Genomic DNA, 56,025 nt, shown 5'->3' with positions numbered 1-56,025 from the left:
GACGCCGTCGAATGTGACGCCGGTCGTCGGGTCGTAGACGGGGACTCCGGCGGTATTCGCCCCGAAGAACCACCCGGCGGCGAGTCCGGCGAGCACACGCAGTCCCTCGCCGGCGACGGCGGCCGCGGCAACGGCTCCCGCGACGCGCCCGTGGGCGCCGTATGCGATCTGCGCCTCCGCGGGCAGTGGCGCCCAGGCGTTGTGCGGTCCGCCGGAGGCGAGCACCAGCGGCGTGAACGACCCGGCATCCGCGATCGACGCCCTGATCCAGTCGCGCCGTCCCCGCAGCGCACCGCCTCGAGCGAGCGCCTCGGGAGCCGCCGCGCCCCAGGCGTGCCAGAAGCCGAGAGATCCGGTCCACGGCAGCACTGCGCCGAACGGCCAGCCCGCGGCGGGGTCGGTCGCCATGGCGGCGACACCCTCGCCGTACGTGTCGAGCGCCTGCCGACTGCGCGCGTCGCCGACCTCGGCCGCGGCGGCGAGTCCGAGCATGGCCTCGGACGTGGCATCCGCCCCTCCGGCGATGAGCCACGCGGGCAGCCGTCGCCCGTCGCTTCGCACCCACTGGCCCGCTCGCGAGAGGGACTCCCGCCCGAGCGCGTCCAGCGCGAGGTGGAGCCGCGACAGCAGGAACGCCGCGAAATCGGCGTCTTCAGAGAGGAACGCCGCGTACCCCTCGCCGAAAGCCCACACCGTGCGGGCGAGCCAGTACGATTCCGCGGAGTCGGACGGATCGGGCAGCTCGACCGGGATCGCGCTCGGGTTCAGCGTGCCGTCCTCCTGCTGCCAGAGCACGACCCGGCCCGCGTTCGCTCCGGTGGCCGTCTGCAGGAACGCGAGCGATCGCAGCACCTGCCGCGCCTCGTCGCGGCTTCGGGGGTCGCCGGACGCCTTCCAGTCCCGGAGGAAGACGACGGCCGCGCGGGCGATGTCGTCGGCGTTGTACGCGCCCTGCGTCCAGTACCCGGTCACGGCATCGCGCGTGCCGCCGCCTACCGGCCGGTAGCCGCCGGCGCCGTCGGTGTCGGCGTAGGTCCACGGTGCGAGCACGATCGGCTCGGCGTCGATCGCGTATGTCGTGTGGGTGGCCGACGCGACCACCGGCACGTCGGCGAGGAGGAACCGCAGGTGCCCGAGGTTCGTCAGCCGACGGCCGCCCTCCGCCTCGGTCGGCAGCGATGCAGGCAGCGATCCCGGCAGCGGGAGCGGGCGAGCGGATGCCGTCGCGTGGCCGGTGGCGGCATCCGTCGGCAGCAGTGCGAGCGCAGAGCTGGCTGCCGCGGCGGTGAGGAAGGTGCGACGCGAGATGGCCATGTCACGACTCCTCGGATGCGGTCGAACCCGCCGCTCCGGTCGGACCCGGGTCGCGCAGGGCCCGCCCCCACGGCTGCGAAGGGTCGTGGATCGCGACGGCCAGCGTCGTGTCGGACTGCCCGTAGTAGGCGAACCACTTCCCCTCGAACTTCACCAGTCCCTCCACGAACGTGACGTTCGACACCAGGCCGTGCAGGTCCTCGAACGTCTGCGGTCGCAGCCACGGCTCCTGCAGCCGGGCGATGACCTTCGTCGGCTCGTCCGGGTCGATCGCGATCTGCCCGCAGCGGTAGTCGACGTCGACCGTGCCGTCGTCGTGCACGGTCCGAGTCGCGCCGTTCGTCAGCATCACGAGCAGTCCGTTGTCGGTGACGACCGGCGACGTGCCGATCTCGACGAGCGCCTCGTCCCAGGTGCCGGGCGTCGGCGAGTACATGGGCTCGGTGTCGGCGGTGCCGGGTGTCCAATGGATGAGGTCGTCGCTGGTCGCCCAGTAGATGCCGCCCTCGCCGAAATACATCCACCACTTCCCGTGCATCCGCTGCGGCACGATCACACCGGCCTTCGACCAGTTGAAGCCCCGAGGATCCATGGTCTTGAAGGTGTCGAAGTCGTCGAACAGCGGGCCGTGCTTGGTCCACGTGTGCAGATCGGGGGAGGTCGCCAGGCAGAGCTGCGCGCTGCGTCGGTCCCAGCCGGTGTAGGTCAGGTAGTAGGTCCCGTCGATGAGCGCGATGCGCGGATCCTCGCATCCGTAGCGCTCGTAGTCCTCGGACGGCGACAGGATGGGCGCGTCTTCGCGCTCGAAGGTCACGCCGTCGCGAGACCGGGCGAGGCCGATGTGCGACACGATGTCGTCGGCGTGCGCGCGGTAGAGCAGCACGACCTCGTCGCCGTCGACGAGCGCGGCCGGGTTGTAGAGGTTCGCCGACTCCCAGCTGTCGCCCTTGGGGCGCAGGATCGGGTTGCCCTCGTAGGGGGTGAACGGACCGAGGGGGAAGGATGCTCCGGTGAACATGGATGCCTTTCTGGCTAGCCTTTGACGGCTGCGCCGAGGTCGGTGGCGGTGAAGAAGCGCTGGAAGACGATGAACAGGATCACGACGGGGAACGCCAGCGCGGTGGCGCCGGCGAGGATCGCGCCGTTCGGGTTGGCCGTGGACTGCGCGACGTTCGAGATGTAGTTGGCGAGCGATACGGCGAGCGGCTGCAGCGTCGCATCCTTCGTGATGAGGAAAGGCCAGAGGAACTCGTTCCACGGCCCGATGAATGTCACGAGCACGACCGTCACGAGCACCGGCTTGATCAACGGGATCGCGACCGACGTGAGCAGGCGGATCTCGCCGGCACCGTCGATGCGCGCGGCCTCGAAGATCTCCACCGGGAGCGCTTTGAAGAACTGCACGAAGATGAACACCGCGGTGGTGTTGATGAGGAACGGCAGGATCATGCCCAGATACGAGTCGCCGAGGCCGTAGTTGCGCGTGATCTGCACGTACAGCGGGATCATCAGCAGCTGGAAAGGCACCATCTGCACGAGCAGCATCAGCACCCAGACGACACCGCGACCACGGAAGTCGAGTCGTGCGATCGCATACCCCGCGAGGAGTCCGAACACGACCGTGCCGAGCAGCACGCCGGCGGTGAAGATCAGCGAGTTGAGAAGCGAGCCGGCCAGATCGATGCGCGAGTCGATGGCGACGAAGTTGTCGACCGTCCAGCCACTGGTCGGGAAGAGCTCGCTCGGAGAGTTCGTCGGGCTCTCCTGGAACGCCCCGACGAGCATGAAGTAGAACGGGAAGGCGAAGCCGACGGCTGCGACCGTGAGCAGGATGAGGCTCAGGATGCGGATGGGCGAACGTCTGCGGCGGGTCATCATCGCTCCCTCGTGGCGCGGTTGGCGGCGAGCGACAGCATCCCGACGAGGATCACGAGGATCATGCCGATCGCGGCCGCGGTGTCGGGGTTCTGCTGCTGGATGCCCAGCTGGTAGATGAGCAGCACGGGTGTCGACGAGGCGCCGTCGGGGCCGCCGCCGTTCGTGAGCAGGTACGGCTCGGTGAAGAGGTTCGCGCCGGTGATGATCGACAGGATGAGCACGAGCGTGGTGGCGCTGCGCACACCCGGGACCGTGACGTTCCAGAAGCGAGAGAACGCCCCGGCACCGTCGGTCTCGGCCGACTCGTAGAGCTCCTTCGGCACATTCTGCAGAGCCGCGAGATAGAGCAGGATGTAGAACCCCAGCTGCTTCCAGGTGACGTACAGCGCGATCATCGGCATCGCCAGCCCGCTGTTCACGAGCCACGACGGGTCGGGGGCGAGCGGCCCGAGGATCGTGTTGATCAGCCCATTGCCCGAGAACAGCAGCATCCACACGCCGACGAGCGAGACGCTCGCCGTGAGGTACGGCACGTAGAACGCCACGCGATAGGCGGCGACCCAGCGGATGCCGGTGTTGAGCGCCGCAGCGAGCACCAGTGCCAGGACCGCCGTGAGGGGCACGTTGATGACGAGGAAGACCAGCGTGTTGCGGAACGATCCGAGCACCCTCGGGTCTGTGAGCACCGTGACGAAGTTGTCGAACCCGACGAACGGGCGCTCGACCACGGCTCCCGGTGCCGTGAAGAAGTAGTCGTGGAAGGCGATGTAGACCGCGAATCCGAGCGGGAACGCGAAGATGGCCAGCACGAACACGAGGTACGGCAGCGCGAAGAGCCCGCCGATGGGCTGCGCACCCAGGATGCGGGTGCGCAGCCGTGATCCCGGTGACCGGGCCGGGGGCGGGGTGGGGGCGTGTGAGCCCCCGGCCACGTCCGCGACCGCGTCGTCTCGGAGCGTCATGATCGGCTCATCACTCGGCGACGAGCTCGTCGATCTTCGTGGTCGCGTTCTTCAGGAAGTCGTCGATCGACTCCTTGCCGAAGATCACCGCGGAGGAGTATTCGTCACGGAACGCCTGCCACGCCTCGACGGAGTTGGGGATGCTGGGCACGTCGGCCGTCGCCTCCGCCTGCTCCGCGAACGCCACGTAGTTCGGGTTGGCTTCGAAGTAGTCGGCGTAGGTCTCGGTGAGGTCGGTGCGCATCGGCATCTGCCCGGTCTCCTCGAGCAGCCGCCCGTCGCTCTCCTCGCTCGTCGAGAACTGCAGGAACTCCCATGCCGTGCCCTGGTTCTCGCAGGCGGTGAACATCGAGACGCTCTTGGAGTCGGCGAAGGTCGTCGGGTTCTCGCGCCCGTCGCTCGTCGGCACCGGCATGAAGCCGACGTCGACCGTCTCGGCGTACGAGGGGATCGCCCACGGTCCCGCGAGCTGCATGGCGGTGGTGCCGGCCGACATCGCGTCGTCGGTCGACGCCTCGTTCGGCGAGAGCTTCTCGTCGTAGAAGGTCTTCCAGAACTCCGCGACGGTGCGACCGGCATCCGAGTCGACCGTCGCCGCCGCGTCCTCGACGAGCATCGTGCCGTCGGTCTCGGCGAGGTACAGCGGGTAGAAGTCGAACCACGGCTGGTAGAACTCGCTGGTGGGCGCCGGCCAGATCGCGCTCTGCACGCCCGACTCGACGATCTTGCGCGACCCCTCGAGGAAGGCGTCGTGAGTGTTCATCTGCGGGTCCTCGGGGTCGATGCCCGCCGCCTGGAACAGCGCCTTGTTGTACATCACCATCACGGGGTTCGACTTCCACGGCAGCTGGTAGAAGCTGCCGTCGGTCGCGTACGAGTCGACGTCGCCGCCGCGCTCGGTGATGTAGTCGCTGCCGCCGTCGAGTGAGCTGAGGTCGACGAGCCCGCCCTGCTTCACCCAGCCGGAGACCGCCGCGGGCGCCACGTTGTACACGAGGCACGGGGCCGTGCCCGCGGTGATCGCGGCGGTGATCGCCTCCTCCGACGACGAGCCCGCGGGGATCTCCTGCGCGGTGACCTTCTCGTCGGGGTGCTCCGCGTTCCACGCCTCGACGACGGCCTCACCCCACGCGACCTCCTGCTCGTTGTTCGACAGCCAGATCTTGATCGGGCCGGTGGCGTCCGACGAGCCCCCTCCACCTCCTCCTCCGGCCGAGCATCCGGTGGCGACGAGCGCAACCGCTCCGACGAGTGCTGCTGCACGGATCTTCTTCATGGTGTCCTCCTTGACGCGATGGGTTCGGGTGGTGCTGTCAGTCGGCGGTGCTCTCGGGGCTCGTGCTCTCGGGGCTCGTGCTCTCACGGAAGTGCACGACGTTGCAGTCGACGACCTCGGTCCGGGGCTCGGCCCCGAGGATGTCGGCCTGCAGCAGTCGGGCGGCTGCGCGGCCTCGCGCGGCCGGTCCCGAGGAGACGCTGGTGAGAGCGGGGGAGAGGTGGGCGGAGAGATGGTCGTCGTCGAATCCGGCGATCGCCAGGTCACGGGGGATGCTGAGCCCGTGCGAGCGTGCGTACGAGAGACCGGCGATCGCCATGGTGTCGTTCGCGTACAGGATGGCCGTCGGCCGCTCGGGCAGCGCGAGGAGTTCGGCCGTGCGCTCGCGCCCGCTCGACGCGGTGAAGTCGCCTTCGCGGAGCAGCGCATCCGATCCTGAGGCATCGACGTACGCCGACGCGCGAGCGCGGGAGTGCACGTAGTCCAGCGGGCCGGACACATGGGCGATGCGTTCATGGCCGCGGGCCCTGAGGTGCGCGACGAGCTCGCGGATCGGCGCCGCGTCATCGGTGCGCACGCACGAGAACCTGGTCGGCTGCTCGTACGCGCCGACGAGGACCGTGGGGATTCCGAGCTCCTCGAGCAGCGGCACCCGCCAGTCGTGATCACGGAGGTCGAGCAGCACGGCGCCGTCGGCGCGGCCGTGACCGAGTGCCCGGTAGGCGCGTTCTTCGGCGGCGCGGTCGGGCACGACCTGAAGCAGCAGCGCGGTCTCCGTCTCGGCGAGCACCGACTCGACGCCGGCGATGAAGGCGGGGAAGAACGAGTCGTTGGCGATGACCTCGGGGTCGCGCGCGAGCACCACGGCGATCGCGTTGGCCCGCTGCGTCGCGAGTGCACGGGCGCTCGGGCTCGGCACCCAGTTGAGCTTCTGAGCCGCAGCGAGGACCTTGGCCCGCGTGTCCTCCGAGATGGGACGCTTGCCGCTCATCGCGTGCGAGACGGTGGCCTTGGTGACGCCGGCCTCGCGGGCGACGTCGGCGATCGTCGTGCGGCTCATGCCACCTCCTCGTGGTGTTCGGCAGTGCGCGCCGTCTTCACCGAACGGATCGATGAACCGGTTTGATGACTTCGAATGCTGCGAGTGTAAACCGGTTTGACGGGGAGGGTCAAGGGTGATTCGTGTCGCCCGTCCGGCATCCGTTGTCCACGGCCGGCATCCTCTGTCCACGGCCGGCCCGTTATGCACACGATGCCCCGATCTGCACACCGGAGGGCCGAGATCGTGTGCGAAACGGGGCATCGTGTGCAGAACGGAGCAAGGGGTGAACGCCGCCACACCATCCGGGGAGGAAGAGGGGACGAATCGGGGAAAACGACTCGGTGGCGGCGTTCGCGCGGATGACCCGCGTGTTCGAATGGGTGATCGAACAGGTCCACCGTCTCGCGACGTACCGGCCCGAACCGGCGGAATCGAGCGATCTGCACGCTCACCCCGCTGATCTTCCGTGCCGATCCGCGCCCTCCTCAGTGGTGCGAGGCGTCCCCTGCAGTAGTCCCGTCATCGTCCGCTCCGGCATCAGGGCGCGGCACCCCGAGGTGAAGTCGGGCGCAGGGCTGGCACACCCGATACCGACCGACGCCGTGCTCCCGCAGGTCGACCCAGGATTCGTCCCTGCCGAGCATCCGCGAGCAGTCGTCGCACCGTCGGCGGGGGCGGGCGAAGAGCAGCAGGCCGAGGAGCAGCAGCAGGGCCGCGGCGATCCCGAAGGGGAGGAGGGGCCCCGCACCCGTCGCCGCGAGCCGCTGCGGCTGCGCGTCGGCGTCACCCGACAGGGTCGCGACGACGTCGAAGGCCAGCTCGGTCGATGGGCTGCCCTCGTTGCGCTGCGAGGTGGTCGCGGCCGGAAGCTCGAACCCGATCTCCACCGCCACGGTGTCTCCCTCCGCGACCCGCACCTGTGCGATCTCCACCTGTCCGGTCCGCCCCTGACCGGTCCCCACCGTGTCGGCGGATCGCTCCAGGAGCTCGGAGTAGGGCTGGCGTCCTTCGACGCCGCCCACGTTCCAGAACAGTTCGACGTCGTCGCCGAGTCCGGGGTTCCTCGTGTCGTCCGCGACGATCTCGTCCAGCCGCAGCGAGACGGTCAGACCCGCCGTCGCAGGGCCGTCGTTCGTCAGCAGAAGGGTTCGGCGCGTGCTGTCGCCCGGTGTCGCGACGCGGTCGCCGACGAACGACGACTCGGCCGTCGAGTACCCCCGGCCCGACCAGTCCAGATGGGTCGCCGGACCATCCCACTCGGCGTGGGCGACGGCATCCCACGACGCCGTGCGACCATCGGATGCCGGTGTCGATGCCCCGCCGCGGGGGGCCGCGGCAGGGCCGACGGGCGGCTCGGCCGGTGCGATGGCGGTGGGATGACCGCTCGGGATCGCCGGCAGCACGCCCGCGGCCGACAGCACCCCCGCGAGCGTGAGCAGGATGACGAGAGCGAGGATCCCGGCGAGGTACGACGACCGGCGGTTGCGACGGCGCGCCTCCTGGAGGGCGCCATCGACATCGCGGGCTGCGCCGAACGCGGTCGCAGGGTAGGTGTAGAGGTCGTGCATCATCGGCTCTTCTCGTGTGTCGTCGCGCTCGACAGCACCCCGCGGAAGGAGTCGTCGTCGAACGGCAGCAGCCGGAGTCGCGCGAGGTGGAGTTCTTCCTCGCGGAGCGCGAGCTCGCGCTCTCTGAGGTCGAGTTCCCGGATCCGGAGGTCACCGGACGCGGATGCTGCGGCGGATACTGCGGCGGCGGGCGCTGACGCCGCAGCGACCCCGGCGGAGCCGGAGGTCATGAGCACGCGGGTCCGCGGCCGGCGGAAGGTCGTCCAGACGCCGTAGGCGAGAAGACCGGCACCGAGTGCGAGGCCCAGGACGATGATGTTCTCGGTGGCCCACTGACGCACCCAGCCGAGCGCCGGGAGGCTGTAGAGGAAGGCACCGCGGACCTGCTCGGGCGACACGGGTGGGTCCGCCGCTGAGTTGGCGTCGCCCCGGGTGATGAGCCGGCAGTCGGTGCCGTCGTCGAACGTGCCGACGGTCTTCCCGACGACGCGGTGGGTGATGAGCGTCGGGTCGCCGGGGTCCGGGAGGTAGGTGACGATGTCGCCGACGCCGATCTCGGCGCACACCGCGTCGGGGGCGACGCCGCGCACCGCGACGATGTCGCCCGGCTCGAGAACGGGTTCCATGGAACCCGTGAGCACGGTGAGGGAGGAGCCGCCGGTCACTCTCGGGATCACGAGGAGCGCGGCGATGAGCGCGAGAACGGTCACCGCGAGTGCGAGCGACACGGCCCGCCCGGCGATGCGCCAGGGCGACTCGTACCAGCTCTTCTGAATCGTGTCTGCAGTGCGCATGGGTACGTCTCGCCTCGAGGTCGTGATGAACGAAGGAGGCGCCCCGGTCGCGGGGCGCCTCCGGAGATGGGGGCTTAGAACTGCTCGCCGATGTCGCGAACCTGCTCGAGCTTGAGGTTCAGCCCGGACAGCGTGTCGGCGAGCGTGACGTCGGTGCGGTCGGTGACGTCCGACGAGAAGGCGCCGTAGACGACGACCGTCACGTCCTCCGTCGTCGCTGCCATCGAGAGCACGGTGGTGCCGTTCGCGTCCTCGAGGCCCGCGTTCTGGCCCGTCTGCGGCGCCGAGAGGTACAGCAGCGTCGCATCTGCCGTGACGGGCAGCGCGATCTCGGTCTGCACGAGAGCGCCGTCCTGGTACACCTCGTAGGTGTAGGTCATGCCGCTGATGTCGTACTCGTTCGCGGTCAGGCCGTCGAGTGAGAGACGACCGACGAGGTTGTCGCCCTCGAGGGTGACGTCGGCCGAGAACGAGGCCGCGACCTTGTCGCCGGGCACGATCCGCCAGGTCGACGCATCCGTCGGGGTGAGGGCGTGGCCGAGCTGCGATCCGTCGGTCCCGGTGACGGTGGCGGTCGCGTCGTCACGGTCGGCGGAGACGTCCCAGAAGGTCGTGTCCGCGGTCTGCACGACGTCGAGGTCGCCGGCCGTGATCTGGCCGCCGGTGAAGCCGTCGGTCGCCGTCCACAGCGCGAACGTCGAACCGCCCGCGAGCAGTGCGGCGGCGCCGCCGGCGACGAGCAGCAGTGCGCCGCGGCGCTTCTTCTTCTCTTCGGTCACGACGATGATCTGAGGGTTTTCGGTGTTCATGTGGGTGCTCCTTCTTGATGGTGGTCGGGTGGTGCGCGCCGGCGCTCTCGGGGCGTCCGGGGCGGTCTGGCGGGTCGGGAGGGTCGGGTGGGTCCAGGTGGGGCTGAGCGCTATCGCGTGGCGTGATCGCCCGGAGGGACGGCGGGGTTCGCGTTCGTGACACGGGGGTCGATGCGCACGACGAGGTCGGGTTCCCCTGACGGGTCCGGGCGGACCGTTCCGCTCCACGACGAGTCATCGCGCGACAGGGTGCCGTCGTCGCCGGTACCCTCCGCCCACGCCGTGTGGTCGTAGACGCCGATCGCATCCAGCGAGGCAGGGAACGCGACGGCGGCGTACCAGGAGTCGACGTCGCGGTTCTCGCTCCCGTCGTCGCCGATCCCCGCAGCGCTCGCCTCGGAGATGTACAGGCCGTCGGCCCGATGGTTCCAGAGCATCGCGACGCACCAGACCTGGGTGATCTCGGCCCCGGCGGGATTCGCCGAGGGCGCCTGCAGCGTCCGATCGGATGCCTCGATCAGGTGCACGTTCGCGGATGCCGCGCCATCGAGGTCTGCGGGCGCATCGGGGATCGCCGAGCAGTCGTCGCCGAGACCGGCCGGATAGATGCGCAGCGTCGAATCCGCCAGCAGCGTGCCGGCTTCGGCCACGCCGTCGTCGAGTTCGGCCCAGCGTCCGTCACGCCAGACCTGCGGCCCGAGCGCGATGTCGTAGTCGAGTCCTGCGATGCCGAGCGCGGCTCCGGCAACCTCGAAGCGCCAGATCGCGGGATCGGAGCGCAGGCCGCCGTCGTCGAGAACCCTCGCGATCTCCGAGCCCGGCACGCGGATCTCGACCGGCTCCCCGGATTCCGACTGCACCCGCTGGGAATCGGCGGCGGCTCCGAAGGAGACGGCTCCGGTGCGCAGCTCGGGCACCATGAGTGCGTCGTTGGTGGTCCAGAGCGCGTTCGCGGTCGAGACCAGGCCGAAGGTCATGACGCCCGCGACCGCGGCGGTGAGCGACAGAGTCCTGCGCAGTCTCATGCTCCCGCTCCGTCGCCGCGCACCTGGTCGAGGCGCACGATGAGATCGCCCGCAGCCCAGATCCCCGATGCGCTGTGCACGTCGCCGAGCGTCCAGACGTAGTCGCCGTGCACCTCGACGGTGATGATCACGGACCATCGGTCGACCTCGCCCTCGGTGGTGCCGACGAGGCCGGGCACGCCCATCGGGTGTCCGTCGGCAGAACCGGTCGCGACCGTCTGGCCGTCGGCGTCCTCCACCCGGACTCTCACGGCGATCTCGCCGGCGTCCTCCTGCGCCTCCACCGCGAGAGGATCCGCGAACGCGACGCTCAGTGCGCCCGTCAGGTTCTCGCCGCGCAGGTACGTCTCGAGCGGCTGAACGATCTCGATGACGTCGCCGGGCATCGTGAAGAAGTCGGTCGGCGTCTCGGTGAGGTTCCCCGACCTCGGCTCGGTCACGCCCGGGGTGATCTGCCGCCAGGACGCCTCCTCGGTGGTCATCGAGAGGTCGCCGGCCCGCCAGAGCGACCCGGCGAACGTGTCCTCCGACGACCACAGCGCGTAGGTGACGGCGCCGATCGCTGCGACCGTCAGCGCGGCGACACCGATCGCGCCGGCGATGAGCGGCATCCTGCGCGCGGAGGTCGTGGAATCGACGGCGTTCATCGGCCCTGCCCGTCGGCAGGGGCGTTCGAGACGATCGTTCCGCATGCGGCGACCTTCTCGCTCTCGCCGACCGCCAGCTGCGAGATCGAGCCGATCACACCGTCGGTGCCCAGGCGCAGGTCCGAGTCGGTGACGGCGATGTCGTGGAGGTTCGTGGTCCAGTCGTCGGCCGACCTGTTCGTCACGGTGAACACGAAGCACACCGCCTGCCCGTCGACCAGACGCGAACCCGTGAGCGCGGGGGTTCCCGTCTGCTCGATCGTCGCCGGTGTCGAGGCATCGGTCACCGAGACGTAGGCACGCTTCTCGATCTCGATCGTCGGGTCGGTGGCGAACAGGAACGCACTCACCGACGGCGCGACCAGTCCGTCGTACTGGGAGTCATCGGATGCGACGGTCGCCGTGATGGTGGTCTCGGTGTTCGCGACGACGTCTCCGTCGGCGGCCTTCACGATGACGGGCTCGGTCGACCGGCTGCCGGGGGCGATGACCGGGGAGGAGGTCGAGAGGCCGACTCCGTGTTCCGTCCCCACCGCGTCGATCTGCGAGGAGAAGCTCACGGGCGCGCTCGGCACGGGGGCGCCGGCGCGCAGCACGATCGTGTACCTCTTGCCCTTGTCGTCTCCCGTCACGAGGGTGAAGCGAGACGGCGTCACCTGCAGCGGGTTCACGAAGGTGATCCGGGGGTCCGCAGAGACGGCGGCAGCGGGGTTCGTGAGTCCCGCCGTCGACGTGACGCGCCCGGCGGCCAGGCTCGCCGAGACGGTCGCGGAGTCGTCGACTCGCGCGACCACGTCGAACTCGAGCCCGTTCTTCCCCGCGACCGGAGTGACGGCCGTGACCCGCGGGTCCAGACGCTCAGGGTCGAGGGTCTCCGCCGTCGCCGCAGCGGTGAGCTGGATGTCGTCGGCGGTGACGGTCGTCGGGTCGAGAGGCAGCGACGACGTGAGCACGTAATGCAGATCGCGAGCCATGGTGGGGTCGTTCTGGCCGGCGGCCTGGTCGAGGGCGATCGTCGGCCGGCAGTTGCCGGAGACCGCGACCGTGCGGCTGAACTGCGAGGACGTGAGCTGCGGGGCCGTCTCGACATGCGTCTGCATGCGCACGAAACCGGAGACATCGCCCGTGGTGGCGTTCACCGCCTGTGCCGAGCCGGGGACGACGGCGCCAGGGAGCGGCACGGGGCCTACGGGGAGCGAGAAGGCGACGGATGCCGACGAGGCGGTCACTCCGGTCACGCGCCCGAGGTGGATCTCGCCGGTCCGATCGGCCGTCCAGTAGATGTCGAGCGAGACGGGGCCGCTGGGGATGCTCTGCCCGGTGGTCGGCTTCTGCACGGTGAACTCCGCCGTGCAGGTCCCGCCCGTGAAGGGGGTGCGAGGCGTGGCGACGAGCGCGGTGCTCGACGGTGCAGCCACGACCGCCGCGTTCGCCGTCGGGTACCAGGTCGACACGGCGAGGTTCGAGGCCGCTCCGCTGTTGTCGACGAGGAGCGCCCCTCCGTCGGCGGTCTCCTCGGCGGTGGCCGGTCGGCCCTGAGAGCCGGAGCGGGTGCCGAAGGTGTTGCCGGAGACGGTGGTCAGTCCGCTGCGGGAGAGACGGATGCTCGACTCGTAGCCGTCGAAGTGGTTGTCGGTGATGCTGAGTCCGCTCGGCACCGTGCCGCTGCGGGTGAGGCCGTCCCAGCGGACCGCGATGGTCTGACCTGACGTCGCGCGCACGATGTCGTTGCGCGCGATCCGGTTGTCACCGCTGAGGGTTCCGGGCGGCAGCGTGATGAACGCGTTCTCGTCTCCCGCGCCGCTGCCGATGGAGTTCAGGAACTGGTTCCCCGAGATGTCGAGGTTCGACAGCGTCACGCCGGTCGTCGGGCTGTTCGAGAACTTGAAGGCCACCGCCGACGACAGGTTCTTCACGGTCGAGTCGGTGAAGGAGAAGCCGTCGAGCACGACGTTGGCGTCGCGCGGGAAGAAGGTCGTCAGGTTGGTCCGGCAGCCCGAACCGTCGGAGCCGGTGCAGGTGCCGCCCGATGTGTAGTTCACCTTGACGCGGGAGATGCTGATGTTCTTCATCGGAGCCGAGGTCGTGGCGTTGAAGAGGAAGAGCCCCGAGGTCTGCAGACCCTCGTGGTAGAACCCCTGCAGCTCGTAGTCGCTCACCGAGATGTCGCTGGCGCCCTGTCGGTAGACGACGAAGCGCTCCGGGTAGTAGTTCTCGCGCGTGACGGTCGAGCCGCCCACGAGGGAGACGCGCTTCGAGCGCTCGCTCATCACGATGGACGTGCCGCTGGAGAGGATGTCGGTGAAGTTCTTGAGCACGACATCCTGTCCGTCGATGTCGAATGCGGCCGCCTCCACCGCCTCGGACGTCGGCACGATCGAGACGCGGTTGTCGAGGTCGAGCGTCACCGGTGCCGTGATGCGATAGAAGGCACCCTGGTCCCACGTCGACACGGCATTCGTCTGCATCCAGTTGGCGTCGGAGCGGACCAGCACCGGTCTGATGGTTCCCGTGAGGCCGGCCCGCACGGTGATCACGACGTCGCCGGGGGCGCCCTGGAGGGCATTGGACTCCTCGAGGGCGGCGCGCAGCGTGCACGTTCCTTCTGCGGTCCTGCACACGCCGTCGCCGCGGTTCTGATCGATCCCCGAGAAGGCGAGACTGGTGATCTCCAGCTCGTGGTCCGGAGCCGAGACGGCGGGTGTCGCCACCGCGACGGCACCGGCGATCAGGGTCGCCGTCGCGATGATCGCCGCGGTCATCCGCAGCCGCCGCGCAGATGGACGCCGCAGCCGTCGTGCCCACCGTCGTCCGGATTCCAGGCGTTCGCTCACTGTTGCTGTCCTCCCAGGGGGTCTGCCGCAAGGCGCCCCGCGTGCCACTGATGTCGAGACCTCCGGGTGCCAGTCGGAACGAGCGGGTGCCCGGCGGTCGTACGAGAGCGTCTCCCTCCCCACGCCGCCGCGGTCGAGATCCTCTGCGTCTTCAGCAGTCGCCGATCCGCAGAGCAGTGGCGTCGCCGCATCCTGCGTAGGGGGAGGGCGGTGATGCGGGCTCGCCCGACGACACGCTTAAGTAGTCGCCTCCGGGTACTGTCCCCGGCCCGCCTCGCGGTGCGGTCGACCGCACTGCGCTACCTAACGTGCAGCGCAGGCTTCGTAGGGCACGCGATCCCCGGCCGCCGGGGCGTGCGCGTGGGGGAGGCTCTCCTCAGGGGCGGGGCCGGACGGCGTCACGACCATTCCGTCTGAACAGGGGCATCGGAGTGTACTTTTTGCGTAAGGCAAGTCAGTGAGAAAGCAGGACCTCATGGTGGTCGGTCGCGAACAGAGCCTCACCACCGCGGTCGGACTCGTCCAGGCGTCCGTGGGCATCGATGTCGTCGGGAGCCGGGGGTCCGGACGGAGTGCATTCCTCAGGGCGCTTCGCGCGCGTCTGGAGGAGGACGAGTGGACGGTCGTCTCGATCCGCGGGATCGCGTCGCTCAGGCAGCATCCGCTCGCCGCACTGCACATGGCCGGCATCGGGGCTCCCGCAGGACAACGCATGCCCGCGAATCTGCAGGAGACGGCGGATGCACTGCGGCACGCCGTGCGGCATCCGCGGTCCGTGCTCTTCCTGGACGACTGGGACGATCTGGACGAATCGTCCTGGGGCGTCGCAGAAGCGGTGCGCCGCGAGCTCGGTCTGCCCATCGTCCTGTCGCGGCTGCAGGGTCTGCGAGCCCGACATACGCCCAGCGGTCTGCCCGCCTCTACTCTCGAGCCCACCTACGTCATCGACATGACCCCGCTGGGCTTCGAGGAGATGGAATCCGCACTGGAGACCTATCTCGCCGCCCCCGTGGAAGCCCGCACCATGAGCCGCATCTTCGCGAAATCCGGCGGCAACATCGGGCTCGCGCTCAGCCTGGTCGATGCGACGACCCGAGAACAGCGCATGTCGCTGCGCGGCGGGGAGTGGACCGCGACCCGCGACCTGTGGAGCACGGGTCTGCGTGCCGTGCTCGAGGCCCATCTCGAGAGCCTCGACAACGCGACCCGCGACGCCCTCGAGATCATCGCGATCGTCGGCGTCGCCGACATCGACACCGTGAGCCAGCTGGTGGAATGGACGACTCTGGAACTGCTGGAGGAGCTGCGGATGATCACGTTCATCCCGAGCGGCGACCGTCAGCTCGTCGCCGTCATGCCGCCGCTGCTGGTCGAGTTCTTCCGCCACGAGCCTCTCACCGCCCGGCGTAGCCGACTCACGGAGCTCATCGTGAAGAGGCTGAGCACCCCGGAGTCGGTGTGGTCGGTGCTCTCCGAATCACGTCCCTCGACGAAGGCGCCCGTCGGACAGGACGCCCTGTTCGTGCGCCTGCTCCAGGAGCGCGCGCGAGCCCGGCGCCTCGTGACGGCGGCGGAGTGGGAGTCGAACCCCTCGGCCTCCAGCGCGGTCCGCTACATCCGAGCGCTCATGCACACCCACACTCCGATGGTGAAGGACGTCATCACCGGTGTGTTCGCGTCTCCGCAGGCCCGCCACGGCGATGACGCCAGCAGGGCCGAGTTCGCGACCCTCCACGCCGACTGGATCGCCTACGTCGAGAACGACCCGGCGCGCGCGATCACGAATCTGCAGGAGGAGGCCGCCCGTGTCGGCGCCTACGCCGGAATGCTCCGAGCGGCCGAGGTCCAGATCCTCGCGAACGTCGATACCGTGCCCGCGGACTTCAGCAGTCGTCTCGAGGTGACCGACGACCTTCCCTCCGCCGTCAGGCATGCGCTGCTGGAGACGCAGATGAGCGTGCTCGTCAGTGCGGGACGCTTCGCGGATGCGCAGCGCGTGTTCGGTCTTATCGAAGCATCGGAGGACGGCCAGCCCCGGCCCGCCGCGCGGGTGCTGCTCGGGATCGCGCTCTTCGGACAGGGCAGAGCCACAGAGGCCGTCGAGACCCTGCAGCGCGGTTTCGACGAGGCGCACGGGTACCTCGACATCGACGCCGTCCGTGCTTTCGGCACGGCCGCCGCGTTCTGCCACCTCGCCTCGGGCGACCACGCGGCCGTCGACGACCTCGTCGAGGTGATCTTCTCCGCCGGGGAGCCGTCTCCGCTCCCGCCGGGACTCCAGCTCTCGCTGCTCGCGATCGCCGCGGTGGTCGCGATCCGGCGCGGACAGATCGCAGCCGGCGAACGGCTCGCGGGGGAGCTCGAGCAGCTCGGCGCCGTGGACGGCCCCCTGCCCGGACAGAGCAGCGCTGTGGCTCGGGTGCAGCTGCTGGCGTTCGACGGACGCACTTCGCAGGCCGCGGACCTGCTCGCCGAGTCCGGTGAGGGTCTCTGGAGGCGAGGGGCGCGCGTGTCGGGGCTGTCCGCCCTGCTCTCCGCTGTGGAGTTGGACCCCACCCCCGAGCGGCTCGGAGTCGCGCTCCGCCACGCAGAGGAGGTGCCAGAAGCCGCGGGCCTGGCCGCCCACGCTGCGTATGTGACGGCCCTCGTCGCGCACGACGCCGCGGCGATGATCGCGGCAGCGGCCGAGCTGGACGCTAGGGGCCTGACGGGGATGGCGCTGTCGGCGTGCCGGTTCGCCCGTGCCTGGTTCACCGAGGTCGGCGACGCCTCCGGCATCCGCCGTGCCGAGGACGAGGAGGCGAGGATCCGCGCCGCCCACCCCGGGCGGAGCTTCGATCTCGCTCGTTTCGGCGCGACGGCGATCACTCTGACCGAACGGGAGAAAGAGGTCGGTCGGCTCGCGGCAGACGGCCTCACCAACGCCGAGATCGCGACCCGCCTCGTGCTGAGCGTGCGAACCGTGGAGAGTCATATGCACCGCCTCATGCGCAAGCTCGACCTCTCGAACCGGCGGGCCCTGCGCCGTCACCTCGAGCTGCTGAGCTAGCGGCTGGGGGCTCGAGCGTCCGCTCTGTCGCCGCCCGTCGTGTGCAGAACGGGGGGCGGATGCCGGCCGGGGTCAGACGAAGGTGACGGTCTGCTGCAGCCGGGTGCGCACGTCGAACAGCTCGTTGCCGCCGATCGCACGGGCGCCCGGCACGCCCTGACGGAGCACCATGGCGAGCGCGCTGCGCCGCACGACGACCACGGGAACGCCGCGGCTGCTGCCGAGGGGCGTGACGGCCTGCGCCAGGTCGTCGTCGGGGAGCACCAGGATCGCCCCGCCGAACTTCACGCGGGCCGCCTTGGCCACGGTGCGCATCCGCGCGAGCGCCGCGGTGACCGGTGCGCGCGTGCCGAGGCTCGGGCCGGTGATCTCGCCCCGTCGGAATCCGACCACACCCCCGAAGTCCTCCGACATGATGCCGTAGAGCCCAGACGGGCTGAGCACGACGTGGTCGAGCTTGTCGTCGGCATCCCTGCCGGTCGCCACGTCGTGCCACACGGTGAAGCCCATGCCGAGTGCGCTCACGGTGCGGGCGGTCGCCTCCTCGGCGAGGGCGTCGGCGAGCAGGCGGCGAAGGTCTCGAGGTGCCGAGCGCACCAGCGCGGGGTCGTAGGGGTCGGGCACCTCGACGCCCCGCCCGGCCCACTCGCGGATGAGCGAGAGATAGCGCTCTCGCCGCCAGCCGCCGGGGTGCCCGTACGAACGTGCCCGAGGGCGGGTGTCGGTGCGGGTCGCCGACTGCGGCCTCCACCCGTTCCACTCCGGCTCTGCGGGGATGCCGGGGTGCGCGCCCGAGCGACGGTCGTAGGCGGCGCGGCTCTCGGGGGTGCCGATGAGCTCCCACGCCCGCTGCACCTGGATGAACACGGCGGCGTCGCCCCCGGTGTCCGGATGGGTGTGGCGCAGGCGCAGCCGGTAGGCGCGGCGCAGTTCGACGTCGTCGACCGACGGGTCGACCCCGAGGACCTCGTAGGCCGACGCCGAGAGCGGGCTGTCGAACATCGCTCTCCTTCCGAGATCGCGGCATCCAGAATATCCGGCTGCTGTTGTGGATCAGCCCGGCACGTCGCCCACTCAGGCCGTGCAGTATTCAGCACGGATGCACGGCCGAACGCGAGAACCGGCCGATTCCCACGGAATCGGCCGGTCCTTGCTGAATCGTGCACGCGGGTCGGGCGAGCTACTCCGCCGAGTCGTCGCGCAGGTACGCGATGTGCGCGGCGTGGCGGCGCAGGTGGTTGGGCGACTTCCGCACGAACATCCACGATCCGAGCAGCAGCGCGAACCAGATCGGCGTCACGAGCAGCGCGGTCAGGGTGTCGGGCTGCGTGGTGAGCGCCCAGAGGATGAACACGAAGAACGCGAGCACGACGTAGACCATGAACACGCCGCCCGGCATCCGGAACTTCGATGCCGAGACCTTCTCGGGGCGGGTGCGCCGGTAGACGAGGTAGCTGAAGAGGAAGATCGTCCACACGAACATGAAGCAGACCGCCGAGACGGTCGTCACCATGTCGAAGGCGGTGCCGATGTCCTCGCCCGCGTACAGCAGCACGACGCCCGAGAGCAGCAGGATGCACGAGAGGAACAGGGCGTTCTGCGGCACGCGTCGCCGTGACAGGCGGCCGAAGACCTGAGGGGCATCGCCGTCCTGCGCGAGGCCGAACACCATGCGCGACGTCGAGTAGATGCCGGAGTTCGCGCTCGACATCGCCGAGGTCAGCACGACGAGGTTGACCACCGTCGCCGCGATGCCGAGCCCGGCCAGGGCGAACATGGCGATGAAGGGGCTCTCGCCGGCGACGTACTCGGTCCACGGGGTGACGGCCATGAGCACGACGAGCGCGCCCACGTAGAAGAGCAGGATGCGGATCGGGATCGCGTTGATCGCCTTCGGCAGATTGCGCTCGGGGTCCTTGGTCTCCGCCGCGGCCGTGCCGACGAGCTCGACGCCCACGAACGCGAAGACCGCGATCTGGAAGCCCGCGACGAACCCCATGAAGCCATGCGGGAACATCCCGCCGTGGTCCCAAAGGTTCGAGAGGCTCGCGGTGCCCGCATCGTGTTGGAAGCCGGTGACGATCATGACGGCGCCGGTGATGATGAGGGCGACGATCGCGACGATCTTGATGAGCGCGAACCAGAACTCCATCTCGCCGAAGGCGGCGACGGTGGGCAGGTTCAGGGCGAGCAGGATGAGGATCACGAGCAGACCCGGGATCCACAGCGGGATGCCGGGGAACAGCGCATCCGTGTAGCCGGCGATGGCGATGACGTCGGCGACGCCGGTGACGACCCAGCAGAACCAGTAGGTCCACCCGGTGAAGAAGCCCGCCCACGGCCCGAGCAGGTCGCTGGCGAAGTCGCTGAACGACTTGTACCTGAGGTTCGACAGCAGCAGCTCGCCCATGGCCCGCATGACGAAGAACAGCATGAAGCCGATGATCATGTAGACGAAGATGACCGAGGGTCCCGCGACCGAGATCGTCTTGCCGCTGCCCATGAACAGGCCGGTGCCGATGGCCCCGCCGATCGCGAGCAGCTGGATGTGGCGATTGGTCAGCGCTCGCCGCAGGTGCTGCTCGTCGCCGGTCTCGGAGCCGTCCACCCCGACGGACCCCTTCGTGTTCTGTGTCGTCATTGCCCGAACCTCCGGTGTTCCGTGCCGCGTACCGCTGCGGCATCCTTTCGACCGTACTTGGCGATCGGGTATACCGCTCACCCGAATCGATTCGATATCCTGGGACGACCCCCGATCATCCCCCCAGTTCTGCGAGCCGCTCCCTCATGGCCACCTCCCTCACCACGGGTCGTCCGTGGCGTGTCATCCTGTCCTTCTCGATCCCCCTGCTGCTCGGCAACGTCGTGCAGCAGCTCTACCAGTTCGCCGACGCCGTCGTCGTCGGACGCCATCTCGGCGTCGAGTCGCTCGCCGCCGTCGGCGCGACGGGCAGCCTGCTGTTCCTGCTGATCGGCTTCGCGTGGGGCCTCACCAGCGGCTTCGCGATCCCGATCGCCCAGGCCTTCGGTGCCGGCGACGCCGCGGCGGTGCGCCGTTCCGTCGCGACCGGCGTCATCCTGACCGGCGTCACGAGCATCGTGCTCACCGTCGGCGCTCCGCTCATCGCGCGCCCGGTGCTCGAACTGCTGCAGACGCCGCCGGAGCTCTTGGCCGAGGCGACGATCTTCACCCAGATCAGCTTCATCGGTGCGAGCGCGACGATGTTCTTCAACTACCTGTCGGCGATCATCCGCGCCATCGGCGACTCGCGCACGCCGCTGATCTTCCTCACGGTCTCCTGTGCGCTTAACGTCGGCCTCGTGATCCTCATGGTCGGCCCGCTCGAGTGGGGCGTCGGCGGTGCCGCGCTCGCGACCGTCGTGGCCCAGGCCGTGTCCGTCCTGCTGTGCCTCGAGTTCGTGCGCCGTCGCCTGCCCATGCTGCACTTGCGCCGCGTGGACTGGAAGGTCACCCGCGAGGACTTCGCCGAGCACCTCCGCCTCGGTCTGCCGATGGGCTTCCAGGCGTCGATCATCGCGATCGGCACGCTGACCGTGCAGGTCGCCCTCAACAGCCTCGGCTCCGAGGCCGTCGCCGCCTACACGACGGCATCCCGCGTCGACGGACTCGCCGTCGCCTTCCTCTCGTCGCTGGGACTCGCGGCGTCGATGTACGCGGCGCAGAACTACGGCGGTCGGCGGCCCGACCGCATCCGTCGCGGTGTCGTGGAGGGAACCTGGATGGCGGTGATCACCGGCATCCTGCTGGGCGCGGTGATCATCGCGTTCGGAACCCCGATGGTGCGCCTCTTCGTCGGCGAGGGCTCGGACGAGGTCGTCGCGATGGCGCACCGCATGCTCATCATCAACGGATGCGGGTACTGGGCGCTCGGCATCCTGTTCGTGCTCCGCGGAGCACTGCAGGGGCTCGGCCACACGCTCGTCCCCACCGTCACCGGGGTGATCGAGCTCGTGATGCGCGTCGGTGCGGCCGTGGTCCTCGGCGCGATGATCGGCTTCGACGGTGTCGCCCTGAGCAACCCGCTGGCATGGCTCGGCGCGATCGTGCTGCTCGTGCCCGCCTATGTGCGCGCGCACCGCGGGCTCGCGCACCTGCGGGTCGATCCGGTCGAGGCGACCGAGACCTCCGCCATCGCGATCGTCGGTCCGACCGACGGCTCGATGGTGGTCGACGCGGTGCTCACTCAGCCCGTGCGCGTCGTACGCGGGTCGCGTTTCGGATGGCTGACACGCCGCTGACACACCGCTGACGCGCTGCTGAACGACGAGTCACGGTTGCGGAACATCATCCTCGAGATGGATGCCGTGTCGACCGGTACTTCGTAATGTTGGTGGTGCGGAGATTCCGCTGACCGGGGGGTCGTCATGACGTCATCGAGGGTGGCACACGAACTGGCATCGATACTGGTGCCGATCGGAATCGTCGGGGCTGTGCTGGCTGTGCTGTGCGCAGCGCTCGCCGCAGTCGCGATTGCGCGAGGAGCCGCAGGGCTCGCCGGCGGAGCAGTGGGGGTGTGGGTCCCGGCCGCGGTGCTGAGCCTCGCGGCATCCTTCGCCAGCCAGTGGACTCCGCTGATCGTGTCGGGAGCCGCGCTCGTCGGCATGCTGGTCATCGGGGCCGTGGCGCGTTCGATCGTCACCGCCGGAGAGCCGGCGCGCGCGCAGGCACGAGCCGCACGTCTCGAAGAGGCGGAGGCGGCTGCCGCCACGACGGCCACGACATCGACCACGACGGTGCAGACCCCGCGGGCGTCGACGGGATCCGTCGGAACAGGGACCGCGAGCACGGGCACGGTGCCGGCGCTCGCGAGCTGACCCTCGGCGCCGAGCCCCGCGCTCGCGCACTTTGTCAGGACTCGACAAGAAACTCGGTCTCACGCTGGTCGATACCTAGTTCCAGCGCGCAAACCTGGACGAAACCTGGGAGCGGCGACCATACACTCGCCGGTGGCAACGACGCCACCTACCTCGGGAGTCCTCAATGACGAGTGCAAGACCCCACGCGCACGGCCTCGGCATGCGCATCGCCGTGATCACCCTCAGCGTGCTGCTGGCCGCGATGATCATCCTGTTCTTCCTCACGACCGGCAAGATCGCGGCCGGTGCCGCAGAGCTCGCCGACGGCACGACGACAGCAAGGGAGGGGTCGGCCGACCTTGCCGCCGGTGCGAGCGACCTCTCGACCGGTGCCGAGAAGCTCGCCTCCGGCACGGAGGACCTCGCCGCCGGCGCCATCACGGCCCACGCGGGCTCCGAGAAGGTGGCGGCCGGGGCGCAGAGCGCGTCGACCGGAGCGGCCGCACTCGCGGTCGGCGCCGACACGCTCGCGATCGGTGCCTCGAACGCGGCAGACGGCGCGGCTCGACTCAGCGCGGGAGCCTCGTCGGCACTGTCCGGCGCGCAGCGCCTGTCGGCCGGTGCGAACGACCTGGATGCGGGCGCGCAGCGGCTCGTCGCCGGAGCGACCACACTGTCGGCCGGAGTGTCGGGCGCGCACCTCATCGCGGGCCAGCTGCTCGCGGGGGCGAACGAGTTCAAGAACACCGTCGACGCGAAGGTCCCGGCAGCCGTGATCCCGAAGCTGCAGGCCCTGTCGAACCCCGCAGCCGCTGCCGGGATCACGAACGCGGCCGCGGGAGCGCCGACCAACTCCCAGCAGCTCGCCGACGCTCTCGCGCAGATCGCCGCGCAGGACGGCGTTGACGGCAGCCAGATCGACCAGCTCGCGCTGCTGGCCGCGGGCCTCGACAGGCAGGTCGACGGCATCGCCGGAGCCGCCGCCGCCGCGCCGGACCTCGCCGCAGGCACTCTCGCGACGGTCGAGGCGTCGAAGCGGCTGGCCGGCGGAGCCCACGTGCTCGTGAACGGCGACCCTGCTCAGGGATGGCCGGGCACAGTCGCCCTCGTCTCCCCGCAGGGCGCTCCGGCGCTGGTGTCGGGCGCCCAGGCGCTCGAGGCGGGCACCACCCGGGTGTCCTCCGGCGCCGGTGACCTCGTCGTCGGTCTGCAGACGCTGTCGACCGGCGCGGGAACGCTGCAGGACGGTTCGGCGCGGCTCAGCTCCGGCGCATCGAGCCTCGACGAGGGCGCGACGGCGCTGGCCGAGGGCACCGAGACGCTGCAGGCGGGCGCGTCGGAGCTCAGCACCGGCGTCGGCGAGATCTCCGAGGGCGCGGCGACCGTCGCCGCGGGAACGGGCGACCTGGCCGAGGGCGGCGTTCGCCTCGAGACCGGGGCGGCCGACCTCGCCGACGGCAACGGCCTGATCGCCGACGGTTCCGGAACCCTCGCGACCGCCACGGCGGGCGCCGCGCCCTCGATGCTGCCCTGGATGCTCGGCATCGCCCTGGTCGGGCTCATCGCCGTCGGCTTCTGGGTGGGTCACCGGCTGAACCACCGGCGGGCCATCGGCTGAGGGCGGCCCTCGGGGCTACGGCAGGCGGATCGTCCCCGTGGCGATCCGCTCCGTCGGCATCCGATCACGGTTGTATGTGATCTCGCGGTAGCCGTGCGGCGTCGGCAGACCGTCGTCGTCGAGGCTCACGAACACGATCTTCTCGATCGTGAGGATGCGCTTGCGCGTGATCATGTTGCGCGCGACGGCGCGCATCGTGAGCGAGGTGGTGCCGAAGTGCGTGGCCTGCAGGCCGATCTCGATGAGGTCGCCCTGCACGGCCGACGCCTCGAAGTTGATCTCCGAGATGTGCTTGGTCACCGCGCGGTAGTTGCCGAGCTGGACGATCGCGTAGATCGCCGCCTCCTCGTCGATCCACTTCAGCAGGCTGCCGCCGAACAGCGACCCGTTCGCGTTCAGGTCCTCCGGCCGCACCCATTTGCGCGTGCGGAAGTTGATGCCGTCTTCGGACCACAGCCATTCGGGTGCCTTCTGCGTCGCCATGCCCCTGAGGGTAGGCGGGCCGTGAGTCGCGGGTGTTACAGCGTGCTTTCGGGGGTGTTGTGGCCCCGCGCAAGCGGCCATCCGCTTTCAGCCGATCTGCCGCGGGCGGATACCGGACCGCCGGCGATCCGGGCGGCGGATGCTGGTCGCATGAGCGAAGACAACCCCATCCCGCAGTTCGGACCCGAAGCCCGACGCGCGCTGTTCCACGAGCGGGTGCTCGTGCTCGACGGCGCCCTCGACGACGACAACGGCACGCTGCTCATGACGCAGCTGCTCACGCTGTCGGCCGAGGACCCGACCACCGACATCGCCCTCTGGATCCATTCGCCCGGAGGATCGGTGCCAGCCATGCTCGCCATCCGCGACCTGATGAAGATGGTGCCGAACGACGTGTCGACGCTGGCGCTGGGACTCGCGTGCAGCGCGGGCCAGTTCCTGCTGTCGGGCGGCGCCGCGGGCAAGCGTCGAGCGCTGCCGCATGCACGCATCCTCATGCATCAGGGATCCTCGGGCATCGGCGGCTCCGCGGTCGAGATCGAGACGCAGGCCGACGACCTGCGGCACATGCGCGACACCGTGCTCGGGCTCATCGCCGACGACACCGGCCAGCCGATCGCGCGCATCTTCGAGGACTCGCTCCACGACCGCTGGTACACCGCTGCGCAGGCGCGCCAGTACGGCTTCATCGACGGCATCGTCGACTCGATCACCGAGATCATGCCGAGACGGCGCGCCAGGGCCGGAGTGGGGGCCGGCGCATGAGCGGCTACACGATCCCGAACGTCATCGCGCAGCATCCGCGCGGGGAACGCGTCATGGACGTCTACTCCCATCTGCTCGCCGAGCGGGTGATCTATCTGGGCACGGGGATCGACGCCGGGGTCGCGAACGCGCTGATCGCCCAGCTGCTGCACCTCGACGCCGACAGCCCCGAGTCGCCCGTGCAGCTCTACGTGAACAGCGAGGGCGGCGACCCGGGAGCAGCACTGGCGATCTACGACACCATGCAGCACGTGCGCCCGGCGATCGCGACGACCTGCGTCGGCCAGGCGATCGGACCCGCAGCCCTCCTGGTCGCTGCGGGAGCGCCCGGGCAGCGGTCGGCTCTCGCGCATGCGCGGATCGTGCTGCACCAGCCGGCGGGCCAGTCGCGCGGGGCGATCCCCGACCTGATCCTCGCCGCCGACGAGGTCGTGCGGGTGCGCGCCGACCTCGAAGCCATCCTCGCCCGGCACACCGGTCGCGCGGCCGCCGCGCTGCGCGCCGACACCGACCGGGACCGCGTCTTCACGGCATCCGCCGCTCTCGACTATGGACTCATCGACACGGTCCTGGGGGAGCGGACGGGTTGAGGCCGGCCGGGAGCGGATGCGGTCAGGCGGCGAGAGCGAAGGCTCCGCGTCCCGACGACACGGCGGCGGATGCCGGAGCAGCCGTCGATCGGAGTTCCTCGGCCACGGCGCTCGTGAGCTCGATCAGCGAGGTGTCGAGGGCGCCGGCGATCGCGGCGATCATCTCGCTCGACGGCTCCTTGAGGCCGCGCTCGACCTCCGACAGGTACTGCGGCGAGACGCCGGCGTTCGCGGCGGTCTCGGTCAGGGTCTCGTCGCGGTCGTGTCGTCGTCGCCGCAGCTGGTCGCCGAGAAGATGCCGCCACAGCGGTTCGGGGTCGCTCGGGCGACGGCGAGCAGGGCCAGCAGGACGAGGTGCGCGGGGGAAGGGGACGAGGTCGGCCATGCCTCACGGTATGCCGCAGCATCCGTGGAGTTCGAGCGGTTCTGCTCAGAGCAGAACCCGCCCGCCATCCGCGCTACAGGGCGGCGGTCACGCCGGGGAGCAGCGTGCGCATGATCGATCCGAGCTGGCCCCGCTCCTCCTCCGAGAGAGGGGCGAGGATCAGCTCGCGGATCTGCGCCACATGCACGGGCGCGGCACCGCGCAGGAGGTCGCGTCCGGCATCCGTGAGCGCCGCGGTCAACGTGCGCTTGTCGCTGCTGCACGAGGTGCGCGTCACCCAGCCGCGCTCCTCGAGCGAGTCGATCGCGTGGCTGAGACGCGACCGGCTGAGACCCGCGATCTGGGCGAGCTCGGTCATCGGGATGGCGCGGTGGTCCTGACCGGCCAGCGTCACGAGGATGGCGTAGTGCGCGTGCTTGAGCCCGGTCTCGGCCTTCAGCGCACGGTCGAGCACCTGCGGCAGCAGCTGCACGAAGCGGATGGTCGGCAGCCACGTCGCCATCTCGTCGTCGTCGAGCCGCCGATCGCTCATCACCGGCCCGCTCACGCGGCGGACAGGTCGAGCGTGTGCGCGGTGTGGTCGCGCTTCGCCTCGAGGTAGCGGTGGTTCGCGTCCGACAGGTGCACGGCGGTCCGGACCTGCTCCGTGACACGGATGCCGAGGGCGGCGAGCTGCGCGCCCTTGTCGGGATTGTTGCTCAGCAGGCGGATGCCGTCGACTCCCATCGTGTGCAGCATCTGGGCCGCGACGGTGTAGTCGCGTTCATCCTCACCCCGGCCGAGGGACACGTTCGCCTCGTACGTGTCGAGGCCCGCGTCCTGCAGCGCGTAGGCGTCGAGCTTCGCGTACAGTCCGATGCCGCGGCCCTCCTGACGCAGGTAGAGCAGAAACCCGCCCTCGTCCGCGATGCGCTCGACGGCCTCCCGCAGCTGCGGGCCGCAGTCGCAGCGCTCGGAGCCGAAGACGTCGCCCGTCAGGCACTCGCTGTGCGGGCGCACGAGCGGTGCAGCCGAGCCCTCGGCTGCACGCTCCAGCGCGCCCTTCCAGTCGCCGAGGCCGAGCAGCAGGTGCTCGCGGCCGTCGACGAGACCGTCGAACGTCACGACGTCGGCGGTGGTGGAGTACCCGTCGGCGAAGCGCACCGGCACCCGCACCCGCGTCCGCTCGGTGGCGACCGGCACGACGGTTGAAATTTCAATCATGAGGGGTGGAACGCGGCACCGGCGGTTCTATTCCCGGGGCTCCGGCTCCGCATGCTCGGGTGCACGCCGGCGGCGAACGAGTTTGAGCTCGCTCGCCAGGATGCCGACGACCACGAGCGCACCGCCGATCAGCGCCGTGGCAGGCAGACGTTCGCCGGCGACGCGTCCGATGACGGCGGCCCACACCGGCTCGCCGGCGTAGATGATCGTCGCTCGGGTGGGCGAGACCGACCGCTGCGCCCAGTTCATCGTGAGCTGGATGACGCAGCTGGCGGCGCCGAGGCCCACGGCGCATCCGACCCAGATCCAGGAGAACTCCGGAACCTGTTCGCCGACGACGGGCATGGTGAGCAGTCCGAGGACTCCCGCCGTCAGCAGCTGGACGATCGTGATCCGACCGAGGTCGATCCTGCCGGCGAACACGCTGATCAGGATGATCTCCGCCGCGATCGGCAGGGTGCTGATCATCGTGACGATCTCTCCGGTGCCGAGCGTCAGCGCGAACGCGTCGGGCCCGGCGATGAGCATGAGCCCCACGAAGGCGAGCCCCGCGCCCACGAACGCCATGGCGGGCGGTCGCGTGCGGAACACGGCCCACTGGGCGAGGGGCACCAGCGGCACGTACATCGCGGTGATGAAGGCGGAGGTGCTGGAGTCGATCGTCTGCAGGCCGACGGTCTGCAGACCGTAGCCGAGGTGGATCATCACGCCGATCGCGGCCCCCGCGCCCACGTCGCGCCACCGGATGCCGCGCAGTGCTCCGCGGAAGATGACGAGGCTGATCAGACCCGCCACGAGAAAGCGGATGCCGACGAAGAACCACGGCCCGGAGTGCTCCATCGCCCAATGCACGAGCAGGAACGTGCTGCCCCAGATCGCGGTGATGACGAGCAGCGCGGCCTCCTGGGGGCGCAGGCGGATCCAGCGGAGACGAGTGGGCATGCAGTCCCTCCTCGACGCGGCCTCATCGAGCCTAACGTGACGGCGCGTGGCATCCGCGGCGCTCCGGTCGCGCGGGCTGGGTAGCCTCGCAGCATGAGCAACTTCGTGAGCGCGACGGAACTGAACGAGCTGCTGGCGTCCGAGGCGCCGGTCCGCCTGATCGACGTGCGCTGGCGTCTGGACAGGCCCGACGGGCGGTCCGACTACCTCGCGGGGCACATCCCCGGGGCGGTGTACGTGCCGCTCGACACCGAGCTCGCCACTCACGGAGAACCGTCCGAGGGTCGGCATCCGCTGCCCTCCACGCAGACGCTGCAGGATGCGGCGCGGCGCTGGGGCGTGAACCGCGGCGACCTCGTGGTGGCCTACGACGACGCGAAGGGGCTCAGCGCCTCACGCGCGTGGTGGTTGCTGCGTCAGGGGGGTGTCGACGTGCGCGTGCTCGACGGCGGCATCCGCGCCTGGACGGCCGCCGGTCTGCCCGTCACGACGGACGATGTGCAGGTCGAGGCGGGAGACGTCGTGCTCGCCGAGATCGGCGGCGACGCGATCTCGATCGACGAGGCGTCGGCGTTCCCCGAGGCCGGTGTGCTCCTCGACGTCCGCGCGCCCGAGCGGTACCGCGGCGACCACGAACCGCTCGACCCGATCGCCGGCCACATCCCGGGGGCGGTGAACCTGCCGATGGCCGCCCACCTGGACGCCGAGGGCAGGATTCTCGATCTGCACACCCTGCAGGCGACCTTCGCGGCCGTCGGCGTGGAGCAGGGCACTCCTGTCGCCGCCTACTGCGGTTCGGGGATCACGGCCGCCCACACGGCACTCGTGCTCGACGAGGCGGGTATCGCGGCCAAGGTGTTCCCCGGCTCGTGGAGTCAGTGGTCGAACACGCCGGGTCGGCCGGTGGCGCGGGGCGATCAGCCGGGCTGAGCCTCAGCGTCCGTCGGCGTAGCTCCAGCTGACGCCGAGCGCGCCGGGGCCGAAGGCGCGACGGACCTGGTGCACGGAGGTGCGTCCGTCGAGGGTCAGCTCGGTCGCGGTGAAGCTGTTCGGCGTCTCGACCCGCTCCTCGATCCGATCCGGCAGGGCGTCGGGGTGGAAGCGCGTCCACACCAGCAGCTCCCGGCACTGCCTCGCCAGGGCATGGCCGGTCTCGCGCTGCGGCGGGTAGTCGGAGGGGTACTCCACCGACCACTCCACGATCGAGGTCTCCGGCGCGGTGAGCGGCACGTCGAGTTCGAACAGCACGCCGTGCACCTCGCCGCTCGGATGCGAGTACCGCGCCGCGATGCGTCCTCCGGACACCGCCCTCATGATCGGCGGCGGAGTGCTCACGCCGGGGGAGAGCTCGAGGAAGGGGATCGACGTGACCGTCCCGACCGTCGACTGCAGGATGCTCCTCGTCATCGAGAACGCGACGTTGCCGTCGGCGTTCACATCCGTCACCGAGTGGGTGGTCAGCTCCCGGGAGGTGTCGGGGTACTCGGCGCCGAGCGCCGCGAAAGCGGCCTTCACGGCCTCTTCGAGCTCCCGCTCGTCGATGGGGAACTGGTTGGGGCCGAGGGGGCCGGTGCGGTTGGTCGCGCCGAGCAGGGTCGTGAGGGCGCCGGGCTCGAGGTTGAGCAGCTCCTCGATGTCGCTGAGGGCCGCCATCGACTGCGCGCCCTCGGGGCGTCGGGCGCCGGATCGCCAGTAGCTGAGAGTGGCCATGGACACCCGGTTGCCGCGCACCCTGAGCTGCTCGTGGAGCCGCGCGAGCGTGAGACCCTGCTCGTTGATGGCATCGCGGAAGGAGCCGGCGAACCCCTCGGCAGCCTTCCGGATCCCACGTTCCATACCCGTCACAGCACCCCTCCGGTATGTGAAGATCCGAGCCCTAGAGTGAGCATACGACCACACCGGCATCGCGTAGGGGACGAGGTGCTGTTTCTGGGGTCTGAAGGCCGTTCCATCGCAAGCAGGGTGCCCGACCTTGCGACGGGCTCGGTCTGACGCAGTGCCGCCCCCGTCGCTGCGTGTTGTCGCGGGGTCTGACGTTCGATCTGGGGAGGTCCGTCGGACCCCGCGAACATCCTCGCCGGGCGTCCGTACCCCTTCGTACCCCCGCGTAGACTGGGGGGAACACCCCCGGAGGACTCTGGATCGTCATGTCTGCCCCTGCTCGCGCGTTCACCGTGCGCCATGTCCAGCTGCTGCGTGCGCTCTTCGCCGCAGCCGCAGCGGTGATGATCACGTTCTCGCCCGACCACTCCGCGGCCGTCGGGCTCTCGGTCTTCAGCGGTTTCGTGCTGACCACCGCCCTCGTGCTGATCCTCGCCGCCTGGCTCGTCTTCCCCGCGGGTGAGCGGTGGCCGTCGATCGTGCTCGCGCTGCTCGGCGTCGTCGCCGGGATGACGGCGGGCGTACCCGCCTGGCGCACCGACGATCTGTTCTTCGTCGTGGTGATCGCCTGGGCGGCGGCGACGGGTCTCGTCGAGCTCATCGTCGGCCTCCGCGCGCGTCGATCCGGTGATCCCGCTGCCCGCGACTCGATTACCGTCGGCGCCTTCGGCCTGCTCCTCGCGATCGTGCTGCTCGCCATCCCCGCCGGCTTCGTCCAGCCCTACGCCATCGAGGGCGCGGGGGAGTTCACGCTGACGGGCATCATCCTCGGCGTCGGGATGTTCGGCGGCTACGCCGCGATCGTCGCGGTGTTCCTCGGCATCGCCGGCCTCACGCCGAAGCGGGTGGATGCCGCCGACGCGGCCGCCGTCGGCGACGACGCGCCGACCCCGGTCGACCACGGAGGAGAACGATGAGCGACGAGAAGCCCACCCGACGCGACATCCTGCGTCCCCTGCATCTGCTCGGGATCGCGCTCGCCTGCGGCATCTTCGCGGCCGTCGTCACGCTCGTCTCGACGGGCGCCTTCACCGCCCGCGTCAACGCCGCGATCGCCAACGGCAGCTACGAGGGCCTCACCCCGATCGGGCTCGGCCTGGTCGTCGGGGGCGGGGCGTTCATCGTGACGCTGCTGTTCCTCGCGATGCTGATCCTCGTCGTCGACCCCGCCGACGTCACCAAGACCGTCGACCGTCCGGTGCTGTACGACGCGGAGTCCGGCGATGACCCCGACTCCGACGCGCAGGGGCGCCCGTCCGCGTCGCCGTGAACACGCCGATGTCCCGGCATCCGCTCGGAATAGCCTCGGCGCGCGACGGCTTGTCCTCAGAGTGACTGCCTCCATCGACCGCGCCTCCATCGGACTCCGGTCGGAGCGCGGACCCGTGCTCGGCGCGCTCATGCTCGCCACCGGGCTCATCGCGATCGACGCGACGATCCTCGCGACGGCGGTTCCGAGCATCGTCCGCGACCTGGGCAGCTACCAGCAGTTCCCGTGGCTCTTCTCGGTCTACCTGCTCGCCCAGGCGGTGAGCGTGCCGATCTACTCGCGCTTCGCCGACACCGTGGGCCGCAAGCCGATCATCCTGCTGGGGATCGGGCTCTTCCTCCTCGGCTCGGTGCTCTCGGGCTTCGCCTGGAGCATGACGTCGCTCATCGTCTTCCGCATCGTCCAAGGACTCGGAGCCGGTGCCGTCGCCCCGATGTCGATGACGATCGTCGGCGACATCTACACGGTCGCCGAGCGTGCCAAGGTGCAGGGGTACATCGCGTCGGTGTGGGCGATCTCGTCGGTCGTCGGTCCGGCGCTCGGCGGCATCTTCGCCCAGCTCGACGCCTGGCGCTGGATCTTCTGGGTGAACATCCCGCTGTGTCTGATCGCCGGGTGGATGCTGCTGCGGCGGTACCACGAGCAGAAGCAGACGCAGAAGCATCGCATCGACTACGCGGGGGCGATACTGCTCACCGTCGGGCTCACGGGCCTGATCCTCGGGATGCTCGAGGGGGGCAATGCCTGGGATTGGATCTCGGTGCCGAGCGCCGTGTGCTTCGGCCTCGGTGTCGCGGCGCTCGTGGTGTTCGGGTTCGTCGAACGGCGGGCGGCCGAGCCCATCGTCGATCTCCGACTGGCCGCACGACCCCTCATCCTCACCACGACCATCGTCTCCCTCGGCATCGGTGCGCTGATGACGGGCGTCACGAGCTTCGCGCCCGCGTACCTCGAGGGATCCATCGGCATCGCCCCGCTGCTCTCGGGCCTCGCCGTCGCGGCGCTCACCCTGGGCTGGCCGCTCGCCGCGGCGAACGCGGGACGCCTGTACCTGCGCATCGGCTTCCGCCGCACGGCGCTCACCGGCATGGCGATCACCACGGTCGGAGCGATCGCGCTCGCCGCCGTCTCACCGTGGCCGAACCCCTTCGTGGTCGCCGCCGTCGCGTTCGTGCTCGGCTTCGGGCTGGGGTGGAGCGCCGCGCCCACCCTGATCGCCGCGCAGGCGTCGGTCGGATGGGGCGAGCGCGGAGCCGTCACCGGCATGAACGCCTTCGCTCGCTCGGCCGGCAGCGCGCTCGGTGTGGCCGTCTTCGGAGCGATCTCGAACGGCGTCATCGCGCGGGGTGCGGGGCCGGACGACCCGGCGACGATCGTGTCGGCATCCGTCTGGATCTTCGTGGCGGCCGCGATCGTGGCCGTCCTGACCCTGGTGGCGGCCGCCTTCATGCCGCGCGACTCCGCCGGGGCGTACTCCGGCGAGCCGCGCCCGTAGCGTCCCGCGCCTGCGGCGTCGGGCTCGTGCCGGTGCGGTGTCGTGGCGGTGCGGGGTCGCGGACGGTGCGGGGTCGATTTCGCATCCGATTCCGTCGATGGCAATGCGTACTTGGCCCCGCTGTGTGCGCGCGGTGCGCACTTGACCCCGCAGCGCGCGGGGGTGTAGGGCCGCGGCGGTGCGGGGTCGATTTCGCATCCGATTCCGTCGATTGCGGTGCGCAAGTGGCCCCGCTGCGTGCCTGCGGTGCGCAAATGACCCCGCATGGCCCCGGGGGGTGCGGTGTCGCGTGCGGTGCGGGTCCTGGCGGTGCGTACCGCGGCGGTGCGGGGTCGTTTTCGCATCCGGTTCCGTCGATTGCGATGCGTATTTGGCCCCGCTGTGTGCGTGCGGTGCACAAGTGACCCCGCAGCGCGCGGGCGTGGTACCGCGGCGGTGCGGGGTCGATTTCGCATCCGATTCCGTCGATTGTGGTGCGCAAGTGGCCCCGCTGCGTGCCTGCGGTGCGCAACTGGCCCCGCATGGCCCCGGGGGTGTCGATTGGGGTGCGCAAGTGGCCCCGCAGGGCCCGGGCGGTGCGCAAATGACCCCACAGCGCCCAGCGCCCGGGGCGGATGCCCCGGCGAACCGGTCGAGAAAGGCCCCGCACCGGATGCCGATGCGGGGCCTTTCTCGGCGGGTGAACCTACTTCGCGAGCTGCTCGGCGATGCCGGTGTAGGTCGCGGGGGTCAGGGCGAGGAGACGCTGCTTGGCGGCATCCCCGATCTCGAGGCCCTCGACGAAGGAGGCGAGATCCGCAGCGCCGACGCGGTGCCCGCGGGTCAGCTCCTTCAGCAGCGCGTAGGGGTCGGTGATCGTCGAACGGCCGGCGACGACCTCGGCGCGGATGACGGTCTGGATCGCCTCTGCGAGGACCTCCCAGTTCACGTCGAGGTCGGCGAGCAGCACATCCCGCGACAGCGAGATCGCGTTCAGGCCTCGACGCAGGTTGTCGAGCGCGAGCAGCGAGTGCCCGAACGCGACGCCGATGTTGCGCTGCGTCGTCGAGTCGGTGAGGTCGCGCTGCAGGCGGCTGGTCACCAGGGTCTGGCCCAGCGATGCGAGCAGGGCGCCCGAGATCTCGAGGTTCGCCTCGGCGTTCTCGAAGCGGATCGGATTGATCTTGTGCGGCATCGTCGACGAGCCGGTCGCACCGGCGACAGGGATCTGGGCGAAGTAGCCGAGCGAGATGTACGTCCAGATGTCGGTCGCGAGGTTGTGCAGGATGCCGCCGGCGTGACGCACCCGGTCGTAGAGCTCCACCTGCCAGTCGTGCGACTCAATCTGCGTCGTGAGCAGGTTGAAGCCGAGACCGAGACCCTCGATGTACTCGCGGGCGATCGTCGGCCAGTCGGCGTCGGGGTCGGCCGCGATGTGGGCGGACCAGGTGCCGGTCGCGCCCGAGAACTTCGCGAGGTAGTCGGATGCTGCGATCTGGGCTCGCACGCGCTCGAGACGCCAGGCGAAGACGGCGATCTCCTTGCCCATGGTCGACGGCGTGGCCGGCTGGCCGTGCGTGCGCGACAGCATCGGCGCATCGGCGTGCTCGGCGGCCAGCTCCCGCAGCTTCGCGATCACGGTGTCGAGAGCCGGGAGCCAGACCTCCTCGACGGCGCGCTTGACGGTGAGCGCGTAGGAGGCGGAGTTGATGTCCTCGCTCGTGCACGCGAAGTGCGTGAGCTCGGCGATGGCGTCGAGGCCGAGGCTGCTCAGCCGGTCGCGGACGAGGTACTCGATGGCCTTGACGTCGTGCTGGGTGACGGCTTCCTTCTCGGCGAGCCAGTCGATCTCGGCCTGGCCGAAGTCGCGGTACAGGGCGCGGAGGCGCTCCTTGTCGGCATCCGACAGCGGGCTCGTCTCGAAGAGGGAGCGATCGGTGAGGGCGATCAGCCACTCGACCTCGACCTCGACCCTGGCGCGGTTCAGGCCGGCCTCGGAGAGGAAGTCGGCGAGTCCGGTGACGGCACCGCGGTAGCGGCCGTCGAGAGGGCTCAGGGGCTGGGGCGGGAGCGAAGGCTGGAAAGTCAGGGGAGTCCTCCTGATCAGGCCCCGAGGATGCGGGGCGTGTGGGGCTGGCGGAGAGCCGGCTCGAGCTGGCGGAACAGCCCGCGCGTCGCCGCCTCAATCATACCGAGCACCGAATCGAACATCTCGGCCCCCGCGTAGTAGGGGTCGGGCACGTCCTGCGAGGTCGCAGCGGGGTCGAAGCCGAGGAGCAGAGTGACCTTGCCCTCTTCGTCCTCGTCCCTGGCCCACTCGCGGAGGATGCGCTCGTGGGTGCGGTCGAGAGCGACCACGAGGTCGTTCTCCGCGAACGAGGTGAACGTGAACTGCTTGGCGCGGTGCTGCGAGCCGTCGTAGCCACGGCGGGCGAGGGACTCGATCGTCCGCTCGTCGGCGCGTTCGCCGAGATGCCAGTCGCCGGTGCCCGCGCTGCGGGAGACGATGCGGGAGCCGAGGCCCTGTCGGTCCGCGAGATCGCGGAAGACGACCTCCGCCATCGGAGAGCGGCAGATGTTCCCCGTGCACACGAAGATCACGCGGAAGGGATCCGGGGATGTCACCGTCCCATTCTGCCGGTCGCGGGCGGATCGCGCGACGTCGGCGTATCGGAGGCGCACCTGCCGCTGGTCGGGGATGGGGAGGTTCGCGGGGCGGCGACCTGCCCTGCACGGAGATCCGAGGAAGCGACCTGCTCACGGACCCCGGAGAACGACCCGCCTTCGGCTCCCCGAAGGGCCGGTCGTCGCGGATGCTGGGCGCATGCATTCGATAGCACCGTGGGAAGCCGAGACCGTCGTCACCGCCTGGGCCAAGGCGACCGTGCGTCAGGATCTGCACGACGCCATCGAGGCGCTGGACTCGGCGCGCGCTTCGCTGAGCGGGCTCGCCGACGACACCGAGTGGCATTCCGACGGAGTGCGGGCGATGCAGCAGTCCTTCGACGACCTCCAGAGGCGGACGGGTGCGGTCGCCGCCGCCGTGCGGTTCCGCGAGCAGGAGGTCGTCGGGGTGCCGATCCCATGAGCGGGTTCTCGATCGACCACGGCGGGGCGATATCGGTCGATCCCGACGCGCTGCGCACGGTCGCGCGAAGGACGGATGCCGTCGCCACGCGCTTCGAGGTCGCCGCCACGGCCCTCTCCAGCGCCCACCGCACTATCGTCGACACTCCGGGGTTCAGCGCGCACGTCGACACCGTCGCTCTGTGGGCCGCCGCCGACGGCGCTTCGCGCCTGGGCACCGAGTGCCAGGAGACGGCGACGAGCACGATGCTCATGGCCGACGCCTACGAGTACGTCGAGCTGATGACCCGGGCCGAGGCGCTCGAGCTCACCGATGCCGCGGCTGCCCGTGAGCTGCGGCACCGCATGGAGGCGATGGCCGCGGCGGACGGGAGGGTGCGAGAGCTCGCGGAGACTCTCATCCACGAGTGGGAGCGTTCGCGGTTCGACGGGCTCGAGCCGCCGTACCCGGCCAACCTGGTCATCGGACCGATGATCTGGTCCGCGGCGGCGCTGGGCGTGAGCCCGCTGTTCGGAACCGTGCGCCCTGGAGCCACGCTGTCGGGCAGAGCGGATGCCGTGGCGGTCGCGCCGGTCGCGACCTCGACGCCGAAGACGCCGCCGATGAGTGTGGCCGCATCCCTGAGCCGCATGCCCGCCGCATCTGGAGCTCAGGTCGCGGTCGAGAAGTACTCGTACGCCGATGGCCGGACGAGGTTCGTCGCGTACATCGTCGGCACTCAGACGACGGCGGCAGGAGGCACGCAGCCCTGGGACATGAAATCCAACAGCGAGCTGTATCAGGGGCAGGCGTCCGCCTCGTATCAGGCGACGCTCGACGCGCTCGCCGCGGCCGGCGCAGGGGCGGGGGACGAGGTCGACGTCGTCTCCCACTCGCAGGCCGGGATGATCGCGGCGTATCTGTCGGCAGGGAGCGAGTTCGACGTGAAGGTGCAGATCACCGCCGGCAGCCCCACGCAGGTGATGGGAGGAGCGGACCAGACGATCGTGGGACTCGCCCACACCGATGATGCGGTGGCGGCGCTCGGCGGCGGGGGAGTCCCCGGCGGCGTGGGGTCACCCGACAGCTTCACCGTCACGCGCGAGGCGGATCCGGAGGCCGGTCCGGGGTACTCGCCGCTGGGCGCCCATGGGCTGGACACCTACATCGAGACCGCCGAGATGGTCGACGCCTCCGGTGACCCGCGGGTCGAGGAGCTCAGCCGGTTCTGGGACGAGCTCGCGAAGGCCGAGACGATCGAGCGGACCGAGTACCGCGCAGAGAGGGTGGAGTGACGGTGCGGGTGTCAGTCGCGGCGGGACTTCTTGCGCTGCGGACGCAGGATGAAGCCGAAGACGCCGTTGATCAGCGAGATGATGAGGGCCGCGAGCACGCCCCACCAGAAGTCGCCGACCGTCAGCCCCCAGCCGAAGCCGCTCGTGATCCAGGCGGTCAGCCACAGCAGGAATCCGTTGATGACGAACCCGATCAGGCCGAGCGTGATGATGTACAGCGGAAAGGCGACGATCTTCACGACGGTGCCGATGACGGTGTTCACGAGGGCGAAGATCGCCGCCACCACGAGGAGGGTCAGCACCAGTTGCAGGGTCTCGCCCGGTGCGAACGCCCTGATCTGCACCTGCAGGGCGGGAATCAGGGTGACGACCCAGAGGGCGAACGCGTTGACGACGACTCGGATGATGAAGCGCATGGTCAGGCCAGTCTCCCATGCGCGGAGAGTGGAGTCAGCGGTTGCTCGTATGCGTTCATACTCGGCGCCTTCGTCGGAACAGAATCCCGGAATCTAGACTCAGTCTGTGACCGACCCGATCCTGCCGCGCATCCGTCCCGCCATCGCCGCCCTCGCGCCCTACCGTCAGGGGAAGCAGGCGGGTCCGCACGCCTTCAAACTGTCCAGCAACGAGAACCCGTTCGAGCCGCTTCCCTCGGTGGTCGCCGCACTGCAGGACATCACACCCATCAACCGCTACCCCGACGCGACCGCGGGCCGACTCCGCGCCCGTCTCGGCGAGCGGTTCGGCGTCGAGCCCGACCAGGTCCACGTCGCCTCCGGCAGCGTCTCGATCCTCCACCAGCTCGTCCTCGCCACGGCATCGGTCGGCGACGAGGTGATCTACGCGTGGCGCTCGTTCGAGGCCTACCCCAGCCTTCCGCTCGTCGCCGGGGCGACCGGCATCCAGGTTCCGCTCACCGCTGACTCCCGGCACGATCTCGACGCCATGGCTGCGGCGGTCACCGACCGTACCCGCGCGATCATCCTCTGCACGCCCAACAACCCGACCGGTCCGATCATCACGAGCGACGAGTTCGCGACCTTCATCGAGCGCGTCCCCGCCGACGTCCTCGTCATCCTCGACGAGGCGTACGCCGAGTTCGTGACCGCGACGGACGCCGTGAAGGGGCTCGACGAGCGCGTCTACGAGCGGCACCCGAACGTCGTCGTGCTCCGCACGTTCTCCAAGGCGTACGGTCTCGCGGGTCTGCGTGTCGGCTACGCGATCGGCAACGAGAAGGTCCTCGACGCCGCACGCACCACCGGCATCCCCCTCTCCGTGACCTCCGCGGCGGAGAGGGCGGCCATCGCGAGCCTCGACGCGGAACCCGAGCTGCTGCAGCGCGTGGCGACGATCGTCGAGCGACGCACCCGGCTGCTCGAGGGCCTGCGCGCGCAGGGATGGGACGTGCCCGACAGTCAGGCCAACTTCATCTGGCTGCCGACCGGCGAACGCACCGACGAGGTCGCCGCCGCCTTCGTCGAGGCGGACCTCATCGTCCGTCCCTTCTCGGGCGACGGCATCCGCATCTCGGTCGGCGAGGAGGCCTCCGTCGGCCGCGTCCTCGAGGTCGCCTCGACCCTGGTCTGACGCGCTCGCGGAGGCCGCTCATCGCCCTTCCCGGCAGTTATGAGGACGTCCTAGGTATACGCGACCGAGCATGCGGACGGCGGTAGCGTGGCACCGTGACCTCGTCAGAGACTGAACTCGTCCGCGTCCTGGAGAAGGACGGCCGCTTCGCGCCCAGTCCGGCTGCCGAGCAGTACCTGCCGCTGATCGAGGCGATCAGCGATGCGGAGCTCGAGCAGTTCTACCGCGACATGGTGGTGATCCGCGCGATCGACACCCAGGCGACCAACCTGCAGCGCCAGGGCCAGCTCGCGCTGTGGCCGCCGAGCCGCGGGCAGGAGGCTGCCCAGGTCGGCTCCGCCAGGGCAGCCCGCGCGCAGGACACGGTGTTCCCCTCGTACCGCGAGCACGCCGTGACCCGCATCCGAGGCGTCGACCCGGTCGACATCATCAAGCTCATGCGCGGCGTCTCGCACGGAGGCTGGGATCCGACCGACCCGAAGAACGGCAACACCCGGCTGTACACGCTCGTGCTCGGCTCGCAGGTGCTGCACGCCGCGGGCTACGCGATGGGGCTCTCGTTCGACGGACGCTCCGGCACCGGAGACCCCGACCACGACGAAGCCGTCATCGTCTACTACGGCGACGGCGCCTCGAGCCAGGGCGACGTGCACGAGGCGATGGTCTTCGCCGCGAGCTACCAGGCCCCGACCGTCTTCTTCCTGCAGAACAACCACTGGGCGATCTCCGTGCCCGTCGCCACGCAGTCGCGGGTCCCGCTCGTCGAGCGCAGCGCCGGCTACGGCGTCCCCAGCGTCCGCCTCGACGGCAACGACGTCCTCGCCAGCTACGCCGTGTCCCGCGTCGCGCTCGACGAGGCACGGAGCGGCGGCGGACCGCGCGCCATCGAAGCCGTGACCTACCGGCTCGGCGCGCACACCACGAGCGACGACCCCACGAAGTACCGCGGCTCCGACGAGGAGCAGTCGTGGATCGAACGCGACCCCATCGCCCGCATGCGGGCGTTCCTCGAGAACAGGGGAGCGTCGGAGCAGTTCTTCGTCGAGACGGATGCCGAGGCGGCGGATGCCGCCGAGGACCTGCGCTCCCGGTCGGTCGAGCTCGGCCCGCCCGCAGCCGACAAGATGTTCGACCACGTGTACAGCGAACCCCATCCGGTGATCGCCGAGCAGAAGGCCTGGCGCGAGCGCTACGAGGCGTCGTTCGAAGGAGAAGGCAAGTGACCCTCGAGACGATGCCACTCAGCAAGGCGCTCAACGCCGGGCTGCGCAAGGCCATGGAGGACGACCCGAAGGTCCTGCTCATGGGGGAGGACATCGGCAAGCTCGGGGGCGTCTTCCGCGTCACCGAGCACCTGCAGCGCGACTTCGGCGACCGGCGCGTGCTCGACACCCCGCTGGCCGAATCGGGCATCGTGGGCACCGCGATCGGTCTCGCGATGACGGGCTTCCGTCCGGTCATCGAGATCCAGTTCGACGGCTTCGTCTTCCCCGCCTTCGACCAGATCACCACGCAGCTCGCCAAGCTCACCAACCGGCACGAGGGCGCGCTGAGCATGCCCATCGTGATCCGCATCCCCTACGGCGGGCACATCGGCGCGGTCGAGCACCACCAGGAGAGCCCCGAGGCGTACTTCGCGCACACCCCGGGTCTGCGGGTGGTGTCGCCGTCGACGCCGAACGACGCGTACTGGATGATGCAGGAGGCGATCGCCTCGAACGACCCCGTGATCTTCATGGAGCCGAAGAGCCGCTACTGGGTCAAGGGCGAGGTCGAGCTCGACGCCTCTGCCGTGCCGCTGCACGCGTCGCGGGTCGTGCGCACGGGCTCCGACGTCACGCTCGTGGGGCACGGGGCCATGGTCACGACCCTGCTGCAGGCCGCCGCGCTCGCCGAAGCCGAGGGCACGAGCTGCGAGGTCGTCGATGTGCGCTCCCTGTCGCCGATCGACTACGAACCGATCCTCAATTCGGTGCGCAAGACCGGTCGCATGGTCTACGTGCAGGAGGCGCAGGGCTTCACGAGCATCGGCAGCGAGGTCGCGGCCACCGTGATGGAGCGCGCCTTCTACGCTCTGGAGGCGCCCGTGCTGCGGGTCTCCGGGTACGACACCCCGTTCCCGCCCGCGAAGCTCGAGGGCGCGTACCTTCCCGATGCCGATCGCATCCTCGAGGCCGTCGACCGCTCGCTGGCCTACTGAGACCTCTCGATTCCATGTTCGCAATTCAGCAAGAATCAGCGCCCGAGGGCCGTCGATGCGCAAGAGTGATGGTCTGGCCGCATTCTTGCTGAATTGTGAACGCGCTCCCCGAAAGGACCGCACATGAGCACGCAGAACTTCAACCTTCCCGACGTGGGAGAGGGCCTGACCGAGGCCGAGATCGTGGCGTGGAAGGTCGCGCCCGGCGACACGGTCGCCATCAACGACGTGATCTGCGAGATCGAGACGGCCAAGTCGCTCGTCGAGCTGCCGTCTCCGCACGCGGGGGTCGTCGGCGAGCTCCTTGCCGCCGAGGGGGCCACGGTCGAGGTCGGATCGCCGATCATCACGTTCGTGACGGATGCGCGCGACGACGCCGGCCCCGGCGTCATCGCGACCGCCGAGGCTCCCGCCCCGGAAGAGGGCGGCGGCTCTGTGCTCGTCGGCTACGGCACGGGTGGCGGCGCGACCTCTCGCCGCAAGCGTGCGGCCGAACGTCCGGTGCGGTCGTCGGTCGGCGTGATCGCCAAGCCCCCGATCCGCAAGCTCGCCCGCGACCTCGGCGTCGACCTGACGAAGGTCTCGCCGTCGGGCGCCGACGGCGAGGTCACCCGCGACGACGTCATGAACCACGCCCAGCAGGCCAGCGTCTTCCGCAACATCGAGACGCCGGAGTGGGGCCAGGTGCGCGAGGAGACGGTGCCCGTGCCGCAGAACGCGTCGGCCGGCCTCGCGCGTGGACTGTCGCCGGCACCGGCGTCGACCCCGGCATCCGACTCGCGCCCAGCCGGCGACGACAGCCGCACGGAGTCGATCCCGGTCAAGGGGGTGCGCAAGGCGACGTCGTCGGCGATGGTGCAGAGCGCGTACTCCGCGCCGCACGTCACCGTCTGGAAGGACGTCGACGCCACCCGCACCATGGAGCTCGTGAAGCGCCTGAAGGCCTCGCCCGACTACGCCGACATCCGCGTGTCCCCGTTGCTGATCGTGGCCAGGGCCGTCATCTGGGCCGCACGGCGCACGCCGATGGTCAACGCGGCGTGGATCGAGACCGAGAGCGGCGCCGAGATCGCCGTGCGCCACTACGTCAACCTCGGCATCGCCGCGGCGACGCCGCGCGGTCTGCTCGTGCCGAACATCAAGGACGCGCAGGACCTCAGCATGAAGGACCTCGCCCGGGCGCTGAACCGCCTCACAGTGACCGCGCGCGAGGGCAAGACCAGCCCCGCCGATCAGCAGGGCGGCACCATCACGATCACCAACATCGGTGTCTTCGGGATGGATGCCGGAACCCCGATCATCAATCCCGGCGAGGCCGGGATAGTGGCCATGGGAACCATCAGCCAGAAGCCGTGGGTCGTCGACGGCGAGGTGCGCCCCCGCTGGGTCACCACCGTCGCAGGCTCGTTCGACCACCGGGTGATCGACGGCGACGGCATGAGCCGGTTCATCGCGGACGTCGCGTCCGTGCTCGAGGAGCCCGCGCTGCTCGTCGAGTGATATGAGACGTCACTGAAGGTGCTTTTTCCTCAATCGAAGTTGGACCACTCAGACGAAGGTGATCCGGTTCGACGTAGTTGATCCAGGTAACGACAGGGATGTCGGGTTCGGAGGCTGTGAGATGGAACCTAAGGAACGTCGAGCGACGCCCGCCATGCTCTTCTATGGAGTGGCCCGACAAGCCTTCCGCCGACCCCGCCGGTGAAGCTGCACGCCGATTCGCGCTGAACTTGAGGGATGCCATCGGCGACCGTTCGATTCGTGCGGTCGGCAGAGATGCCGGCCTCGACGAAGGAACCATCCGTAAGATTCTGTCGGGGAGATCGTGGGCCGACCTCCACACAATCTGGAGCCTGGAGACCGCGCTCGACACGGAGCTTTACGTCCGCTGAGTACGGTCCCGCAGTCGTTTCACTCGGCGTCGGTTCCGCTGACCCGGGCCCAGCGAAGTTGAGAACCTTGGTTCGACGGTGACGTTCGTTTGCTTGCCCTGGATGGCCCGATTCACATCGTGGAGCTCGTGAGCCACCGCGTCGATGTACTTTCCCGCTTGGATGAGCGGATCCCCGATGGCGATGGAGCGGCGCCAGGGTTCGACATCCAGATGGAATGACTCAGTGAACCGGCGCCCTTCTGCGTCCTCATATGTGACGCGGACGGTCCATGCGGGTGCCGGCTCGTCCGAGACGCCGAAGATCTTCCCGTCGTCGAGGTAGTACTTCAGGGGTCGCGTGGAGGTGAGCGAGCGCAGAGCCGTTTCGCCGTTCATCATCCGATTCAAGTCCTCGACGCTCTTCCGCCAGCCTTCCTGATCCGGTTGGGAGATAGGCGCGAACGGGCGATCCACAGCCATCCTGATGTTGTGGGCAGGGGTGCGGCCATCGTTTCGGATGACGACGAAGACTGAGGTGCCACTGGTTCCACCGTTCCGGGTGATGGATGGGCGGAAATCGTAATCGACGACGACGTATGGGCGCGTGAGGGCGATGTTCGACTCGGCCATCGTGTCGTTGGATGCTGCGAGGAGCCGGTTGGAGGCGATGAGTTGCCGCAGTTGGCTGCCAGCGATGAGGAGCGCGACGATGGCGGCGACGGCGGCGATGACGGTGCCGATGCCCTGTACGGCGGCCCAGAAGACTGCTTCGGTCATTGCTCTGTTGTATAGGGAGGTTCGGACATCTCAGCTGCGGCGGATGTCCGTGCCCGGTTCGATTATTCGAGCGTCACAAGCCGGACCATTGCAGTCGCTAGTTGAGCGGGAGCTCTTCGTCTCCAGATTTCTGGACAGATCTAATGACTTCATGCCAGTCTCTCCCAGCGCCCGCAATAGGCGGGGTTTCGTGTCCACCAAATGGGGGACAGACAGGCGACAATTCGTCTCTCACACTCACAGTTGAACGGGGCGAATCTGGTCAACAATGATCCGGACCTCGTATGTATGAGGAGAGAACAATGAAGTTGAGCACCAAGCAGCGCTTGTCCAAGCTCGCCGCAGCAACGGCGGTGTCCGCCGCCCTTATCGTCGTGCCGTCCGTCGCGGCGATGGCTGACGCGACGGCAACCTACTCGTCCGGTGGTCAGACGCGGGCGACCGCGTACTGGAACGCCTCCTCGGACGTGATGTCCAGCACGGATCGCAACAACGACGGCTGGGGATCGCGGACCGCGTACAACCTCCGCGGCAACACCTCGAACCAGTACGTCGACAACACCAAGGGCGCCGGCACGACGGAGTCGCGCACCCTCTGGGTTCTGCCGGGCTGGGAGTTCCGTGTTCAGGCCTGCTCTATCAACAACGGCACGCAGCTCGGTTGCTCCTCCTGGTCGGGCTTCTCAGGAGTCTGACCCACGCGTGAGACCGGGTACACACACACCCGGTCTCACGTTCCGCACCACCTTGAGAACAGGAACGCTCCGTACCCATGAAACGCCTCGCGCCAACCGCATCTTTGCTCGCCATCTGTGCACTCGTCATCACGGGGTGCTCCAACCCCGCATCTACGGAGGGGTGGATAACGCCGGAGGTGCCCCAGGAGCTGTCCACGACTCAGGCGTACACAGCGCTGCCGTTTGATTCGTTCGCGATGGGTAGCTCGGAGCGTGAACAGCTGCAACAGGGCACTGCCGCTCTGCTGAAACAATGCCTCGCGGACTTCGGCCTGTCCGCGACATTCAGCGGCGACTACATCCAACAAGCGAGCGAGGATCCGAAGGACCCGCTCATCTACCAGTGGGGTGGCAGGTTAGGAACCCTTCCCCTGGATCAGGCCGAGGAGTACGGGTATGCAGCTCCTCCAGGGGGCGAGTGGTCGAATGGTGCGGGCATCTACCTGTCTAGCGTGGAGAACCTGAACCCGGTGATGCCCAACGACCCCACCGAAGCCGCACAGTTGGCGGCGGTGATGTACGGGCCAGAACAGGGAATGATCCTCGGTGAAGGAGGCGACGACCAAGCCCTCACGCCGGACCTGATCCCGACGGACGGATCGGGCAATGCCCCGTCCGAGAATGGCTGTTACGCGGTCGTCGAAGAAGAGATCGGTGTGCCGTTTGTTGATCTGCGCGACCTGACTTCCGACGTCTACGGTCTCACCTTCAGCCACGAAGCGGTGAAGGAGAAAGCAGATTCTTGGTCGGCATGCATGAGCGACGCCGGCTTCGACTATGCACGGTTCGAAGAAGCACCCACCGCGAACGCGGGAGCGATTTCGGCCGATACCATCGCTGCGGCCTCGGCGGATGTCGACTGTACGACCACCACCCGCTGGCCCGATACCTTCTACTTCGTTCTCGCCGACTACCAACAGCAATCCATCGACAAGCAGCCCGAGAAGTTCCAGTCCGCGCTGGATGCTGAGCGCGAGCGCCTCGACGCTGTGAACAAGCTCCTGGGCGAGTAGATGGCGATGAACGAGCAATCACGACCACGGATGACGCCGACACGTCGCGTGGGCGCGTTGGTCCTTGCCACTGCTCTCGTATCGGCAGCAATCGGAGGCGCGGCAGGCTTCTTCGTGAAGTCGCCCGCGCAGGTCGCCGCAGATGCGGCACCCCCGTCCACGAGCGAGCTGACGGTCCAGATCGAGGAAGGTAGCATCAGCGACCCCCTTCTGATTCCCGGAGTTGTTGCACTGGGCAACACGGCAGACCTCACGCCGGCGGGGTCCGGGGTCGTGACCGGTCTGCCGGTAGCCGTTGGCACACAGTTCAATGCAGGGACAGTCATCGCTGAGGTGAACGACAGGCCGGTGATCTACCTGCAGGGCGAAATACCGCTCCTCCGAGATCTGCGCCCCGGCGACAAGGGGGAGGACGTCCGTCGGCTCCAGGAGGCACTACAGCCCTGGCTGAGTGGAAAGCCCGACGGGAAGTGGGGCGCGGGTACGACCCGTGCATTACAGGCCCTCTACAAGGCGACGGGGTATGCCGCCCCCGCAGAGAGCGCCGCTTTGCAGTCGGAGCTGGTGTTCGGTGCCGCCGGCACCGCCACCGTTCTCAGCGTCAAGTCCCCACTCGGTGGCGCGGTCGAGAGTCCCCTGATTAGAGCGACCACATCAAATCCGACGGTCGCCGCAGAGGTCACGGATGCGACGGCACAGGCGCTGCAGAGCGGCCAGCGCGTGTCCGTGACGGGAAGCGCCATCGGCGGATCGCAGGAAGGCACCATTGTCGCGGTGGGAGGGTTGCAGACGGGTGACGACGGAATCAGTCGCGCCACCGTCGTTGTTCAGCCGGATACGGCTCTCCCGCCCGCGGCCATCGACGGGAAGGTGGAGATCACCGTCCTGACCGGAGCCGAGACTGAGGTCGGTCTCATCGTCCCTCTCTCCGCGATCCGTTCGAACACGACCGGGGGAACGTACGTGCTGCTCAAAGAGGGCAAGAACACCCATCGCGTCAGCGTAACGGTCGATGACACAGGGAGCGGACAGGCGCGGGTGACCGCTCCTGACGGTGAACTCACTGCCGGGGACCTCGTCGTGCTGGGCGCGCAATGACATCGGTGGTCGAGCTCCATGAGGTATCCCGTGTGTATGCCGGACCGCCCGAAGTGCGCGCACTGGAAGCATCGTCCGTCACCATCGACGAGGGAGACTTCGTGACCATCGTCGGCCCGTCGGGATCTGGGAAGTCCACGCTGCTGAACATCCTTGGGCTCCTCGATAAACCAACGAGCGGCACCTACTCGCTGAGAGGAAGCGACGTCACTCTTCTCTCGGAGAATGAACGCGCGCGGGTGCGGGGCACGGACATTGGATTCGTCTTCCAGTCCTTTCACCTGCTCGAGCAGCGTACCTGCCTGGAGAACGTCATGCTCAGCGACCTCTACAACGGGACGTCAGAGCGGGAATCCCGTGAACGCGCGAACCACGCACTGCACGCGGTTGGTCTCGGAGAGTACGACCAGCGGCTGCCGACGGAGCTCTCCGGCGGGCAGCAACAGCGCGTCGCCATTGCTCGAGCACTGGCATCCGATCCAGCTGTCCTGCTGTGTGACGAGCCGACGGGCAATCTCGACAGCGCCACCGCAGCCGCCATTCTTGCACTCTTCGACGAACTGAACGCCTCCGGACGCACTGTCGTCCTCATCACCCACGATGCGGAGGTCGCGAGCCACGGAAACCGAACACTGCACATGCTCGACGGCACGCTGAGCGAGACGTCATGACCCCCGGCCCATTGCGACGGCGCCTTCTCAATGAAGCAATGGCCGGCGTCGTCCAACGCTCCTCCCGGTCCGGCATGACAATTGTCGGTATCGCCATCGGTGTCGCATCCTTCGTGGCTGTTCTCGGCGTCACTGCCAGCGCCAACGGTCAGATCAGCGACGAGTTCCTGAAAGTCGAGGCCACACAGATCACGGTGTCTCCTCGCAGCGCGGGGTCCGGCACTGACCCGCTTTTCGTGAGCGACGCCGACAATCGCGTCACACAGATCGACGGCGTCACCGCAACGGGACGATGGTGGAACGTTCCGAACGTCACCGTCAGCGTCAACCCACCCTCCATCGAGCCCGGCTCATCCCAGCCCTCGCTCCTCGCGGCCACACCCGGCTACTTCGAGCTTGTCGGTGCCGAGATATCCAGCGGACGCGCTTTCGATGGCTTCCACACGGATCAACCAGTGGCCATCATCGGAGACAAGCTCGCTCGAGACCTCGGCATCCAAGACGTCACGGATCAGCCCATTATCGTGCTGAACAACCTCCGCGTCACGGTCATCGGGGTCGTATCCGGCACCACTGGGTCCAGCGCCGCATTGACCAGTGTCATCATCCCCGCCGAGTTTGCCCGCCACAACTTCGCCCCACCCGGACAACGAGAGACGATGGTCGTTGTAACCGAGGTAGGCGCATCTGCGGTCGTCGCTGACCAACTCGCGCTGGCATTAGATCCCGCCAACCTCACCGCCTACGAGATCGTCCCGCCCCCAAAACCGACGGTCGTGAAAGACCGAGTGAATGGATCCACCCAGGCGCTGTTCTTCGCGCTCGCCGGAATCTGTGTCCTCGTCAGCGGTGTCGGTATCGCGAACGTCTCCCTACTTGGCGTCATTGCCCGCACCCGAGAGATCGCACTCCGCCGCTCGCTTGGTGCCCTACCTCGTCACATCGCACTACAGTTTCTCGGCGAGTCTGCCGTGCGAGGTCTTCTGGGTGGGCTGGTCGGAACCGCGCTGGCGATGGCCTCAGTGACGGTCATAGCGCTGAGCCAACAATGGACAGCGGTCATCGAGCCCTGGTCACTTGTTGCCGGGCCCCTCATGGGCGTGGTGATTGGCGCCGCCGCGGGGCTGTACCCCGCGATCCGCGCAACGAAGATCGAACCCGTCGAGGCCTTCCGCCGTTGAATCCGCTCGTGACCGTCGCTCGCTGGGCGGCACGAGGGGCAAGTCGTGCTGTGGAGGAGGTCTACGTGCACGTGCGCCATCGCGACGGCGGCGAGGTGTATGTATACGTTTCGGGCCACGATCTGCCATACTCTCGGCTGGGATCGGAGGTCGGTGGCAAGGCTGCCAAGTAGTAGATAGTTTTCAGGAGAAGAAAAAATAAGTAGTTTCTCAGTGACTCCAGTGTTTGCGCGGATCAACAACCACAGATCCGGATCACGTGTAGTCGACGAGTCATAAGTGACACCGGCGGGAGTCGCGGTGCCGAGAAGAAGAGGGCGGGGCCGGCTTCTTCCGTTCGCTGTATCGTGAGGAGCACCATGAGCGATCCCTTCGAATCCGCGCTCACCGAGCTCCAGCGTTCGGGACACCGGCTGCCGAGTCTCAGCGGGTTCTTCGTAGAGCTGTTCCCGGTGACCGGGGCTGCTGTCTCCACGGTCGGCGATCTCCTGGGCAGCGAGACGATCTCCGCCACGGATGACACGGCTGCGCGACTCGACGAGCTCCAGTTCGATCTCGGCGAGGGTCCGTGCTGGGACGCGATGCGCAGTGTCGCGGCCGTCATCGAGCCCGAGTTCCGGCTCCGAGGTGTGGCGCGCTGGCCGGCTTTCGCCGCCGCCACCGAGAAGCATGCCGTCGCCTCCATGTTCGCCTTCCCGCTGTCAGTCGGCGAACTCACGATGGGGGCCGTCGACCTGTACTCGTCGGAGCCGGTCACGCTCAGTCCTGCGGAATGCGCGCAGGCGATCACCATGGCGGAGGTGGTCGGACGCCACGTTCTGCGAGACGCCCTCTCCGACTTCGCCGACCGCGACGCCCGGGCGGGACTGTACTCGCGGAGGACCATCCACCAGGCGACGGGAATCGTCCTCGCCCAGCTCGACATCAGCCCTGACGATGCGCTGCTCATGATCCAGGCTCGGGCGTTCTCGACCGGTCAGCGGATGATGGAGGTCGCCCAGGCGATCGTCGACGGCTCCCTCCGCTTCACACGCGCCACGGGCGGTATAGAGGCGCAGTCATGACAGAGCTCACGCGCGAGGTGCGGTTGCTCCAGCTCTTCGCGACACTGGCGGACACCCTCGTCGACGACTACGACGTGGTCGACCTCCTGCAGACCCTGGTCGATGCCTGCCAGGAACTGCTGGCCGCCAGCGACGCCGGCATCCTGCTGGCGGACCCGGCGGGGGAGCTCGAGCTCATCGCCTCCACGAGCGAAGCAGCCGAGCTCGTCGAGGTGATGCAACTCGGTGCCGAGTCCGGACCCTGCATCGAGTGCTTCCTGACGGGGTCGACGAACTCGATTCGGGACATCGCCGCCGACTCCGAGAGGTGGCCGCTGTTTCGACAGGCAGCGCTGGAGAACGGGTTCGCTGCGATCGACGCGATCCCGATGCGCCTTCGGAACACCACGATCGGAACGCTGAACCTCCTGCGTTCCGCTCCCGGCTCGCTGTCACCGGAAGACCTTGCCGCGGCACATGCGTTCGCGGATGTCGCCACCATCGGCATCCTGCATGAGCGCACCCTGCGCGAGAAGGACACGTTGTCCACACAGCTCCAGACCGCGCTGAACAGCCGGGTGACGATCGAGCAGGCCAAGGGGGTCGTCTCGTTCACCGCCGGCATACCCATTGCCGAGGCCTTCACCGTGATGCGCACGTACGCTCGCTCCCGGGGGCTCCGTCTGAGCGAGGTGGCTGAGCGTGTGGTCCGACGTGAGATCCACCTGGGACCACCGCAGACCTGAAGCGCAAGGGGCTGACTCGACGGGTGGCCTGCACCTAGTGTGAGATGGCTGCCCTGGACCCGGTAGCGGGAACATTCCACGCGATCCGGGAGTCAGCATGAAAACACTCATCACCCAGGTGGGCACCTACGTGACCGGAGATGCCGTCGCTGATGCGGTGGTGCAGCATTGGCTGGCGTTGACGGAGGAGCGTCGGGGAGACGTCGTCGAGATACCGTTCGTCGGGCCGGACGGCCGACGATCTCGCGTGCGGCTGGCGATGGGAGCGGCGCTGCCCATCGCCGTGGTGGACGCCGAGACGGTCGACGGATTCGACGACGAAGCAGCCGCACACGCGCTGCTGAATCGCACGCATTCGCTGAGCCCCAGCGCGAGCGTCGGCTTCGACGCCGGTGATCTGCCCGACGTGCACAGCGAATACGACCTCCTGACCTGAGAGCGACCGCCGCCGCGACGACGCGCAGATGCCGGGGTAGTTCCCATTTCGAGCCGGGCTGCTATATCGTCGCGAGTACGTTGCCTGGACCCTGCAACGGAAGCCGGTGGAGCCCCCAGCGAAACCGATGAGCACGCGGAGGCCCACGGTGGGCAAGCTGATATACGAAGGCAAGATCTCGACGGAGTTCACGGACAGAGCGCTCCACCATTTGCAACTCGTCATCTCCTCGAAGTTACGCAGGGGCGAACCCTTCACCTTCACCTGGCGCGAAGACGCGAGTATCGGCGGCGGGAGGACCGCGGTGTGGATCAACGCCGGTTCCGACCTCGTCTTCAAGTACCGCGACAGCAGACAGGTTCCGATCAATCCGGCATGGATCGAGGCTCTCGCCTTCACGGCGAACGCACCCACCGGTCTCTACCTGGTGCACGAACCGGAGGACGGATGACGGTTGACGATGCGGGTTCGGCGGCGCAGCTCCCACGAGTGTTCGCCAGACTGGCCGACGCCCTCGATCCGCAGTACGACGTCGTCGACACCATGGATCACCTCGTCGAAGCCGCCACGACGTTCACGGCCGCGACAGAGGCAGGTCTTGTGCTGGCCGACGAAAGCGGAATGCTGCACGTGGTCGGCTCGACGAGCGAACGCACAGCGGATGTCGAAGAGGCCGAGCTGGGCATCGACGAAGGACCGTGCCTCGACAGCTTCCGTACCGGCGAGGTGATCGAGACCCCCGATCTCCTCGCCAGCGCCGACACGTGGCCGAGGTTCGTGCCGATCGCGATGCAGCGCGGGTTCCGCGCGGGCTATGCGGTGCCGCTGATGCTGCGCGGCGAGCGCCTCGGGGCTCTCAACCTGTTCTTCGATCGCGTCGACCCCCTCACCGACATCGACGCCGCCGTGTCGCAAGCCCTCGCCGAGTTCGCGACGATCGGCATCGTCCAGCACCGGGCGCTCCGTGAGCACCGGAGCCGCGCAGAGCAACTGCAGCATGCGCTGGACAGCAGGGTGATCATCGAGCAGGCGAAGGGCGCTCTCTCATTCCAGCGGAACGTGACGATCGACGAAGCCTTCGCCCTCATGCGGCGGCACGCCCGCAGCGCCGGCGCCCGCCTGCATGACATCGCCGAGCAGATCGTCGCCCGCCGGCTGTCCCTCTGACGCGACCGAGGCCGCACGGGCTCAGACCGCCGCGCTGAGCCGCCGCTCCGCGAGGAGGGGCACCGCGCGCTCCCGCGCCGCACGCCGGGCGGTGGTCACCGCGCCGATCGACACGACCTCGGCGCCGAGCGTCGAGGCGAGGATCTGCGGTGCGGGCAGATGCAGCTGCTCGGGAAGAACGGCGCGAGCGGCGATCAGCACCGGCTCGATGCTCTCGGCGACGGCCCCGCACACGATCACCCGGGCGGGGTCGTACATGCTGCCGAGCACCCCCACGATGCGGGCGAGCGTCTCGCCGACCCGCGCGGTGACGAGCAGGGCGTCCGCGTCGCCGGCCGCCGCGGCGGTGAGGACGGTGCGGGGGTCGATGTGCTCCGAGCGGGCGAGTCGACCCATCGCGGAATCCGCGCCGAACTCCCCGGCATCCGCCGCCGCGCGCACCTGGTCGGGCAGTGCGTACGTCAGGCCGAAGGCCGAGCCGACGCCGATGATGTGGTCGAACACGACGCCCTCGCCGACACCGCCGTGAGCTCCGTGGAGCACGTGCCCGTCGATCACGACGCCCCCGCCGAAGCGCTCGCCCGAGACGAGGGCGACGTAGTCGCGGCATCCGATGGCGGCGCCCTCCGATCCTTCGGCGATCGCGGCGAGCTGAGCGTCGTTCTTGATCTCGACGATCGGAGCCCACTCCTGAAGCGCCTCGGCGAGGCGCGGGTTGGTGCGCTCCCAGAAGCCGTCGGGATGCGGTGGCGAGATGCCGTCGCGGTTCACGGGGGCCGCGACTCCCACGCAGATGGCGAGCACGTCCTCGCGCGGGACCTGCGCCTCGTCGAGGGCGAGCGACATCCGCTCGAGGATGGTCGCGCGGCGGGCGGACGCGGACTGCGTGGGGTCGAGGTCCGTGCGGTGGTGCACGAGAGTGCGGTCGATCGGATCCGCGATCGTGACCGCCAGGTGCATATCGCCGGCATCGACCCCGATCACGACGCCGAGGTCTGCCGCGAGGACGAATCGGCGCGCAGGGCGTCCTGATCGGTAGCTCCCCGCGACCCGGGCGTTCGCCAGTTCGCGGAGCACTGCGGCGCTCACGAGGGTGTCGATCGCGTCGATCGCCGTCGAGCGGGTCAATGACGTCCCCGCCATGACCTCGGTGGCGGTGAACTCGCCGGCGGTCCAGGCGAAATCGAGGACGGCCCCCACGCTCGCGCGTCCGGTGCCCAGACCTGCAGACGCTTCTGACACGGCGCTTGACCTCACTCTCGTCCAGATGGGATAGTACCGTTCATCGAAGTAAATTCGCTCACTAGATTTAGTACGCGGATCTACAGGACGAAAGGACGATGGTGTCTCTGAAACTCCCACGCCCGGCGCGGCTCGCAGCTGCTGCGGCCGCGCTCGCACTGGTCGGAACAGGATTGGCCGCGTGCTCGCCCTCCGGCGGCACCGAGACTATCCGCTTCACGTTCAACAAGCGCGAGGCGATCCAGTTCATGACCGACCTGGTCTCCGAGTACAACTCCTCGCAGAGCGACGTGCGCGTCGAGATCGACACCTCGGGCCCCGATGTCATCTCCGCGAGCTTCGTGCGCGGCAATCCGCCCGACCTCATCCTCGGCAACTACAACTACGAGATCGCCCGTTTCGTGCAGCGCTGCACCCTGAGCGATCTGTCCGACACGAAGGCCGCGGCCTCGGTGCGCGACGATCTGCAGCCGCTCATGGACCAGTACGGCTCGTGCGAGGGTCGCACCAGCGCGCTGCCGTACTCGGTGATGGCGGCATCCGTCATCTACAACAAGGAGATCTTCGAGGCCCAGGGCCTCGAGGTGCCGCAGACGTGGGACGAGCTCATCGCCCTCTGCGAGCAGCTCAGGGGCGCCGGCATCGATCCCTTCTACGCCACGTTCAAGGACGACTGGACGGTCGGGCAGGGCTGGTACGACTACACGGTCGGCGGCACCGTCGACACGATCGACTTCTTCGACGCGATGGCCGAGGAGGGTGCCGAGGTCGGCCCCGACTCCGAGGTCTCGTTCGAGAAGGACTTCGCGCAGCCGATGGAGCAGATGATGCAGCTCGCGAACGACTACACGAACGAGGATGCCGCGAGCCGCGGCTACGGCGACGGCAACCTCGCGTTCTCGCAGGGCGAGGCCGCGATGTACCTGCAGGGTCCGTGGGCGTTCGGGGAGATCGCGAAGACCGCGCCCGACCTCGAGCTCGGCACGTTCCCGCTGCCCATGACGAACGATCCCGCCGACCTGGGCGTGCGCGTCAACATGGATCTCGGCGCCATGATCCCCGAGGGCTCCCAGCATCAGGAGGCCGCCCGCGACTTCCTCGAGTATCTCTACCTGCCCGAGAACATCGAGGCGTACAACGCCTCGCAGCTCGGCTTCACTCCCACCAAGGATGCTGCGGCCCCCGACGACCCGCGCATCGAGGGGATGATCGAGTACTACGAGAACGGTCAGATCTATCAGGGCGCTTCGGTGCTCGTTCCTCGGACGATCCCGGTCATGAACTACGCCCAGGCGATGGCGCTGGGCGCCTCGACGACATCCACACTGCGCACCATGGACGCGGACTGGGCTCGCATCGCCTTCCGCGCGCCCATCCCCAAGACCGACGATGCGGCATCCGGCGAGACAGAGGAGTCCGCACCGTGAGCACCACCGCACCCGCGAACGTCACGCGGCCGAACAGTCCGACCACCGACACCACGTCGATCGTCACGGGACAGGGGCGCAAGCTCCGCCGTCGCAAAGGCCGCGTCGAGCCGATCTACTACCTGTTCCTCGTCCCGACCCTGATCATCTTCACGCTCGCGATCACGGTTCCCGCGGTGATGGGCATCTTCTTCAGCTTCACGGACTCGATCGGCATCGGCGAGTGGAGCTTCAACGGGCTCACGAACTACATCGCGATGTTCAGCGACCCTGCCATCCTGCAGAGCTACCTGTTCACGTTCGGCTTCTCGATCGCCACGGTGATCGTCGTCAACGTGATCGCGTTCCTCCTCGCGGTGGGGCTGACCTCCCGCATCCGCTTCAAGACCGGGCTGCGCACGATCTTCGTGATCCCGATGGTGATCTCGGGCATCATCATCGCCTACGTCTTCAACTTCCTGTTCTCCAACTCCATCCCGGCGGCGGGTGCCGCCACCGGCATCCCGTGGCTCCAGACGAGCCTGCTCGCGAACCCCGACCTCGCGTGGGTCGCCATCGTCATCGTGACCGCGTGGCAGGCGGTGCCGGGCACGCTGCTCATCTACATCGCCGGCCTCCTCTCGGTGCCCGGCGAGGTGTACGAGGCGGCGAGCATCGACGGAGCGAGCAAGAGGCAGCAGCTGTTCCGCATCACGCTCCCGCTGGTGGCCGGATACGTGGTGATCAACGTGATCCTCGGCTTCAAGGGATTCCTCAACGCCTACGACATCATCGTCGGCCTCACCAACGGCGGTCCCGGCACCGCGACCCGCAGCGTGGCGATGACCATCATCGCGGGCTTCAACGGCGGCGACTACGCCTATCAGATGGCCAACGCGACGATCTTCTTCATCGTCGCGGTGCTCATCTCCCTGCTGCAGCTCTCGCTGACCCGCGGAAGGAACGCACTCTGATGTCGACGCAGACACTCACCACCATCCCCACCTCGGGCAAGAAACCCCGCGTCCGCATGGAGCGGGTGAACTGGTCGGGCACGATCATCCTCATCCTGTGCGCCGTGACGGTGCTGCTCCCGCTGTACGTGACGATCTCGATGGCGTTCAAGACCACGGGCCAGGCGGTCGACGGGAATGCCTTCTCGCTTCCGGCGCCGTTCAGCATCGACGGATTCGTCGAGGCGTGGAACCTCACCAGGTTCCCGGTCGGCGCCGGCATCTCGCTGCTCGTCACGGCCGGAACGGTGATCGCGACGATCGTGCTCGCGGCGTTCGCCTCGTACGCGATCGTCCGCAACTGGGACCACCGACTCTTCCGCTGGTCGTTCTTCTACCTGCTCGCGGCGATGTTCATCCCGTTCCCCGTCGTGGCGCTGCCGCAGATCCAGCTCACCGGGTACGTCAAGCTCGACAACCCGTTCGGCGTCATCATCCTGGCGACGATGTTCCAGCTGAGCTTCAGCGTGCTGCTGTTCACCGCGTTCCTGCGATCGATCCCCCTCGAGCTCGAAGAGAGCGCGCGCATCGACGGAGCATCCACCTGGCAGACGTTCTGGCAGCTGATCTTCCCGCTGCTCGCTCCCATGAGCGCCACGGTCGGGATCTTCGCGTTCCTGTACGCGTGGAACGACTTCATGATGCCCTCGCTGATCATCTCTGATCCCGCGATGCAGACGCTGCCGGTGCGGCAGAACCTGTTCCAGACCCAGTTCAGCAACAACTACAACGTGTCGTTCGCCTCGTACCTCATGGCGATGGCCCCGGCGATCCTGGCGTACCTGTTCACGCAGCGCTTCGTCATGGAAGGCGTCACCCAGGGCGCCGTCAAGGGCTGAGCAT

Annotated in this window: 55 protein-coding genes (1 of these 55 only partly in view); 30 read left to right on the top strand and 25 right to left on the bottom strand. The window is 68.8% G+C overall.

What is annotated here, in order from left to right; genetic code table 11:
• The 12 genes from BN2660_RS05245 to BN2660_RS05190 form a co-directional block, all read right to left on the bottom strand.
• Window positions 1-1,314, bottom strand: partial view of a hypothetical protein gene (locus BN2660_RS05245; protein WP_091228177.1) — the 5' portion only. 747 nt of this gene lie to the left of the window's left edge; only the first 1,314 of its 2,061 coding nucleotides appear in the window; it begins with the start codon at window positions 1,312-1,314; its stop codon lies off the left edge, out of view.
• Window position 1,315: 1 nt separating this feature from the next.
• Window positions 1,316-2,332 (bottom strand): glycoside hydrolase family 130 protein, encoded by a 1,017-nt coding sequence (locus BN2660_RS05240; protein ID WP_091228175.1) that lies wholly within the window; start codon window positions 2,330-2,332, stop codon window positions 1,316-1,318.
• 14 nt (window positions 2,333-2,346) lie between these two features.
• Entirely contained in the window at window positions 2,347-3,189 is an 843-nt protein-coding gene (locus BN2660_RS05235; protein WP_091228864.1) for a carbohydrate ABC transporter permease, read from the bottom strand.
• Window positions 3,189-4,154: a carbohydrate ABC transporter permease gene (locus BN2660_RS05230; protein WP_255305038.1), complete on the bottom strand. Its 966-nt coding sequence runs from the start codon at window positions 4,152-4,154 to the stop codon at window positions 3,189-3,191. Before BN2660_RS05230 ends, BN2660_RS05235 begins: the two co-directional genes overlap by 1 nt.
• 10 nt (window positions 4,155-4,164) lie before the next feature.
• A complete protein-coding gene (locus BN2660_RS05225) occupies window positions 4,165-5,430 on the bottom strand; it encodes an extracellular solute-binding protein (protein WP_091228173.1) in 1,266 nt (421 codons plus the stop codon).
• A 37-nt stretch (window positions 5,431-5,467) separates the two neighbouring features.
• Window positions 5,468-6,490 carry a LacI family DNA-binding transcriptional regulator gene (locus BN2660_RS05220; protein WP_091228171.1) on the bottom strand — a complete coding sequence of 341 codons (1,023 nt, stop codon included), beginning with the start codon at window positions 6,488-6,490 and terminating at the stop codon, window positions 5,468-5,470.
• A 467-nt stretch (window positions 6,491-6,957) separates the two neighbouring features.
• Window positions 6,958-8,043 carry a hypothetical protein gene (locus tag BN2660_RS05215; protein WP_091228169.1) on the bottom strand — a complete coding sequence of 362 codons (1,086 nt, stop codon included), beginning with the start codon at window positions 8,041-8,043 and terminating at the stop codon, window positions 6,958-6,960.
• Window positions 8,040-8,834 (bottom strand): signal peptidase I, encoded by a 795-nt coding sequence (locus BN2660_RS05210; RefSeq protein WP_091228167.1) that lies wholly within the window; start codon window positions 8,832-8,834, stop codon window positions 8,040-8,042. Before BN2660_RS05210 ends, BN2660_RS05215 begins: the two co-directional genes overlap by 4 nt.
• A 74-nt stretch (window positions 8,835-8,908) precedes the next feature.
• Window positions 8,909-9,643 carry a SipW-dependent-type signal peptide-containing protein gene (locus BN2660_RS05205; RefSeq protein ID WP_091228165.1) on the bottom strand — a complete coding sequence of 245 codons (735 nt, stop codon included), beginning with the start codon at window positions 9,641-9,643 and terminating at the stop codon, window positions 8,909-8,911.
• Between the two features lie 110 nt (window positions 9,644-9,753).
• Window positions 9,754-10,668 (bottom strand): hypothetical protein, encoded by a 915-nt coding sequence (locus BN2660_RS05200; RefSeq protein ID WP_091228162.1) that lies wholly within the window; start codon window positions 10,666-10,668, stop codon window positions 9,754-9,756.
• The gene (locus BN2660_RS05195; RefSeq protein WP_091228160.1) at window positions 10,665-11,315 is read right to left on the bottom strand and encodes a hypothetical protein; all 651 of its coding nucleotides are present in this window, start codon (window positions 11,313-11,315) and stop codon (window positions 10,665-10,667) included. The genes BN2660_RS05200 and BN2660_RS05195 overlap by 4 nt, the downstream gene beginning before the upstream one ends.
• Window positions 11,312-14,149, bottom strand: coding sequence for a hypothetical protein (locus tag BN2660_RS05190; RefSeq protein WP_141651242.1), 2,838 nt, complete (start codon window positions 14,147-14,149; stop codon window positions 11,312-11,314). The genes BN2660_RS05195 and BN2660_RS05190 overlap by 4 nt, the downstream gene beginning before the upstream one ends.
• A 457-nt stretch (window positions 14,150-14,606) precedes the next feature.
• Between BN2660_RS05190 and BN2660_RS05185 the strand changes: the two genes are divergently transcribed.
• Window positions 14,607-17,198 carry a helix-turn-helix transcriptional regulator gene (locus BN2660_RS05185; RefSeq protein WP_141651241.1) on the top strand — a complete coding sequence of 864 codons (2,592 nt, stop codon included), beginning with the start codon at window positions 14,607-14,609 and terminating at the stop codon, window positions 17,196-17,198.
• 72 nt (window positions 17,199-17,270) lie between these two features.
• On the opposite strand, the gene BN2660_RS05180 is transcribed toward BN2660_RS05185, so the two are convergent.
• Together BN2660_RS05180 and cycA are read right to left on the bottom strand one after the other, a co-directional pair.
• The gene (locus tag BN2660_RS05180) at window positions 17,271-18,200 is read right to left on the bottom strand and encodes a DnaJ domain-containing protein (protein ID WP_091228155.1); all 930 of its coding nucleotides are present in this window, start codon (window positions 18,198-18,200) and stop codon (window positions 17,271-17,273) included.
• A 178-nt stretch (window positions 18,201-18,378) separates the two neighbouring features.
• Window positions 18,379-19,839: a D-serine/D-alanine/glycine transporter gene (cycA, locus tag BN2660_RS05175; RefSeq protein ID WP_176697095.1), complete on the bottom strand. Its 1,461-nt coding sequence runs from the start codon at window positions 19,837-19,839 to the stop codon at window positions 18,379-18,381.
• 146 nt (window positions 19,840-19,985) lie between these two features.
• Between cycA and BN2660_RS05170 the strand changes: the two genes are divergently transcribed.
• The 3 genes from BN2660_RS05170 (at window position 19,986) to BN2660_RS05160 (ending at window position 23,634) form a co-directional block, all read left to right on the top strand.
• A complete protein-coding gene (locus BN2660_RS05170; RefSeq protein WP_091228153.1) occupies window positions 19,986-21,458 on the top strand; it encodes an MATE family efflux transporter in 1,473 nt (490 codons plus the stop codon).
• A 126-nt stretch (window positions 21,459-21,584) separates the two neighbouring features.
• Entirely contained in the window at window positions 21,585-22,034 is a 450-nt protein-coding gene (locus tag BN2660_RS05165; RefSeq protein ID WP_141651240.1) for a hypothetical protein, read from the top strand.
• Between the two features lie 166 nt (window positions 22,035-22,200).
• Window positions 22,201-23,634 carry a hypothetical protein gene (locus tag BN2660_RS05160; RefSeq protein ID WP_091228149.1) on the top strand — a complete coding sequence of 478 codons (1,434 nt, stop codon included), beginning with the start codon at window positions 22,201-22,203 and terminating at the stop codon, window positions 23,632-23,634.
• A 15-nt stretch (window positions 23,635-23,649) separates the two neighbouring features.
• Here BN2660_RS05160 and BN2660_RS05155 read toward each other — a convergent pair whose 3' ends face one another.
• Entirely contained in the window at window positions 23,650-24,117 is a 468-nt protein-coding gene (locus BN2660_RS05155) for an acyl-CoA thioesterase (RefSeq protein ID WP_091228147.1), read from the bottom strand.
• 150 nt (window positions 24,118-24,267) lie between these two features.
• On the opposite strand from BN2660_RS05155, the gene BN2660_RS05150 reads away from it, so the two are divergent.
• Window positions 24,268-24,882, top strand: coding sequence for a ClpP family protease (locus BN2660_RS05150; protein ID WP_091228145.1), 615 nt, complete (start codon window positions 24,268-24,270; stop codon window positions 24,880-24,882).
• Entirely contained in the window at window positions 24,879-25,472 is a 594-nt protein-coding gene (locus tag BN2660_RS05145; RefSeq protein ID WP_091228142.1) for a ClpP family protease, read from the top strand. The genes BN2660_RS05150 and BN2660_RS05145 overlap by 4 nt, the downstream gene beginning before the upstream one ends.
• A gap of 22 nt (window positions 25,473-25,494) precedes the next feature.
• Here BN2660_RS05145 and BN2660_RS05140 read toward each other — a convergent pair whose 3' ends face one another.
• The 4 genes from BN2660_RS05140 to BN2660_RS05125 form a co-directional block, all read right to left on the bottom strand.
• Entirely contained in the window at window positions 25,495-25,857 is a 363-nt protein-coding gene (locus BN2660_RS05140) for a helix-turn-helix domain-containing protein (protein ID WP_091228140.1), read from the bottom strand.
• A 73-nt stretch (window positions 25,858-25,930) separates the two neighbouring features.
• Window positions 25,931-26,389 carry a MarR family winged helix-turn-helix transcriptional regulator gene (locus tag BN2660_RS05135; RefSeq protein WP_091228138.1) on the bottom strand — a complete coding sequence of 153 codons (459 nt, stop codon included), beginning with the start codon at window positions 26,387-26,389 and terminating at the stop codon, window positions 25,931-25,933.
• An 11-nt stretch (window positions 26,390-26,400) separates the two neighbouring features.
• Window positions 26,401-27,060: a GTP cyclohydrolase II gene (gene ribA, locus BN2660_RS05130; protein WP_091228136.1), complete on the bottom strand. Its 660-nt coding sequence runs from the start codon at window positions 27,058-27,060 to the stop codon at window positions 26,401-26,403.
• 27 nt (window positions 27,061-27,087) lie between these two features.
• Window positions 27,088-28,002, bottom strand: coding sequence for a DMT family transporter (locus BN2660_RS05125; protein WP_091228134.1), 915 nt, complete (start codon window positions 28,000-28,002; stop codon window positions 27,088-27,090).
• 93 nt (window positions 28,003-28,095) lie between these two features.
• Between BN2660_RS05125 and BN2660_RS05120 the strand changes: the two genes are divergently transcribed.
• Window positions 28,096-28,932 carry a sulfurtransferase gene (locus tag BN2660_RS05120; protein WP_091228132.1) on the top strand — a complete coding sequence of 279 codons (837 nt, stop codon included), beginning with the start codon at window positions 28,096-28,098 and terminating at the stop codon, window positions 28,930-28,932.
• A 3-nt stretch (window positions 28,933-28,935) separates the two neighbouring features.
• Here BN2660_RS05120 and BN2660_RS05115 read toward each other — a convergent pair whose 3' ends face one another.
• Entirely contained in the window at window positions 28,936-29,838 is a 903-nt protein-coding gene (locus BN2660_RS05115; protein ID WP_091228130.1) for a hypothetical protein, read from the bottom strand.
• Window positions 29,839-30,149: 311 nt separating this feature from the next.
• Between BN2660_RS05115 and BN2660_RS05110 the strand changes: the two genes are divergently transcribed.
• The 3 genes from BN2660_RS05110 (at window position 30,150) to BN2660_RS05100 (ending at window position 32,648) form a co-directional block, all read left to right on the top strand.
• Window positions 30,150-30,800, top strand: coding sequence for an acyl-CoA synthetase (locus tag BN2660_RS05110; protein WP_091228128.1), 651 nt, complete (start codon window positions 30,150-30,152; stop codon window positions 30,798-30,800).
• Window positions 30,797-31,153 carry a hypothetical protein gene (locus tag BN2660_RS05105; protein WP_091228127.1) on the top strand — a complete coding sequence of 119 codons (357 nt, stop codon included), beginning with the start codon at window positions 30,797-30,799 and terminating at the stop codon, window positions 31,151-31,153. The genes BN2660_RS05110 and BN2660_RS05105 overlap by 4 nt, the downstream gene beginning before the upstream one ends.
• 61 nt (window positions 31,154-31,214) lie before the next feature.
• Window positions 31,215-32,648, top strand: coding sequence for an MFS transporter (locus tag BN2660_RS05100; protein WP_255305037.1), 1,434 nt, complete (start codon window positions 31,215-31,217; stop codon window positions 32,646-32,648).
• A gap of 685 nt (window positions 32,649-33,333) precedes the next feature.
• Here the strand turns inward: BN2660_RS05100 and purB are convergent.
• Window positions 33,334-34,716, bottom strand: coding sequence for an adenylosuccinate lyase (purB, locus tag BN2660_RS05095; protein WP_091228122.1), 1,383 nt, complete (start codon window positions 34,714-34,716; stop codon window positions 33,334-33,336).
• Window positions 34,717-34,730: 14 nt separating this feature from the next.
• Window positions 34,731-35,252, bottom strand: a complete 522-nt coding sequence (locus BN2660_RS05090) for a low molecular weight protein-tyrosine-phosphatase (protein WP_176697094.1) — start codon at window positions 35,250-35,252, stop codon at window positions 34,731-34,733.
• A 199-nt stretch (window positions 35,253-35,451) separates the two neighbouring features.
• Here BN2660_RS05090 and BN2660_RS05085 point away from each other — a divergent pair, with 199 nt between their 5' ends.
• Entirely contained in the window at window positions 35,452-35,715 is a 264-nt protein-coding gene (locus BN2660_RS05085) for a hypothetical protein (protein WP_091228120.1), read from the top strand.
• Complete coding sequence (locus BN2660_RS05080; RefSeq protein ID WP_091228118.1) at window positions 35,712-36,989, top strand: hypothetical protein; 1,278 nt, start codon at window positions 35,712-35,714, stop codon at window positions 36,987-36,989. The genes BN2660_RS05085 and BN2660_RS05080 overlap by 4 nt, the downstream gene beginning before the upstream one ends.
• 11 nt (window positions 36,990-37,000) lie before the next feature.
• Here the strand turns inward: BN2660_RS05080 and BN2660_RS05075 are convergent, their stop codons facing one another.
• Window positions 37,001-37,405 (bottom strand): phage holin family protein, encoded by a 405-nt coding sequence (locus tag BN2660_RS05075; protein WP_091228116.1) that lies wholly within the window; start codon window positions 37,403-37,405, stop codon window positions 37,001-37,003.
• A 106-nt stretch (window positions 37,406-37,511) separates the two neighbouring features.
• Here BN2660_RS05075 and BN2660_RS05070 point away from each other — a divergent pair, with 106 nt between their 5' ends.
• The 5 genes from BN2660_RS05070 (at window position 37,512) to BN2660_RS05050 (ending at window position 42,671) form a co-directional block, all read left to right on the top strand.
• Complete coding sequence (locus BN2660_RS05070) at window positions 37,512-38,579, top strand: histidinol-phosphate transaminase (RefSeq protein WP_091228115.1); 1,068 nt, start codon at window positions 37,512-37,514, stop codon at window positions 38,577-38,579.
• Window positions 38,580-38,674: 95 nt separating this feature from the next.
• Complete coding sequence (locus BN2660_RS05065) at window positions 38,675-39,802, top strand: thiamine pyrophosphate-dependent dehydrogenase E1 component subunit alpha (RefSeq protein ID WP_091228113.1); 1,128 nt, start codon at window positions 38,675-38,677, stop codon at window positions 39,800-39,802.
• A gap of 11 nt (window positions 39,803-39,813) precedes the next feature.
• Window positions 39,814-40,779, top strand: coding sequence for an alpha-ketoacid dehydrogenase subunit beta (locus tag BN2660_RS05060; protein WP_091228853.1), 966 nt, complete (start codon window positions 39,814-39,816; stop codon window positions 40,777-40,779).
• A gap of 123 nt (window positions 40,780-40,902) precedes the next feature.
• Window positions 40,903-42,279, top strand: a complete 1,377-nt coding sequence (locus BN2660_RS05055) for a dihydrolipoamide acetyltransferase family protein (RefSeq protein ID WP_091228111.1) — start codon at window positions 40,903-40,905, stop codon at window positions 42,277-42,279.
• Window positions 42,280-42,443: 164 nt separating this feature from the next.
• Window positions 42,444-42,671: a helix-turn-helix domain-containing protein gene (locus BN2660_RS05050; RefSeq protein WP_091228110.1), complete on the top strand. Its 228-nt coding sequence runs from the start codon at window positions 42,444-42,446 to the stop codon at window positions 42,669-42,671.
• Here BN2660_RS05050 and BN2660_RS05045 read toward each other — a convergent pair.
• Window positions 42,659-43,429, bottom strand: a complete 771-nt coding sequence (locus tag BN2660_RS05045; protein ID WP_091228107.1) for a hypothetical protein — start codon at window positions 43,427-43,429, stop codon at window positions 42,659-42,661. The genes BN2660_RS05050 and BN2660_RS05045 overlap by 13 nt on opposite strands.
• 302 nt (window positions 43,430-43,731) lie before the next feature.
• On the opposite strand from BN2660_RS05045, the gene BN2660_RS05040 reads away from it, so the two are divergent.
• The 10 genes from BN2660_RS05040 to BN2660_RS04995 all read left to right on the top strand — a co-directional run bounded on the left by BN2660_RS05040 (window position 43,732) and on the right by BN2660_RS04995 (window position 51,521).
• Window positions 43,732-44,124 (top strand): hypothetical protein, encoded by a 393-nt coding sequence (locus BN2660_RS05040; RefSeq protein ID WP_091228105.1) that lies wholly within the window; start codon window positions 43,732-43,734, stop codon window positions 44,122-44,124.
• Window positions 44,125-44,303: 179 nt separating this feature from the next.
• Window positions 44,304-45,179, top strand: a complete 876-nt coding sequence (locus BN2660_RS05035) for a hypothetical protein (protein WP_091228103.1) — start codon at window positions 44,304-44,306, stop codon at window positions 45,177-45,179.
• The gene (locus BN2660_RS05030) at window positions 45,180-46,277 is read left to right on the top strand and encodes an efflux RND transporter periplasmic adaptor subunit (RefSeq protein WP_141651239.1); all 1,098 of its coding nucleotides are present in this window, start codon (window positions 45,180-45,182) and stop codon (window positions 46,275-46,277) included.
• A complete protein-coding gene (locus tag BN2660_RS05025) occupies window positions 46,274-46,948 on the top strand; it encodes an ABC transporter ATP-binding protein (RefSeq protein ID WP_091228100.1) in 675 nt (224 codons plus the stop codon). The genes BN2660_RS05030 and BN2660_RS05025 overlap by 4 nt, the downstream gene beginning before the upstream one ends.
• 38 nt (window positions 46,949-46,986) lie before the next feature.
• Window positions 46,987-48,129 carry an ABC transporter permease gene (locus BN2660_RS05020; protein WP_176697093.1) on the top strand — a complete coding sequence of 381 codons (1,143 nt, stop codon included), beginning with the start codon at window positions 46,987-46,989 and terminating at the stop codon, window positions 48,127-48,129.
• A gap of 359 nt (window positions 48,130-48,488) precedes the next feature.
• Window positions 48,489-49,193, top strand: a complete 705-nt coding sequence (locus tag BN2660_RS05015; RefSeq protein ID WP_091228096.1) for a GAF and ANTAR domain-containing protein — start codon at window positions 48,489-48,491, stop codon at window positions 49,191-49,193.
• Entirely contained in the window at window positions 49,190-49,918 is a 729-nt protein-coding gene (locus BN2660_RS05010) for a GAF and ANTAR domain-containing protein (RefSeq protein ID WP_091228095.1), read from the top strand. The genes BN2660_RS05015 and BN2660_RS05010 overlap by 4 nt, the downstream gene beginning before the upstream one ends.
• A gap of 97 nt (window positions 49,919-50,015) precedes the next feature.
• Window positions 50,016-50,354, top strand: a complete 339-nt coding sequence (locus BN2660_RS05005) for a hypothetical protein (protein ID WP_091228093.1) — start codon at window positions 50,016-50,018, stop codon at window positions 50,352-50,354.
• A 148-nt stretch (window positions 50,355-50,502) separates the two neighbouring features.
• Window positions 50,503-50,805, top strand: a complete 303-nt coding sequence (locus BN2660_RS05000; protein ID WP_091228091.1) for a DUF7882 family protein — start codon at window positions 50,503-50,505, stop codon at window positions 50,803-50,805.
• On the top strand, window positions 50,802-51,521 hold the full coding sequence (locus BN2660_RS04995; RefSeq protein WP_176697092.1) for a GAF and ANTAR domain-containing protein: 720 nt from the start codon (window positions 50,802-50,804) through the stop codon (window positions 51,519-51,521). The genes BN2660_RS05000 and BN2660_RS04995 overlap by 4 nt, the downstream gene beginning before the upstream one ends.
• Window positions 51,522-51,542: 21 nt before the next feature.
• On the opposite strand, the gene BN2660_RS04990 is transcribed toward BN2660_RS04995, so the two are convergent.
• Window positions 51,543-52,763 carry an ROK family protein gene (locus BN2660_RS04990; RefSeq protein ID WP_091228086.1) on the bottom strand — a complete coding sequence of 407 codons (1,221 nt, stop codon included), beginning with the start codon at window positions 52,761-52,763 and terminating at the stop codon, window positions 51,543-51,545.
• Window positions 52,764-52,861: 98 nt separating this feature from the next.
• On the opposite strand from BN2660_RS04990, the gene BN2660_RS04985 reads away from it, so the two are divergent.
• The 3 genes from BN2660_RS04985 to BN2660_RS04975 are packed head-to-tail and all read left to right on the top strand — an operon-like array spanning window position 52,862 to window position 56,021.
• On the top strand, window positions 52,862-54,190 hold the full coding sequence (locus BN2660_RS04985) for an ABC transporter substrate-binding protein (protein WP_091228084.1): 1,329 nt from the start codon (window positions 52,862-52,864) through the stop codon (window positions 54,188-54,190).
• 59 nt (window positions 54,191-54,249) lie between these two features.
• Window positions 54,250-55,143, top strand: a complete 894-nt coding sequence (locus BN2660_RS04980) for a carbohydrate ABC transporter permease (RefSeq protein ID WP_091228850.1) — start codon at window positions 54,250-54,252, stop codon at window positions 55,141-55,143.
• Window positions 55,143-56,021, top strand: a complete 879-nt coding sequence (locus BN2660_RS04975) for a carbohydrate ABC transporter permease (protein WP_091228082.1) — start codon at window positions 55,143-55,145, stop codon at window positions 56,019-56,021. The genes BN2660_RS04980 and BN2660_RS04975 overlap by 1 nt, the downstream gene beginning before the upstream one ends.
• Window positions 56,022-56,025 lie beyond the last annotated feature (4 nt).

This window comes from Microbacterium sp. 3J1, from assembly GCF_001049495.1.
Classification (GTDB): domain Bacteria; phylum Actinomycetota; class Actinomycetes; order Actinomycetales; family Microbacteriaceae; genus Microbacterium.
Note: the sequence above shows the minus strand (reverse complement) of the source record. Positions and strands in the feature narration are given on the sequence as shown.

Excerpts from the sequence above, each read along its gene's own strand:
- BN2660_RS05150 (WP_091228145.1), top strand. The coding sequence starts at position 24,268 with ATGAGCGAAGACAACCCCATCCCGCAGTTCGGACCCGAAGCCCGACGC.
- BN2660_RS05030 (WP_141651239.1), top strand. The coding sequence starts at position 45,180 with ATGGCGATGAACGAGCAATCACGACCACGGATGACGCCGACACGTCGC.
- BN2660_RS05125 (WP_091228134.1), bottom strand. The coding sequence starts at position 28,002 with ATGCCCACTCGTCTCCGCTGGATCCGCCTGCGCCCCCAGGAGGCCGCG.
- BN2660_RS05155 (WP_091228147.1), bottom strand. The coding sequence starts at position 24,117 with ATGGCGACGCAGAAGGCACCCGAATGGCTGTGGTCCGAAGACGGCATC.
- BN2660_RS05140 (WP_091228140.1), bottom strand. The coding sequence starts at position 25,857 with ATGGCCGACCTCGTCCCCTTCCCCCGCGCACCTCGTCCTGCTGGCCCT.
- BN2660_RS05050 (WP_091228110.1), top strand. The coding sequence starts at position 42,444 with ATGGAGTGGCCCGACAAGCCTTCCGCCGACCCCGCCGGTGAAGCTGCA.
- BN2660_RS05015 (WP_091228096.1), top strand. The coding sequence starts at position 48,489 with ATGAGCGATCCCTTCGAATCCGCGCTCACCGAGCTCCAGCGTTCGGGA.
- BN2660_RS05235 (WP_091228864.1), bottom strand. The coding sequence starts at position 3,189 with ATGACCCGCCGCAGACGTTCGCCCATCCGCATCCTGAGCCTCATCCTG.
- BN2660_RS05230 (WP_255305038.1), bottom strand. The coding sequence starts at position 4,154 with ATGACGCTCCGAGACGACGCGGTCGCGGACGTGGCCGGGGGCTCACAC.
- BN2660_RS05170 (WP_091228153.1), top strand. The coding sequence starts at position 19,986 with ATGGCCACCTCCCTCACCACGGGTCGTCCGTGGCGTGTCATCCTGTCC.
- BN2660_RS05180 (WP_091228155.1), bottom strand. The coding sequence starts at position 18,200 with ATGTTCGACAGCCCGCTCTCGGCGTCGGCCTACGAGGTCCTCGGGGTC.
- BN2660_RS05005 (WP_091228093.1), top strand. The coding sequence starts at position 50,016 with ATGAAAACACTCATCACCCAGGTGGGCACCTACGTGACCGGAGATGCC.
- BN2660_RS05210 (WP_091228167.1), bottom strand. The coding sequence starts at position 8,834 with ATGCGCACTGCAGACACGATTCAGAAGAGCTGGTACGAGTCGCCCTGG.
- BN2660_RS05215 (WP_091228169.1), bottom strand. The coding sequence starts at position 8,043 with ATGATGCACGACCTCTACACCTACCCTGCGACCGCGTTCGGCGCAGCC.
- BN2660_RS05225 (WP_091228173.1), bottom strand. The coding sequence starts at position 5,430 with ATGAAGAAGATCCGTGCAGCAGCACTCGTCGGAGCGGTTGCGCTCGTC.
- BN2660_RS05075 (WP_091228116.1), bottom strand. The coding sequence starts at position 37,405 with ATGCGCTTCATCATCCGAGTCGTCGTCAACGCGTTCGCCCTCTGGGTC.
- BN2660_RS05165 (WP_141651240.1), top strand. The coding sequence starts at position 21,585 with ATGACGTCATCGAGGGTGGCACACGAACTGGCATCGATACTGGTGCCG.
- cycA (WP_176697095.1), bottom strand. The coding sequence starts at position 19,839 with ATGACGACACAGAACACGAAGGGGTCCGTCGGGGTGGACGGCTCCGAG.
- BN2660_RS05045 (WP_091228107.1), bottom strand. The coding sequence starts at position 43,429 with ATGACCGAAGCAGTCTTCTGGGCCGCCGTACAGGGCATCGGCACCGTC.
- ribA (WP_091228136.1), bottom strand. The coding sequence starts at position 27,060 with ATGATTGAAATTTCAACCGTCGTGCCGGTCGCCACCGAGCGGACGCGG.
- BN2660_RS05115 (WP_091228130.1), bottom strand. The coding sequence starts at position 29,838 with ATGGAACGTGGGATCCGGAAGGCTGCCGAGGGGTTCGCCGGCTCCTTC.
- BN2660_RS05025 (WP_091228100.1), top strand. The coding sequence starts at position 46,274 with ATGACATCGGTGGTCGAGCTCCATGAGGTATCCCGTGTGTATGCCGGA.
- BN2660_RS04975 (WP_091228082.1), top strand. The coding sequence starts at position 55,143 with ATGTCGACGCAGACACTCACCACCATCCCCACCTCGGGCAAGAAACCC.
- BN2660_RS05080 (WP_091228118.1), top strand. The coding sequence starts at position 35,712 with ATGAGCGGGTTCTCGATCGACCACGGCGGGGCGATATCGGTCGATCCC.
- BN2660_RS05105 (WP_091228127.1), top strand. The coding sequence starts at position 30,797 with ATGAGCGACGAGAAGCCCACCCGACGCGACATCCTGCGTCCCCTGCAT.
- BN2660_RS05055 (WP_091228111.1), top strand. The coding sequence starts at position 40,903 with ATGAGCACGCAGAACTTCAACCTTCCCGACGTGGGAGAGGGCCTGACC.
- BN2660_RS05020 (WP_176697093.1), top strand. The coding sequence starts at position 46,987 with ATGGCCGGCGTCGTCCAACGCTCCTCCCGGTCCGGCATGACAATTGTC.
- BN2660_RS05010 (WP_091228095.1), top strand. The coding sequence starts at position 49,190 with ATGACAGAGCTCACGCGCGAGGTGCGGTTGCTCCAGCTCTTCGCGACA.
- BN2660_RS05240 (WP_091228175.1), bottom strand. The coding sequence starts at position 2,332 with ATGTTCACCGGAGCATCCTTCCCCCTCGGTCCGTTCACCCCCTACGAG.
- BN2660_RS05160 (WP_091228149.1), top strand. The coding sequence starts at position 22,201 with ATGACGAGTGCAAGACCCCACGCGCACGGCCTCGGCATGCGCATCGCC.
- BN2660_RS05085 (WP_091228120.1), top strand. The coding sequence starts at position 35,452 with ATGCATTCGATAGCACCGTGGGAAGCCGAGACCGTCGTCACCGCCTGG.
- BN2660_RS05120 (WP_091228132.1), top strand. The coding sequence starts at position 28,096 with ATGAGCAACTTCGTGAGCGCGACGGAACTGAACGAGCTGCTGGCGTCC.
- BN2660_RS05195 (WP_091228160.1), bottom strand. The coding sequence starts at position 11,315 with ATGAACGCCGTCGATTCCACGACCTCCGCGCGCAGGATGCCGCTCATC.
- BN2660_RS05200 (WP_091228162.1), bottom strand. The coding sequence starts at position 10,668 with ATGAGACTGCGCAGGACTCTGTCGCTCACCGCCGCGGTCGCGGGCGTC.
- BN2660_RS05060 (WP_091228853.1), top strand. The coding sequence starts at position 39,814 with ATGCCACTCAGCAAGGCGCTCAACGCCGGGCTGCGCAAGGCCATGGAG.
- BN2660_RS04985 (WP_091228084.1), top strand. The coding sequence starts at position 52,862 with ATGGTGTCTCTGAAACTCCCACGCCCGGCGCGGCTCGCAGCTGCTGCG.
- BN2660_RS05205 (WP_091228165.1), bottom strand. The coding sequence starts at position 9,643 with ATGAACACCGAAAACCCTCAGATCATCGTCGTGACCGAAGAGAAGAAG.
- BN2660_RS04995 (WP_176697092.1), top strand. The coding sequence starts at position 50,802 with ATGACGGTTGACGATGCGGGTTCGGCGGCGCAGCTCCCACGAGTGTTC.
- BN2660_RS05040 (WP_091228105.1), top strand. The coding sequence starts at position 43,732 with ATGAAGTTGAGCACCAAGCAGCGCTTGTCCAAGCTCGCCGCAGCAACG.
- BN2660_RS05110 (WP_091228128.1), top strand. The coding sequence starts at position 30,150 with ATGTCTGCCCCTGCTCGCGCGTTCACCGTGCGCCATGTCCAGCTGCTG.
- BN2660_RS05220 (WP_091228171.1), bottom strand. The coding sequence starts at position 6,490 with ATGAGCCGCACGACGATCGCCGACGTCGCCCGCGAGGCCGGCGTCACC.
- BN2660_RS05135 (WP_091228138.1), bottom strand. The coding sequence starts at position 26,389 with ATGAGCGATCGGCGGCTCGACGACGACGAGATGGCGACGTGGCTGCCG.
- BN2660_RS05145 (WP_091228142.1), top strand. The coding sequence starts at position 24,879 with ATGAGCGGCTACACGATCCCGAACGTCATCGCGCAGCATCCGCGCGGG.